Raw genomic sequence first — 55521 nt, forward strand, 5'->3', positions numbered from 1 at the left:
TACCTTAACTGAACGGCATTACGCCGAAGGGCGCGTTTTTTCATGCGCGATGCGCTCGCCGCGCGTACAGTCCGAAGTACACGATCACCGCATAGCACACCGCCGGCACGACCAGCGACATCTTCAGGCCGGCCACGTCAGCCGTATGACCCATGAGCAGGGGCACGACGGCGCCGCCCACGATCGCCACGCAGATCACGCCCGAGCCTTCCGCCGTACGCTTGCCCAGTCCTTCGCAGGCCAAGGTGAAGATGGTCGGGAACATGATCGAGTTGAACAGGCCGATGGCCAGCAGCGACCAGCCCGACACCGCGCCGGTGCTGTTCGCGGACACCAGCAGCAAGCCGATCGTCACCGTGGCGGCACAGGCCAGCACTTTCCCGGGAGAGAACATGCGCAGCAGCGCGGCGCCGATGAAGCGTCCCACCATGGCGCCGCCCCAGTACAGCGGCACGTGCTTGCCCGCCGCCTCTGCGCTCAGGCCCAGCACGTGGGATTCCATCAGGTAGTTCACGATGATCGAGCCGATCGCCACCTCGGCGCCGACGTACAGGAAGATGCACAGCGCGCCCAGCGCGAAACGCGGCTGCCTGAGCAGATCGAACGCGTGCAGGATGTTTTCCGAGGGCGCCGTCGTCTCCACCAGCTTGTGGCGGTTCATCCACACCGCGCCGCCCAGCAGGGCCAGCGCGATCGCCAGGCCGATGTAGGTGTTCACCACCACCCGGGTCTCTTCCTGGCGGAAGGCGTCGAGCGCCGCGCCGCTCAGGGTCGAGACATCGACCGTCGCCAGCGAGCCCAGGATCAGGATCGCGCCGACATAGGGGAACACGGTGGTGCCGAGCGAATTGAAAGCCTGGGCGAAGGTCAGGCGGCTGGAGGCCGTTTGCGGCTTGCCCAGCATCGAGATCAGGGGATTGGCGACCACCTGCACGATGGTGATGCCCGAGGCCAGCACGAACAGCGCCAGCAGGAAGGTGGCGAACACGCCCGAGTAGGACGCCGGGATGAACAGCAGGCAGCCCAGGGCCATCGTGACCAGGCCGACCACGGCGGTGCGCATGTAGCCGAGGCGCTGCACGATGGCGGCGGCCGGGATCGAGACGAAGAAGTAGGCGGCGAAGAAGGCCGACTGCACCAGCATCGCCTGGGCGTAGCTGAGCGTGAACAGGTCCTTCAGCTTGGGGATGATGACGTCGTTCAGGCTGGTGATGCCGCCGAAGACGAAGAACAGCGCGAAGACGAAGGTCTGCAGGCTGGCCGCGTTCTGCGGCACGGCGGCCTGGGCGCCATCCTTGTCGGGGGCCGCGGTGGTGCTGGTAGGAGTGGGGAGGGCCATGGTGTCTCTACATCATCTCGTTGATGATGGCGACGATTTCGTCGCCGTAGGACACCAGCTTCTTCTCGCCGACCCCGGACACGCCGCGCAGCGCGTCCAGCGAGCCCGGCTTGACCTTGGCGATCTCGCGCAGGGTCGCGTCCTGGAACACCACATAGGCCGGCACGCCGTGCTCGCGCGCGGTGCCCATGCGCCAGGTGCGCAGGCGCTCGAAGATGGCCTGCTCGGAGCGCGACAGTTCCAGTTCCTCGTAGCTGCCGGCAGCGCGCGACGAAGGCCGCTTGGCCTTGACGGGTTTTTGGTACTGGCGCAGCTGCACTTTCTGCTCGCCCTTGAGCACCGGGCGCGCGGCGTCGGTCAGCTTGAGCGAGCTGAAGGCGTCGTGGTCCACGGTGACGAAGCCGAGCGCGATCGCCTGGCGCACGATGGCGCGCCATTCCTGCTCGGAGCGGTCGGCGCCGACGCCGTAGACGGTGAGCTTGTCGTGGTGCCACTGGCTGATGCGCTCGGTCTGCGCGCCGCGCAGCACGTCGATCACGTGGCCGGCGGCGAAGCGCTGGTCGACGCGGTAGATGGCCGACAGCAGCTTTTGCATCGGCACCGTGCCGTCGACCTGGATCGGCGGGATCAGGCAGGTGTCGCAGTTGCCGCAGGGGCCGGAGCGCTCGCCGAAGTAGTCGAGCAGGCGCATGCGCCGGCAGGACAGCGTTTCGCACAGGCCGAGCATGGCGTCGAGCTTCATCGACAGCACGCGCTTGAAGGTTTCGTCGGCCTCGGATTCGTCGATCATCCGGCGCTGCAGCACCACATCCTGCAAGCCGTAGGCCATCCAGGCGCTGGCCGGCAGGCCGTCGCGGCCGGCGCGGCCGGTCTCCTGGTAATAACCCTCGAGGCTCTTGGGCAGGTCGAGGTGGCAGACGTAGCGCACGTCGGGCTTGTCGATGCCCATGCCGAAGGCAATGGTCGCGACCATCGTGATGTTGTCTTCACGCAAGAACCGGGACTGGTTCGCGGCGCGCTGGCTGTACTCCATGCCGGCATGGTAGGGCAGGGCGCGAATACCGTGCTCGTTCAGGAAGTCGGCGGTTTCCTCGACCTTTTTACGCGACAGGCAGTAGACGATGCCGGAATCCTGCGGGTGCTCGCTGCTGATGAAATCGAGCAGCTGCTTGCGGCCGGTGGTCTTTTCGACGATGGAGTAGCGGATGTTCGGGCGGTCGAAGGACGAGACGAACTTGCGTGCGTCGTCGAGCTGCAGGCGGTGCGCGATTTCCTCGCGGGTTTGCAGGTCGGCGGTCGCGGTGAGGGCGATGCGCGGAATGCCCGGGTAGCGCTCGTGCAGGACCGACAGCCGGATGTATTCCGGGCGGAAGTCGTGGCCCCATTGCGACACGCAGTGCGCCTCGTCGATGGCGAACAGCGAGATCGGCGAGACGTCGAACAGTTCCAGGCAGCGCTGCGTCAGCAGGCGCTCGGGCGCCACGTAGACGAGGTCGATCTCGCCGCTGCGCACCAGGCGCTCGATGCGCAGGGTTTCCTCGAAGGTCTGGGTGGAGTTCAGGAAGGCCGCGCGCACGCCGACTTCTTCGAGGGCGTCGACCTGGTCCTGCATCAGCGCGATCAGCGGCGAGACGACCACGCCCACCCCCTCGCGCAGCAAGGCCGGGATCTGGTAGCACAGCGACTTGCCGCCGCCGGTGGGCATCAGGACGAGTGCGTCGCCGCCGCTGGCCACGTGCTCGACGATGTCGGCCTGCTGCCCGCGGAAAGCGGGATAGCCGAAGACCGTTTCGAGAACGTGGAGGGCGCGCGCGCCGATTTCGCTTGTCATACTCTGCTTACTGTTTATTCAGCCCAGGTCACCAGGCCGAAATGGGCGGTCACGAGGACCAGGATACCGAATACGATACGGTACCAGGCGAAGATCGTGAAGTCGTGCGAGCTGATATAGCGCAGCAGCCAGCGTACGCACAGGAAGGCCGCGAGGAAGGCGGAAAAGAATCCCAGGCCGAACAACGGAAGGTCGGCGGCCGACAGCAGCGCGCGCTCCTTGTACACGGAGTATACCGTGGCGCCCAGCATGGTCGGCATGGCGAGGAAGAAGGAGAATTCGGTGGCCGCCTTGCGCGACAGGCCGAACAGCATGCCGCCGATGATGGTCGAGCCGGAGCGGCTGGTGCCGGGGATCAGGGCGAAGGACTGGGCCAGGCCGACCTTGAGCGCGTCGAGCGCGCTCATGTCCTCGACCGTCTCCACGCGCGCCGCCGTCGGGCGCAGGCGGTTGCGCCGCTCCACATACAGGATCAGGACGCCGCCGATGACCAGGGCGATCGCCACCGGCACCGGATGGAACAGCAGTTCCGTGATCGTCGAGCTGAACAGCACGCCGGCAATGGCGGCCGGGAAGAAGGCGATCACGACATTGCGCGCGAAGCGCTGCTGGACCGGGTCCGCCCCCAGCCCCTTGAGGACGCGGGCGATGCGCTCGCGGTATTCCCAGACCACCGCCAGCATGGCGCCGGCCTGGATCACGATCTTGAACACGACCGACTTCGGGCCGGTGAAGTCGAGCAGGCTGCCCATGAGGATCAGGTGGCCGGTGGAGGAAATCGGAAGGAACTCGGTGAAGCCTTCGACCAGGCCCATGATGATCGCCTTGACGGCGAGAAGAATGTCCATGAATGCGTTAGTGTGAGAGCGGCTGAATGCGGATGCTGTCGGGATATCCCGTGGAAGGTACGGCGGGGCCGAAGCTTAACATGATTGCAACAGGCGACGTCGCCCGCTGTGTCCGGTGCAAGATTGTACCGCGCCGAGGTTGCCGCAGGGTTAGCTCATCGCCATGACGGCAAAATTCTTCCGTGCGCCGCCAGCCCGAACGCGTGCTACACTGGACCGCATGCGTATTCCTGACTCAACCGCATGAGTATCTTTGTTGTCCTGATCCTTGCTGCGCTCGCCTGGGCGGCATTCCACGGTTGGCAAAGCCCCAACTCCCTGCGTTACCGTCCCTGCCAGGGCCGGGCCTGGCGCAATACCTTCCCTACCGCATCGCGGAAGGACATCCGCGATTTCCTGTCCGTCTTCGTGTCATCCTTTTCCTTTCGCGAAAGCGAGCGGCTGCACTTCCGTCCCGACGACGAAGTGCTCGGCATCTACCGCGAGGTGAACCCGACGCGCTGGCTGCCGGACGCGCAGGAATTCGAGACGCTGGCGAAGGCGCTGCGCGAGCGCTACGGCCTGCGGCTCGACGACATCTGGCACGAAGGGATGACGCTGGGCGGGCTGTTCCAGCGCGTGCAGCAGGCGCGCGGCAAGAGCGCTGCAGCCTGAGCAATGCACAATAAAAAAGCGAAGCGTTCCCGCTTCGCTTTTTCGGCATACCTGCCCGGTCAGTGCGGTTTGCGACGGCGCACCAGCCCCAGTCCGCCGAGGGCAATACCAAACAGGGCCATGCTGGCGGGCTCGGGCACGGCAGTGCCGTACACATCGAGTTTGGCCGAGTACAGCGTGAAATTATGCGGGCCAAGACCCTCTTCCGAGAACCACAGGAACAGCTGCTTGTTTGCGGCGATCTGGCTGAACACATCTGCCTGGCTCGGCCGTAGTGTGAATGTTTGCGACACAGGGCCCGTCTTGCGATCCATCGTTTGCTTGGTATTGCTGCCGTGGGTCGCCGAGTCGGCAAACCTGACACGCCACAGTTCGGTCAAGGCATTGGTCGCTCCAAAACTCAGGGTCAGTTCAAGCCGGTCGAGGCTCTCATAGTTGAGCGAACTGAAATCAAAGATGTCATAGAAGCGCTGGCAGTTACTCCCGTCCTTGACGGTGACGGAATTGGTATTGAGCGTGTCGCAGGAGCCAGCCGGCATGCTGGCTGGCGTCGATGCGCTGCTGCCATAGGTCCTGCTAATCGAACCCAATTGAACGACCGCAGCGCTAGCGCTGGAGATCGTCGTGGTCAACAGCAGGGCGGCAATCGAGGCTTTCAGTATATTTTTCATTTGTCTCTCCCATGGGTAGTTAACTTCCTTTTACAACCCCGGAGTGATATGCAATTTGCATGCCAACAATATGTTTTAGAGAGAAGTAAGTAAGACCCGCGCTTTGCATTTGTGAAAATGTAAAGTTTCTCGACAAGAAGCTATTGCTTTAGGAAGAGCGCATACCGCTGCCCTCAGGCTTGTCTTTTGCTATCTCAGCGATATGTTGAGGCAATGCTCAAACAGAAACTGAACTGGAGACGGCCGCTGTTCTATGTTTGCTGCCGATCTTTTTCGTGATGGCCTTCCTCGGCTTTCCACTGCCCGTCGCGCCGCCGCCGGCCACCAAGCCGGCGGTCGAGCATGCGACCGTGATCAAGAAGAAGAAAAAACGCATCGGGCTGGTCATGCCCGAACAAGACGATTCCAGCAAAACGACCTAGGGTGCGGTCGCACGCTCCAGTTCATCCAGCCAGCGGATCGCCTGCTCGCGGCTGTCCCCGCACATTTCCCTTGATGGCTGCAGCCCGCCGCAGAAAGCCGGTCGCTCGGGCCGGCCGAAGATCAGGCAGCGATTGTCCTCGCCCAGCTGCACGCAGCGCACGCCGGCCGGCTTGCCGTCGGGCATGCCCGGAATCGGGCTGGTGATCGAGGGCGCGGTGCAGCAGGCGCCGCAGTTGCTTCTACACTGCATGGTGGAGGGAAGGACACAAGGAAGGGCAGCAGTATAGCGCCGCGGCGCTCATGGCGGGCGCGTCGCCCGCCGGTTTCCTGCTACGTTGTTGTCATCCCACAGCACAAGCAGGAGGCCCCATGTCCAGTCCCCTCAAACCCCTGAACCGCCAGGTCGTCGTGATCACCGGCGCCTCGAGCGGCATCGGCCTGGCCACCGCGCAGGAAGCGGGCAAGCAGGGCGCCAAGCTGGTGCTGGCCGCGCGCGGGGCCGACGTGCTCGAGGCGGTCGTGCAGGGGCTGGTCGAGAACGGCTTCGATGCCATTGCGGTGGTGGCCGACGTCGCCGAGCGCGCCCAGGTCGAGCGTATCGCGCAGGTCGCGATCGAGCGCTACGGCCGCATCGATACCTGGATCAACAATGCCGGCGGCACCATCTACGGCCGCCTCGACCAGGTATCCGAGGAAGACAGCCGGCGCCTGTTCGACATCAATTTCTGGGGCATGGTGCATGGCTCGCTGGTGGCGCTGCCGCACCTCGCGCGCCAGGGCGGCGCCCTGATCAACCTCGGCAGCGAAGCCTCCGAGGTAGCGATCCCGATGCAGGGCATGTATTCGGCCAGCAAGCACGCGGTGAAAGGGTTTACCGATGCGCTGCGCATCGAGGTCGAGCACATGGACGGGGCGCCGGTGTCGATCACGCTGATCGAGCCGACCGCCGTCGACACGCCACTGCCCCAGCATGCCCGCAATTACATGGACTGCGAACCGAAGCTGCCGTCGCCCCAGGTCGACCCGCACGAGGTGGCTGCCGCCATCCTGCATGCGGCCGTGGTGCCGATGCGCACGGTGCGGGTCGGCATGATGGCCGAGATCGACGTGCTGATGGAAAAGATCGTCCCCGGCCTGACCGACCGCCTGTCGGTATTCCAGGTGCCGCGCCAGCAGCAGGACGCACCGCCGCGCAACCCGGATGGCGCCTTGTATGCATCGCGAGCAAACGGGCGCATTTACGGACCTTCATGAAAGCATGAAATCACGTAAATACCTGTTTATATTGACAGTTTTGGTAAGGATTGCTTGACTGCCTGACAAGCCGCGTCTATATTCTATGGTTGTTCATTTGGTTTCTAGGCAGAAACATGGAATGTCCAATCGACAGCAAGCCGCGGTGGGAACGCCGGAAGGAGGCCCGTCCGCAGGAGCTCCTTGCTGCCGCAATTGATCTGTTCGTCGAACGCGGCTTCGCCGCCACCCGTCTGGAAGACGTGGCGCGCCGCGCCGGTGTCTCCAAGGGTACGCTGTATCTCTACTATACGAACAAGGAAGAACTGTTCAAGGCCGTGGTGCGCGAGAGCATCCTTCCTTTCCTGGGCAAGGCCGAATCCTCGGTCGCCGAGTTCCATGGCCATAGTGGCGACCTGCTGCGCGACGTGGTGATGAACTGGTCGCGCCAGATCGGCCAGAGCAAGGCCTCGGGCCTGGGCAAGCTGATGCTCGCCGAAGCCGTCAATTTCCCGGATCTGGCGCAGTTCTACCGGGACGAGGTCATGAGCCGCACTGTCCACATGATTTCGAGCATCGTCGAGCGCGGCGTCAGCCGGGGCGAGTTCCGCAATGTCGACATCCTGCAGATGACCCAGGTGCTGATCGCACCGATGATGATGCTCAACGTGTGGCGGCACTCGGCCGTGGCCCCTTGCGAGGATGGCGAGCTGCAGCCCCAGGCCTTCCTCGAGAACCTGCTCGACCTCACTTTGCACGGCCTCCTCCCCCGCAGTGCCTGAGTTGCCATTTGCGCCATTACGCCGCTTTTTCGGCGTTCAACCCCTCCAAACTGCAGACTGTCGCAATTTCCCCCGGTCCGGGCAGCCCATCGCTAAGATGTGCGTCCTGAGGCCGTTCAACGATAAAATATCGGATTATTTATTTTTCCATCGAGAACTCAGATGAATATCGAACAAGCCCGCTTCAACATGATCGAACAGCAGATCCGCCCGTGGAACGTGCTTGACCAGGACGTGCTGGACCTGCTGCACGTGGTCAAGCGCGAACAGTTCGTGCCGGCCGCGTACCAGAACCTGGCGTTTGCCGACGTCGAGATCCCGCTGCCGGGCAGTGAAGCGATGTTCAACCCGAAGGTCGAAGCGCGCATCGTGCAGGAACTGGCGGTCAAGAAGCATGAGAACGTCCTCGAAATCGGCACCGGTTCGGGCTACATGGCGGCACTGCTGGCGCACAAGGCGCGCCACGTGACCACCGTGGAAATCCAGCCGGAAGCCGTGAAGCTGGCGCAGGAAAACCTGGCCCGTGCCGGCGTCACCAACGTGACGGTCGAAGAAGGCAATGGCGCCGGCGGCTGGGACAAGGGCGCGCCCTACGACGTGATCCTGGTGTCGGGCGGTCTGCCGGTGCTGCCGGAAGCGCTGCTCAAGCAGGTGAAGGTGGGTGGCCGCATCGGCGCGATCCTGGGCGAGGCGCCGGCGATGAGCTTCAACATCATCACCCGCACGTCGGAAACCGGCTACGACACGGTCAAGCTGTTCGAGACCATCGTCAAGCCGCTGACCGGCGCGCAGGCGCCGTCGCGCTTCCAGTTCTGAGGCCGCGATGCAGCACATGACCGCACCGGAGCTGGCGGCCCGGCTTGCCGACGGGGCAGCCGAGCAGCCACTCCTGCTGGACGTGCGCGAGAACTGGGAATTCGAGACCTGCCACATCGCAGGCTCGACCCAGATCCCGATGCACCTGGTGCCGATCCGGGCCGGCGAACTGCCAGATGACCGAGAAATCGTGTGCATCTGCCACCATGGGGCGCGCAGCATGCAGGTCGCTGCCTTCCTCGAACGGAACGGATTTGACAACGTAACGAATTTGACGGGCGGCATACACGCCTGGGCCGTACAGGTCGACCCTTCGATGCCGAAGTACTGACTTGATTCCTAACTATTGATGACTCCTGTGGAGAATGTAATGCAGAAACCCCTGCGCAAATCCTTTCTTGCCGTGCTGGTTGCCGGCGCCGTCTTTTCGCTGAACGCCAGCGCGGCGGACCTGCTCCAGGTGTACCAGCAGGCACTCGCCAACGATGCGGCCTATGCAAGTGCGCGTGCGTCGGCGGCTGCCGGGCGGGAGCGGATTCCGCAGGGGCGCGCAGGACTTCTCCCGACCGTGGGCATCACCGGCAGCAGCATCAAGAACGACCGCGACGCGTCGCCGTTCAACGAAGGAACCACCGTCACCGATCCGCTCACCGGCAGGCAAACCATCGTGGCCGGAGACGGCTCGAACCTGCGCACCAGCACCTACACGCTGCTGCTGACGCAGCCGCTGTTCCGCTGGGATCGCTGGGAAACCTACCAGCAGAGCAAGCTGCAGCAGGCCGTCTCCGACGCGCAGTTCGCCCAGGCCCAGCAAGACCTGATCACCCGTGTGGCGCAAGCCTACTTCGACGTGCTGGCGGCCCAGGACAAGCTGGAATCGACCCGCGCCCAGAAGACCGCGGTGACCGAGCAGCTGGCATCGGCCAAGCGTAACTTCGAAGTCGGCACCCAGACCATCACCGATACCCACGAAGCGCAGGCGGCGTATGACCTGGTGATCGCCCAGGAATTCGCGGCGGTGAACGACCTCGACAACAAGCGCAATGCGCTGCAGGCCATCATCGGCACGGCGCCGAACAGCCTGGCGCCGCTCAAGAGCGGCATCACCCTGACCGCGCCGTCGCCCGCGAATCCCGACCCATGGGTGTCGTCGGCCGAAACCCAGAACTACGGCGTGGCCGTGTCGGAGCTGCAGGTGGAACTGGCCAAGCGCGAGATCTCGAAGACCCGCGCCGGCCACTATCCGACCCTGGACCTGTTGGCCAGCAACCAGCGTACCAAGGTCCACGGCGGCACCCCCGGTGCTTCTGGCACCAGTACCAACAACGGTATCGGCGTGCAGTTCAGCGTGCCGATCTTCAACGGCTTCGCCGTCACCAGCCGCGTGCGCGAAACCATCGCGCTGGAAGACAAGGCCCGCAACGACCTGGAAGCGACGCGCCGCCAGGCCGCCCTGCAGGCGCGCCAGGCCTACCTCGGCGTGAACAGCGGCATGGCCCAGGTCAAGGCGCTGGAAGCGGCGGAAGTGTCGAGCCAGTCGGCCCTGGAGTCGAACAAGCTGGGCTACCAGGTCGGCGTGCGCATCAACATCGACGTGCTGAACGCGCAGCGCCAGCTGTACCAGACCCGCACCGACCTGTCCCAGGCGCGCTACAACACCATCCTGAACGGCCTGCGCCTGAAGGCGGCCGCGGGCTCGCTGCGCGAGTCGGACCTGGCTGCCGTGAACAACCTGCTGGAAAAGTAATCGCCGCGCAGCCTCGCGCTGCCGAGAAATGTGAAAACCCGGGCCGCAAGGTCCGGGTTTTTGTTTTTTGGCCTTATGCTAACTCATTGATTCTGCAAATTAATAGTTGACGCACGACAAGTTGCGCCGAGGGGGATTTTTTTACAAAGCTGATAAACTGGCAACGTTAATGCGCCTTTTCATGGCAGGCCAGAAGAGCCTGCCTGCCAAGAGTGCCGCAGCCAGGATTCTTGTTTCTTCAGCTCTTCCCTAAGGAAAAACAACATGCAAAAGAACATCGCGATTGTCGGCGCCGGTTTTTCCGGGGCCGTCATTGCCAACCAGCTGGCACAAGCTGGGTACAAGGTCGAGATCTTCGAATCGCGCCCCCACATCGCGGGCAACTGCCATTCGGAGCGTGATGCCGAAACCGGCGTCATGGTGCACGTCTACGGGCCGCACATCTTCCACACCGATATCGAGCGGGTCTGGGAATTCGTCAACCGCTACAGCCGCTTCATGCCCTACGTGAACCGCGTCAAGGCGATCACCAACGGCGCCGTCTACACGCTGCCGATCAACCTGCTCACCATCAACCAGTTCTTCGGCAAGACCTTCCGTCCGGCCGAGGCCCAGGAATTCCTGGCTTCGCTCGGCGACAAGTCGATCGAGAACCCGGTGACCTTCGAGGATCAGGCCCTGCGTTTCGTCGGCCGCGAGCTGTACGAAGCCTTCTTCAAGACCTATACGGTCAAGCAGTGGGGCATGCAGCCGACCGAACTGCCGGCCAGCATCCTCAAGCGCTTGCCGGTGCGCTTCAACTACGACGACAATTATTTCGCCCACAAGTACCAGGGCATGCCGGAAGACGGCTACACCGCGCTGGTGGAAAAGATCATGGACGTGCCGGGCATCACCCTGCACCTGAACACCAGGTTCGACCCGGCCAACAAGGGCGATTACGAGCACGTGTTCTACAGCGGCCCGATCGACGCCTGGTTCAAGCATTCCGAAGGCCGCCTGCCGTACCGCACGCTGGACTTCGAAGTGTTCCGCGACACCGGCGACTACCAGGGCAATGCCGTCATCAACTACTGCGACAATGCCCAGCCGTACACCCGCATCACCGAGCACAAGCACTTCTCGCCGTGGGAAAAGCACGAGAAGACGCTGATGTACAAAGAGTACAGCCGCCAGTGCGAAGAGAAGGACATCCCGTACTACCCGATCCGCCAGGCGCGCGACAAGGAGCAGCTCGAACGCTACGTGAACGTGGCGCGCGAGGAGCCGAACGTGACCTTCGTGGGCCGTCTCGGCACCTACCGCTACCTCGACATGGACGTGACCATCAACGAGGCGCTGGCAACTAGCGACAAGTTCCTCGAGTGCGCCAAGAACAACGCGCGCATGCCGGCTTTCGCCATCGATCCGCTGGCGTAATGCCATGATGGGTGATAGTCCAGCGGACCATCACCCCATGCGATCAGGGGCGCTTACGCCATTCGATCATCTCCGCAATCGTCAGGATCGGGAAGCCGTGCAAGGCGGCGAAGTGCTCGATCTGCTCTCCGCGCATCATCGTCCCGTCCGGATTCATCAGCTCGCACAGCACGGCCGCCGGCTGCAGGCCCGCCATGGTCGCCAGGTCGACCGAGCCCTCGGTATGCCCGGCGCGCGCCAGCACGCCGCCCGGCGTGGCGCGCAAGGGGAACACGTGGCCCGGCCGCACCAGGTCATCCGGCTTCGCATCGGCTGCGATCGCCGCACGGATGGTGGTGACGCGGTCCGCCGCCGACACGCCGGTCGTGACGCCATGACGCGCCTCGATCGACACGGTGAAGGGCGTGCCGTAGCGGCTGCCGTTCTCCGCCGCCATCGGCGGCAATGCGAGCGTGCGCACCTTGTCTGCGGAGAGACACAGGCATACGATGCCGCTGCATTCGCGGATCATCAGCGCCATCGTCTCGACGCTGAGCTTGTCGGCCGCGACGATCAGGTCGGCTTCGTTCTCGCGGTCGAAATCGTCGAGCAGGATGACGGGAATCCCGTTGCGCACGGCGTCCAGGGCGGCGGCGATGCGGCCTTCCAGGTCGGTGCTGGTGAGGGAATAGGTGGTGGTGACTAACATGTGAAACGCTCCTCGCAGTAAGTTGGCGAAAAACGCATCAGGGCAAAGCAAAGCGCGCGCCGGCCCGGCTGCGAAAAGCAGCGAGGACAGCGCGTGGCAGCGCACATCTTCTTTCATCCGGACTATACCGTCGGCCCTGGCCTCTCACCAGGTCTGCTGACCCTGCTTGCGCAGGCGCTCGCGGGCTCGAGCCCTTGCAGGCTCATACCGCCGGTGGGGAATTGCACCCCGCCCCGAAGACGTAATTTAAGTTGATGCCTGAAAAGCAGGCCCGGCGATTGTAGCAGCGCCGCGCCGGTCCTGCTGAGGAAGGAAGAGCTTAGCTGCTCAGGCCGGCACCGGTTGCATTGTCCTTGCGCTCGATGAGCTCGACCTTGTAGCCGTCCGGGTCGGTGATGAAGGCGATCACGGTGGTGCCGCCCTTGACCGGGCCCGGCTCGCGGGTGATGTTGCCGCCCGCGGCGCGCACGCCGTCGCAGGTGGCGTAGATGTCTTCGGCCGAGATGGCGATGTGGCCGTAGGCCGTCCCCATGTCGTAGCTGCCGACGCCGTAGTTGTAGGTCAGCTCGAGCTCGGCGTGGTCCGGGTTGCTGCCGTAGCCGAGGAAGGCGAGCTTGTACTTGTACTCGGGATTGTCGCTGGTGCGCAGCAGCTTCATGCCGAGCACCTTGGTGTAGAAGTCGATGGAACGCTGCAGGTCGCCGACGCGGAGCATGGTGTGGAGGATGCGCATGGGGGTGTCCTTCTGGTGAAACGGAAAGCGGCCATTTTATGCGCTGGGCGCGATTTCTGCCGGACGCTGCCTCGCGATGGCAGCATCCGGCAGTGCCTTAGTTCTCCAGTCGCGACGTCATCGTGATGTCCGCGTTCAGCAGCTTCGACACCGGGCAGTTTTCCTTGGCCGTGTTGGCCGCCTTGTCGAAGGCTTCCTGGCTGGCGCCCGGGATCCTGGCCACCAGGTCGAGGTGCACCGCGGTGATCGAGAAGCCGCCTTCGACCTTTTCCATCGAGACGGTGGCGGTGGTGCGCAGTTCCTGGGCCGTCAGGCCGGCCTGGCCGAGTTGGCCGGACAGCGCCATCGTGAAGCAGCCTGCATGGGCCGCGCCGATCAGTTCTTCCGGGTTGGTGCCGGGACCGTCCTCGAAGCGGGTGTTGAAGCCGTACTGGGTGTCCTTGAGCACGCCGCTCGCGGTCGAGATCGCACCCTTGCCGTCCTTCAGGCCGCCGCTCCAGACGGCGCTGCCATTGCGTTTGATGGTCATCGTTTCTCCTTACAGGTTGTTCTTGTCGGCTTTGTCGTTGGTGGTGTCGTGCCGGCGCATCGAATCGTTGTTGTCCGGCTGGGGCTTGGCCTGGCCAGTGGCGCCCGGCGCCGGGTCGACGGCGTTTTCCAGGCCGTCGGGATTGGTGCCGTACATGTCGGTGTTCACCAGGCCTTGCGCCATGTCCGACGCGGCCTGCTCCATGATGCCGCGCGGTTCCTGGTCCTGCGCGTCCGGGCTTTCGTCGCGCTCGTGCGGCTGGCGCTTGACGCCATCGTTCTCGATCGGTGCCTTCGTGTTGACGAAGCGGTCTTTGGTTTCGGTCACCATATGGGCCTCCTTGTAATCCAGTTAACCCTCATCGTAGCCGCCGCCTGCCGAAGCAGTCGCGCAATTGGCGCCGGCGGCATGACAATGAGAGATGCTTTTTTGCAACTAACCCGTTAACATGGCAGCTTGGACAATACTGCGGAACCTGTATCGTGACTGCCCACGCCCTCGACACCCACCAGCACGCCGCCTTTTGCAAGAACTGCGACGCCGCTATTGCCGGCAACTACTGCCACCAGTGCGGCCAGGCGACCCACCTGCACGTGCCGAGCGCGCGCGAATTCCTGCACGAGTTCATCGCCCACTACGTGGCGCTCGAGGGCAAGCTGTGGCGCTCGCTGAAGCTGCTGCTGTTCAAGCCGGGCTTCCTGAGCCGCGAGTACATCGAAGGCCGCAGGGTGCGCTACATCGAGCCGCTGCGCCTGTACCTCACCTTCAGCATCATCTTCTTCGCACTGTTCAAGATGAGCGGCGTGGAAATCATCAACATCGGCGGGCGCAGCGAGAGTCCGGCGGTCGTGAGCGCACCGGCCGCCGAGAAGGAAAAGCGGGCGGAGGAAGCCGAGGATGCCAAGGGAATCCAGCGCAATCTCCAGCATATGCTGGGCCAGGTCAATCCCCGGCTGGAGCAGGGCGCCGAGCGCTTCTTCGCCCTGTCGCCCAAGGAACGCAACGACACGGCCAAGCGCGTGTTCTTCAGCTACACGCCCTACGCGATCTTCCTGATGATGCCGGTGTTCGCGCTCTACCTGAAGCTGCTCTACCTCGGCTCGGGGCGGCGCTACGGCGAGCACTTCCTGTTCGCCCTGCACAGCAATGCCTTCGCCTTCCTGATGCTGAGCCTGTTCATGCTGGCGGACGGCTGGAACTTCGTCCGCGTCGTGCTGCTGGCCTGGCTGGTGTTCTACCTGCCGACCGCGATGCGGCGCGTGTTCGGCGGCGGGCGGATCGTGACGGCGCTGCGCTGGATGGTCCTGATGGTGCTGCACCTGTTCACCCTGATCATGACGGTGTCGCTGGCGGTGGCGCTCGGGCTCTTGATCTGATCTTGCCGGAAGCGCGGGGCGCCCGTTATACTGTTTATTTGTACAGTCATTTGCGAGCGCCCGCAGGGCACCGATATAGCAGACGCAGGGATAATCGGTTAATCTCCGTAGTCCCGACCCAACCGCCCTGGAACCATGCCTGTGACGCCTGAAAAGCAACAAATCATCGCGCTCGTGGTGCGGCAAAATACCCCCGGCATCGAGGAGCCGGCCCGGCAGCTCACCGAGTTCCTGGCCAAGGAAGGCTACCGGGTGGTGTTCGAGACCGACACCGCGGCCTACCTCGGTATCGAAGGCATCGAGGCCATGACGGTGGCCGAGATCGGCGAGCAGGGCAGCTACGCGGTGGTCATGGGCGGCGACGGCACCATGCTCGGCATCGCGCGCCAGCTCGCCAAGTACGACATTCCGCTCATCGGCATCAACTCGGGCCGGCTGGGCTTCATTACCGACATCCCGCTCGAGCGCATGGTGCCGGCCCTGCACGAGATCCTGCAGGGCCAGGCCCGCAGCGGCGAGCGCACCCTGCTGGAAGCGCGCGTGGTGCGCGACGGCGAGGAGATCTTCTGCAGCGTCGCCTTCAACGACGTGGTGGTGGCGCGCGGCACCGGCGCCGGCATGGTCGAGCTCAAGCTCATCGTGGATGGCGAATTCATGTACAACCAGCGGGCGGACGGCCTGATCATCTCGACGCCCACCGGCTCGACCGCCTACGCGCTGTCGGCCGGCGGGCCGCTGCTGCACCCGAAAGTGCGGGGCATCGTGCTGGTGCCGATCGCGCCGCACGCGCTGTCGAACCGGCCGATCGTCGTGCCCGATTCCAGCGAGATCGTGGTCGAGCTGGTGGCGGGGCGCGACATCAGCGTCAACTTCGACATGCAGACCTTCACCAGCCTGCAGCTGGGCGACCGCATCGTCATCTCGCGCTCGCCGCACACGATCACCTTCCTGCATCCGCGCGACTGGAGCTATTACCACACGCTGCGCGAAAAGCTGCACTGGAACGAATACCCGACCAACGAAGGCAAATTGACGTAATCCCGTCACAAGCAGAGCAAAAACAGGAGACCCGATTTTTCATGCTGCGCACACTTACCATCCGTGATTTCGTCATTGTCGACGCCATCGAACTCGAGTTCGCGCATGGCTTCACGGTGTTCACCGGCGAGACCGGCGCCGGCAAGTCGATCCTGATCGACGCGCTGCAACTGGCGCTGGGCGGACGCGGCGACGCAAGCATGGTGCGCGAAGGCGCGGCCAAGGCCGACATCACCGCCGAATTCGCGCTGACGCCCACGGCCTCCGCGTGGCTGCTGTCCAACGAATTCCCGACCGAGGAAGGCGTGGCCCTGATGCGCCGCGTGATCGACAACGCCGGCCGCTCCAAGGCCTGGATCAACGGCATCAGTGCCACCGCCGCGCAGCTGCGCGAGCTGGGCGACATGCTGGTCGACATCCACGGCCAGCATGCGCACCAGTCGCTGCTCAAGCTTGACGCCCAGCGCGCCCTGCTCGACAACCAGATCGCCGTGCGCGACCCGGCCGCCAGCGAAGAGGTGCAGGCCACCGCGAGCGCCTATAAAGCCTGGCGCGCGCTGGTGCGCCAGCGCGAGGAATTCGAGAACGATGCACGCAAGGTGCTGCTCGAACGCGAGCGCCTGGAGTGGCAGGTGAGCGAGCTCGACAAGCTGGCGCCGAAGGCCGGCGAATGGGCCGAGATCAGCAACGAGCACAGCCGCCTGTCGCATGCCGCCAGCCTGCTCGAAGGCGCGCAGGAAGCGCTGCAGGCCATCTCGGAAGCCGACCATCCGATCCTGTCGCAGCTGTCCTCGCTCAACGCCAAGCTGGGCAAGTTGGTCGACGTCGACGCGCAGCTGCAGGAAGTGCTCGACTGCATGGAACCGGCGCGCATCCAGCTGCAGGAAGCCGTGTACGCGCTGAACAACTACATCGACAAGGTCGAACTCGACCCGGGCCGCCTGCGCGAAGTGGACGCGCGCATGGAAGCGCTGCACGGCGCCGCGCGCAAGTACCACGTGACGCCCGAAGAACTGCACGAGGAACATGCCGCGCTGGCCACCAGGCTGCGCCAGCTGGCCGACGCCAGCGACCTGGAAGGCTTGCGCAAGCAGGAAGAAAAGGCCAGGGCGGCCTACATGAAGGTGGCCGAGGGCCTGTCGAAACGGCGCCAGCAGGCGGCCGTGGAGCTGGGCAAGGGCGTCACCAGCGCGATGCAGGAACTGAGCATGAGCGGCGGCCGCTTCGAGGTGGCGCTCAACCCCGGCGAACCGGGCGCGCACGGCCTCGAGCAGGTCGAATTCCTGGTGGCCGGCCATCTCGGGGTGGCGGCGCGGCCGCTGGCCAAGGTGGCATCGGGCGGCGAACTGGCGCGCATCTCGCTGGCCATCGCCGTGATCACCGCGCACGCCACCACCACGCCGACCCTGATCTTCGACGAGGTCGATACCGGCATCGGCGGCGGCGTGGCCGAGGTGGTGGGGCGCCTGCTCAAGCGCCTGGGCCAGCAGCGCCAGGTGCTGTGCGTGACCCACCTGCCGCAGGTGGCGAGCCAGGCCAACCAGCACTTCCAGGTGGCCAAGGGCGCCACGATCGAGGGCCGCACGGTCTCGCGCATCGACGTGCTCGACACCCGGGCGCGGGTGGAAGAAGTGGCGCGCATGCTGGGCGGGATCGAAATCACGGAAACCACGCGCAAGCACGCCAGGGAGCTGCTGGCTTCCTGAGGCCCGCAGCTTGATGCGGCATTCACCGCTTGTCGAGCACCTCCGCCATCGCCCTGGCCAGTTCGGACACCAGCCCGCCCTTGTCCCAGGTGTAGATGGAGACAGCCATGGGCGGCGCCGTGCCGAAGGGAGCATGGATGCGCAGGCGCCGTCCCCTGGCCGCCTGCACGGGAAGCAGGGATAGTCCAAGGCCGCCTTCCAGGCCGACCAGGATGCTTTGCAGGCTGCTGCCCGAGAACGCGATATACCAGCGCCGGCGCTCGCGCTCGATGCGCTCGAACATGGCCTCGCGATACAGCCCGCCCGGTGGAAAGACGACCAGCGGAATCGGGTCGGGCCATGGCTGCGTGCTGTCTTCGCCTTCGAACCAGGCCATCGGTTCCGGAAACGTCGCGAGGCAATCGGCGCTTGCCGCCGCTTCCTTGACCACGACGATATCGAATTCGCCGCCCCGGTAAGCCTCCGCCAGGCTGCGGCTCAGGCCCGTCGTGATGTCGAGCCGGATCGAGCGATCCTGGCCGGCCAGCGCCTGCAAGGCCGAGGCCATCCTGCCGTCGAAGACGTCCTCGGGCAGGCCGATGCGTACCGGTCTTGCGCCGGCCGGGTCGGCGAGGGCCGCCTGCGCTTCGCCCTCGAGCAGCAGGATGCGCCGCGCATACCCCAGCAGCCGCTCGCCGGCGGCGCTCGCGCGTACCGGCCGGGCCGAGCGGTCCACCAGCGGCTGGCCGACCGACTCTTCCAGCCGGGCGATCTGCTGGCTGATGGTGGATTGCGTCATGTGCAGGCGGTCGGCTGCTGCGGTAAAGCTGCCCGCATCGACAATGGTCACAAAGGCACGCAACAAGCGTAGATCGAACATTTTCCTGCCCGGTTCATGGTGGAGTAGGTATCCTACCATGCAGGATTTTAATAATTTTGATGATTTAATTTAATTTCAAAATAATGCGCGAGGGGTTTATGCTTGGCCGATCAATTCGGAGCCGACATGACCAAGTCAATCATTCCCACTTTCTGCGCAAGCACCATGCTTGTGGGCATGCAAGCCTGTTCGGCGCAGCCCATGCCCGCCCATCCGCTGCATGCCGCCGCCGCGCGCGGCGACGTCGCGGCCATCGAGCGGCTGCTGCGTGAAGGCGCCAGGATCGACGCGCGCGACGCGTCCGGCGCGACCGCCTTGCTGGCCGCGACCAGGGCGGACCAGGCCGCCGCTGCTCGGGTGCTCATCGAGGCCGGCGCCGACGTCAATGCCAAGGACCAGATCAACGACAGTCCCTATCTGTATGCCGGCGCCCACGGGTATCTCGACATCCTGAAGATGACGCTGGCGCACGGCGCCGATCTGCGCAGCACCAACCGCTATGGCGGAACGGCCCTGATTCCGGCGGCCGAGCGCGGCCACGTCGATACGGTGAAAACCCTGGTCGAGGCCGGCGTGGCGGTAGACCATGTCAACAAGCTGGGATGGACCGCCCTGTTGGAAGCCATCATCCTGGGCGGGGAGGGCGAACGCCACCGGCGGATCGTGGCCATCCTGCTCGAAGCGGGCGCCGATCCCAACATTGCAGATCGCAACGGCATCACACCCCTGCAGCATGCGCGCGCCCGCGGCTACCGCAAGATCGAAAGCGTCTTGCGCGCCGCCGGCGGGCGCTGAGCTTTTGAAAGGAAAAGCACATGAACCAGGACACGGACTTTCTCCGGCAAGCCATCGCGCTGGCCTACGCCAATGTCGAACGGGGCGGACGTCCCTTCGGTGCGCTCATCGTCAAGGACGGCAAGGTGATCGCGCAGGCGGTCAACGAGGTCGTCGGCACCAAGGATCCCACGGCGCATGCCGAACTGCTGGCCATCTGCGCCGCCAGCCGCATTCTCGACTCGGCCAGCCTGGAAGGCTGTACCGTCTATGCCAGTGGGCATCCTTGTTCCATGTGCATGGGAGCGATGCGCATGGCCGGGATCGCGGCGGTGACCTATGCCTATTCCAACCAGGACGCCGACCCCTTCGGCCTGTCCACGGCCGCGGTCTACGCCGACCTGGCCAGGCCCGCCGACCAGCAGGCCATGCGGATCCGGCACCTGCCGCTCCGCCTCGACGGCGAGCCGGACCTGTACGCGCACTGGCAGCAACACCATTAGCCCGGGCGCAGTACGCCGGCTAATGCCGATCGCGGCCGTGGTGCTGGTCGGGATCAACCTGCGGCCCTTCATCACCGGCATCGGGCCGCTCGCTTCCAGCATCCATCGCCACACAGGGCTGGGCCTGCAGGGCATGGCGCTGCTGACCCTGGTTCCGATGCTGCTGATGGGCATCCTGGCGTTCGCCGCGCCGGCGCTGGAAAGCGCCATGGGCGCGCGCCGCGCGGTGCTGTTCGCCCTGGCCGCCATCTGCGGCGGCTGCGCCCTGCGCCTGCTGGCCGGATCGGGCGCCGCCCTGGTCGCCACCGCCGCCCTGATCGGCGCGGGCGTGGCGCTCGTGCAGGCCGTCTTTCCAGGGATGATCAAGCGCGCCTTCCCGCGCCACACCGGGCCCGTGATGGGGCTGTATTCGGCCATGCTGATGGGAGGCGGCGCCCTCGGCGCCATGGTGTCCCCGGTCCTCGCCGAGGCCAGCGGTAGCTGGACGGCGGGACTGGCATGCTTTGCCCTGCCGGCCCTGCTTGCCGTGCTGGTGGCCCGGGTGGCCCTGCCTGCCGATGCGCGCACGCGTCCCGGCCGCCGCACGACGCAGGCGCTGCTGGCGCGTCCCCGGACCTGGCTGCTCATGGCCTGTTTCGGCCTGGTCAACGGCGGCTATTCCTCCGTCGTGGCATGGCTCGCGCCCGCCTATCAGGCGCAAGGCTGGAGCCCCGCCGCCAGCGCGGGCCTGCTGGCGACCCTGGCGGCGGGGCAGGCGCTGGCGGCGCTGGCGCTGCCTGCCATCGCCAGAAAACAAGCGGACCGGCGGCCCTGGCTGTGGCTCACGCTGGGCATGCAGGCCCTCGGTTTTACCGGCCTCGCCCTGGCCCCCGGCTGGGCACCTTACGCCCTGGCGGCCATCCTCGGTGCGGGCCTGGGCGGCTGGTTCGCCCTGTCGATGGGCGTCGCGCTCGACCATCTGCCCGATCCCGCGCAGGCAGGCGCGCTGACGGCGCTCATGCAGGGCGGCGGATTCATCCTGGCCGCGCTGCCGCCCTGGCTCGTCGCCGCGCTGCATGAACTCAGCGCCAGCTATGTTCCGGGATGGTCCTGGCACCTCGCCTGTGTCGGCCTGGTGGCCGGGCTGAGCGTGCGCTTCAGCCCGGACAGCTATGGGCCGGCGATGGCGCCGCCGCACTCCCGTCCTGCCCCTTCCGCCATTCTGTGGCAAAGTAGTCAAGGCTCCGCTCCGCGGACACGTCCAGACCACCACAGGAGAAATTCGAATGAGCATTGACAACGTGCTGTACCGCGCCCAGGCCACCTCGCAAGGCGGCCGTGAAGGCACCTCGAAAAGTTCCGACAATGTGCTTGACCTGAAGCTGAGCACCCCGAAAGAACTCGGCGGTGGCGGCGGCTCGGGCACCAATCCCGAACAGTTGTTCGCGGCCGGCTATTCGGCCTGCTTCCTCGGCGCGCTCAAGTTCGTGGCCGGCAAGGAAAAAGTGACGCTGCCGCCCGACCTGACCGTCACCGGCGACGTCGGCATCGGCCCGATCCCGACCGGCTTCGGCATCGAGGTCGACCTGAGCATCAAGGCGCCCGGCATGGACGAGGCCCAGCTGAAGGAGCTGGTCGACAAGGCCCACGTGGTCTGCCCCTACTCGAACGCCACCCGCAACAACATCGACGTGCGCCTGCATACCAGCACCTGATGACCCGCTGTTGTTCGCGGTAGACACGTCCGGCCATGGGACGCCACTTATAATATTGGGCGTCCTTTCAATATCTTTCGCTCATGCCCTTTCGAAACGAACCGCCTTTCCCCCACGGTACCGTGCCCTCCAGCGCCATCGTGCTGGTCAACCTGGGTACGCCGGACGAACCCACCCGCAAGGCCGTCCGCCGCTACCTGAAGCAGTTCCTTTCCGATCCGCGCGTGGTCGAGATCCCGGCCAGGATCTGGTGGTTCATCCTGAACCTGTTCATCCTGCCTTTCCGTTCCGGCCAGTCGGCCGCCAAGTATCGCACTATCTGGACCAAGGAGGGCTCGCCGCTCAAGGTGCATACCCAGAAGCAGGCGGCGCTGCTGGAAAAGACCCTTGTCGAGCGCGGCCATGAAGGCGTGAAGGTGGTGATGGCGATGCGCTACGGCTCGCCTTCGCTGTCCGACGTGCTGGCGCGCCTGCAGGCCGATCACTGCCAGCGCATCGTGGTCCTGCCGGCCTATCCCCAGTATTCGGGCACCACCACCGCCTCGGTATGGGACGCCGTCCATGCCCACTACGCGCAAGTGCGCAATATCCCCGAGCTGCGCCTGGTGCGCCACTACCACGACCACGAAGGCTATATCGAGGCGCTGCGCGTGCAGGTGGAATCGTATTGGGAAGCCCACGGCCGCGGCCAGAAGCTGGTGATGAGCTTCCACGGCACGCCCAAGCGCACCCTGATGCTGGGCGACCCGTATTTCTGCGAATGCCAGAAGACCGCGCGCCTGCTGGCGGTGGCGCTGGGCATGGGCGCCGACGAATACATCGTCACCTTCCAGTCACGCTTCGGCAAGGCCGAGTGGCTGCAGCCCTACACGGCGCCCACGGTGCAGGAACTGGCGCGCCAGGGGCTGGAACGGATCGACGTGATCTGCCCGGGCTTCACCAGCGACTGCCTGGAAACCCTGGAAGAGATCAATATGGAAGTGCGCCACGACTTCGAGGCCGCCGGCGGCAAGGAATACCACTACATTCCCTGCCTGAACGAGTCGCCGGCCTGGATCACCGGCATGGCCGAGATCGCCGAACAGCACCTGATCGGCTGGCCGACCATCCTGACGCCGGCCCAGCGCGCGGCCCAGCGCCGCGATGCCCAGGTCGGCGCGCAGCACGCGGCCCAGCTGGGCGCGTAAAGCCGCTTCTTGTCGACCTGTTAAAATAGACGGCTCGGTTTATGCATGCCAGGGCGCCGCACTGATGCCGACATAGCACAGCCATGCCAGCACCGCGAGGGTGTACAGCACGACGGCGCCACTGATCAGTTGAAGTCTCATGATGTCTGCTCCCGGATGCTTGCGGTGTTTACTGCAAGCTTGTCAGGAAGCGTAAGACTTTTCATTGAGAAATGATTCAGGGAAAGCGTAAATCTTGTAACAAATGATGTCTACTTTTTCATAAGGTGTACCGGGAATGCCCCTTGAAAATGTAGGACATCGCCCCATGTAGGGCCCTGTGTGTGATGCAGGACACGTTACCAACTCAGCCAAGTCCTTGATTCTAGGAGTTTTTTCGATGCAAGACCAAGAAAACCAAGAGCTGTCCCCACAGGGCAACGGCGCCGCGCCGCAGCAGGCTGATGCCGCTACCGCCGCTAGCGCGAACGAGGCGGCCCAGGCCAGCGCCGGCCAGGCCGGCGTGCCTCCGACGGCCGACACCTCGGTGCAGTCCGAACTGGAAGCCCAGCTCAGCGCCACCGAAGCCAAGCTGGCCGAGATGCACGACGCCTTCATGCGTGCCAAGGCCGACGCGGAAAACATCCGCCGCCGCGCCCAGGAAGACGTCAGCAAGGCCCACAAATTCGCCATCGAAAGCTTCGCCGAGGCCATGGTGCCGGTGCGCGACAGCCTGGAAATGGCGCTGAAGGTCGAGTCGCAGACCGTCGAATCGATCCGCGAAGGCGTCGAAATGACGCTCAAGCAGCTGACCGCCGCGTTCGAAAAGAACCGCCTGGTCGAAGTGATGCCGCAGGCGGGCGAGAAGCTCGACCCGAACAAGCACCAGGCCGTGGCCGTGGTGCCGTCCGAGCAGGAGGCCAATACCGTGGTCGCCGTGCTGCAGAAGGGCTACATGATCGCCGACCGCCTGCTGCGTCCGGCCATCGTGACGGCGGCAGCGCCGAAGTAAGCAGGAGCTGGATACTGCGCTCTTGAAAGGGCGCGGTATTTCCCAATATTGACTCTATCCGAAACTACAGCATTCAAAAGGAAAACAACATGGGCAAGATCATCGGTATTGACCTGGGAACCACCAACTCCTGCGTCGCCATCATGGAAAATGGCCAGCCGAAAGTCATCGAAAACGCCGAAGGCGCGCGCACCACGCCGTCGATCATCGCTTACCAGGAAGACGGCGAGATCCTCGTCGGCGCGCCGGCCAAGCGTCAGGCTGTTACCAACCCGAAGAACACCCTGTTCGCGGTCAAGCGCCTGATCGGCCGCAAGTTCCAGGAAAAGGAAGTCCAGAAGGACATCTCGCTGATGCCTTACCAGATCCTGGCCGCCGACAACGGCGACGCCTGGGTCGGCGTGCGCGACAAGAAGCTGGCGCCGCCGCAGATCTCGGCTGAAGTCCTGCGCAAGATGAAAAAGACCGCCGAAGACTACCTCGGCGAAGAAGTGACCGAAGCGGTCATCACCGTGCCGGCCTACTTCAACGACTCGCAGCGCCAGGCGACCAAGGACGCCGGCCGCATCGCGGGCCTGGACGTCAAGCGCATCATCAACGAACCGACCGCGGCCGCGCTGGCATTCGGCCTGGACAAGACCGACAAGGGCGACCGCAAGATCGCCGTGTACGACCTCGGCGGCGGCACCTTCGACGTCTCGATCATCGAGATCGCCGACGTCGATGGCGAGAAGCAGTTCGAAGTGCTGTCGACCAACGGCGACACCTTCCTGGGCGGCGAAGACTTCGACCAGCGCATCATCGACTACATCATCGACGAGTTCAAGAAGATCAACGGCCTCGACCTGTCGAAGGACCCGATCGCCCTGCAGCGCATCAAGGCGTCGGCCGAGCGCGCCAAGATCGAACTGTCGTCGGCGCAGCAGACCGAGATCAACGAGCCCTACATCGCCATGGCGAACGGCGCGCCGGTCCACCTGAACCTGAAGATCACCCGCGCCAAGCTGGAAGCCCTGGTCGAGGAACTGGTCGCCAAGACCATCGAGCCGTGCCGCGTCGCCATCAAGGATGCCGGCATCAAGGTCTCCGACATCGACGACATCATCCTGGTCGGCGGCATGACCCGCATGCCGAAGGTGCAGGAAAAGGTCAAGGAGTTCTTCGGCAAGGATCCGCGCAAGGACGTCAATCCGGACGAAGCCGTCGCTGTCGGCGCCGCCATCCAGGGCTCGGTCCTGTCGGGCGAGCGCAAGGACCTGCTGCTGCTGGACGTGACCCCGCTGTCGCTGGGTATCGAAACCCTGGGCGGCGTGATGACCAAGATGATCCACAAGAACACCACGATCCCGACCAAGTTCTCGCAGGTGTTCTCGACCGCCGACGACAACCAGCCGGCCGTGACCATCAAGGTCTACCAGGGCGAGCGTGAGATCGCAGCGGGCAACAAGAGCCTGGGCGAGTTCAACCTCGAGGGCATCCCGCCGGCGGCACGCGGCACCCCGCAGATCGAAGTGACCTTCGACATCGACGCCAACGGCATCCTGCACGTGGGCGCCAAGGACAAGGCCACCGGCAAGGAAAACAAGATCACCATCAAGGCCAACTCGGGCCTGTCGGAAGACGAAATCCAGAAGATGGTGAAGGATGCCGAGCTGAACGCGGAAGAGGACAAGAAGGTCAAGGAATTGGCCGAAGCCCGCAACCAGGGCGACGCGCTGGTGCACTCGACCCGCAAGTCCCTGACCGAATACGGCGACAAGCTCGAAGCCGGCGAGAAGGAAAAGATCGAAGCGGCGATCGCCGACCTGGAAGGTGCGATCAAGAGCGGCGACAAGGCGGACATCGACGCCAAGACGGCAGCCCTGTCGGAAGCGGCCCAGAAGCTGGGCGAGAAGATGTACGCCGACATGCAGGCGCAGCAGGCTGGCGCAGCCGGCGCGGGCGGCGCCCAGGCTGCCGGCGGCGAACAGCAGCCGCAGCAGGACGACGTCGTGGATGCGGACTTCAAGGAAGTGAAAGACGCAAAGTAATCCCTGACGGGGACGGGCGAGCTGGGTTACACTCGTCCATTCCCCAGTACGGGGCCCGCCGAGCCGCTGCGACCGTTTGGTTTCTCGGCTCGGTTTTTTTGCACACTGACACCTCGAAAAACCGTCGCGAGCGGCAGCAATGGTGGTCGAGAAGCGCAGCTGTACGAGTAGTACAGCGAGCATCGCAGACCGCCAGTGCAACGCGCAGCAGGTTTTCCGAGGTGGCCAACGTTTTACCAGATCAATAAGCAAGGTGCCGCCAATGGCAAAGCGTGATTTTTACGAGATCCTCGGGGTCGCCAAGAACGCGTCGGAAGACGACATCAAGAAGGCTTATCGCAAGCTTGCGATGAAGTACCACCCTGACCGCAACCCCGACAACAAGGAAGCGGAAGAGAAGTTCAAGGAGGTCAAGGAAGCCTACGAGATGCTGACCAATCCGGAGAAGCGCGAGGCCTATGACCGCTACGGTCACGCCGGCGTCGACCCGAACATGGGCGGCGGCGGGGGCGGCTTCGGTGCCGGTGGTTTCGGCGACGCCTTCGGCGACATCTTCGGCGACATCTTCGGCGGCGGCGGCCGCGGCCGCAGCGCGGGCCCGCAGGTCTACCGCGGCGCCGACCTGCGCTACAACCTCGAGATCACCCTGGAGCAGGCCGCGCACGGCTACGAGACCACCATCCGCGTGCCGAGCTGGGACAAGTGCGACACCTGCCACGGCAGCGGCGCCAAGCCGGGCACCCAGCCCGTGACCTGCACCACCTGCTCGGGCCACGGCCAGGTGCGCATGCAGCAGGGCTTCTTCAGCATCCAGCAGACCTGCCCGAAGTGCCACGGCAGCGGCAAGATCATTCCTGAACCCTGCGCGGCCTGCGGCGGCGCCGGACGCATCAAGCGTAACAAGACGCTGGAAGTGAAGATCCCGGCCGGTATCGACAACGGCATGCGCATCCGCTCGACCGGCAACGGCGAGCCGGGCACGAACGGGGGACCGGCGGGCGACCTGTACGTCGAGATCCACATCAAGCCGCATCCGGTGTTCCAGCGCGAGGGCGACGACCTGCACTGCGAGATGCCGATTTCCTTCGCCAAGGCGGCGCTGGGCGGCGAGATCGAAGTGCCTACGCTCACCGGCAAGGTGTCGTTCACGGTGCCGGAAGGCACCCAGACCGGCAAGACCTTCCGCCTCAAGGGCAAGGGCGTCAAGGGCGTCCGCTCGGGCTACACCGGCGACCTGTTCTGCCACGTGGTCGTCGAGACCCCGGTCAAGCTGACCGACAAGCAGAAGGAACTGCTGCGCGAGTTCGAACGCTCGACCACCGAAGGTGGCGCCAAGCACAGCCCGCAGAGCAAAGGCTGGATGGACAAGGTCAAGGACTTCTTCGAGTAAGAGCGTCTAACAATTCCCCGATGGCTGCGTTGCATCGTCTCGCCGTACTAGCGTACTGTCTTCGACGATGCGCCTTGCCCTCGGGGTTTGTTAGCCGCTCCGAGAAATCGAACCAGGAAAACCGCTGAAGGCGAAAGCCCTCGGCGGTTTTTTTTCGCCTGCTGGTATACTTTCGTCCATTCAGCACGCATCAACCAGGGAAAATAATGGATAACAACACGACGGGCGTGAGCGCCGAAGAGCTCTTCGCACGCAACCGCAAATGGGCCGCCTCGATGGTGGCCGAAGACCCGAACTTCTTCAAGGCGCTGTCGGAACAGCAGGCGCCGGAATACCTGTGGATCGGCTGCTCGGACAGCCGCGTGCCCGCCAACGAACTGCTCGGCATGCTGCCGGGCGAGCTGTTCGTGCACCGCAACATCGCCAACGTGGTCGCGCACTCCGACCTGAACTGCCTGAGCGTGCTGCAGTTCGCGATCGACGTCTTGAAGGTGAAGCACATCATCCTGTGCGGCCACTACGGCTGCTCGGGCGTCGGCGCAGCGCTCACCGGCACCCGTGTGGGCATGGCCGACAACTGGCTCGGCCACGTGCGCGACGTGCGCGAGAAGCACGGCAAGTACCTCGGCAACGTGGTCGGCCGCGCCGCCGTCAACCGCCTGGTCGAACTGAACGTGGCCGAGCAGGTGATCAACGTGGCCCAGACCACCATCGTGCGCGACGCCTGGGAACGCGGCCAGCCGCTGACCATCCACAGCTGGGTCTACGGCGTGCACGACGGCCTGCTGCGCGACCTCGGCATCACGGTCAGCAGCTACGACGAGATCGCGCCCAAGCTGCAGCGCGTCCTCACCGGCTACCTCGATGGAGATCAGGTGCGTGACGAACGCCGCGGACAGTGATCTCATCCGGCTGCGCGACCTGGTCCGTACTTTTGTCGACGAGCGCGACTGGGACCAGTTCCACACGCCCAAGAACCTGGCCTCGGCCCTGAGCGTCGAGGCGGCCGAGCTGCTGGAGCATTTCCAGTGGCTCCAGCATGGCCGGCCCGAGGAACTCGGTCCGGACAAGCTGGTACAGGTGCGCCACGAGATGGCCGACGTGCTGGTCTACCTGGTGCGCCTGGCCGACAAGCTCGACGTCGACCTGTTCGCGGCGGTGCAGGAGAAGATGGTGCTCAACCGGGCCAAGTACCCGGCCGAGCAGGTGCGCGGCGACGCGCGCAAGTACTACGAGTACAAGTAGGCCGGCAAGAGCGCCGGCGGCCAGGATATCAGCGCACCCTGCGCAGCGACGACGCGATGCCGTCCAGGCCGCGCAGGGACGAATAGCGGCCAGGCCCGTAGACGATGCAGCGGCCGCGGTAATCGTCATGCTCGCACAGCTGCCATTCGCCTTCGCGGATGATCATCGAGCCCGCGCGGTCGTTGAAATTGCGTGAACGCAGGCTGTGCACATCGCTTTCCAGCATGATGCCTTCGCCGCCGAATTGGCGATCGGCGAACAGCTCGACCGGTGGGCCGCGCCGGTTGTCGCCGCCAGGACCGCGCCGTCCCCACCCGCCCTCGTCGTGGCGCCGGTCACGGTCACGGTATCCATCGCGTCCGCGCTCCAGTTCCCGCACCGAGGAAGCCACGTCGTTGAAACCCTCGAACATCCGGTATTCGCCCGGCTCCAGCACGATGCAGCGGCCGCCGAAATCCTTGTGCTCGCAGATCTCCCAGCTGCCCGAACGGACGATGGCCGACGATGCGCGGTCGTTGAATCCGAGCGCTTCCAGGTTCGTGACCGGACCACGCAGGCTCAGCGGACGGCCGCGGAAGTCCGCATCGGTGAACAGCGAGATCTCGCCGGCAGCGGCATGGTTCAGCGATGCCAGCAAGGCGAGGACGGCGAACAGGGGTTTCATAGTGTCTCCATGAGATGCAACGCGGGGGCGACGCGCACCCGGCTTTCCTTCCATAACGCAAACCGCTTGAAGACGGTGCACGGCCCAGCTGTAACAGATTTCTACCGCAGACTGCTCCGCGAATCATGCAGCCTGTCGCATTACCCTCCCACAACGGCCTTTCCGCTTCGTAGAATCGCCCCCATCACAACAAGGGAGATTCCATGGTACGTCACATCATCGCCGCCGCAGTCCTTGCGGCCTTGTCCGGGGCAGCCTTCGCGCAGGACGCCAAGCCCGCTGAGGCGCGCGAAGCGCTGCTGTTCGACTCGCCCGCACTCGGCTCGCCCTACCGCGAGAACATCAGCGAAGACGAGAAGATCGCCGGCCTGTCGAAATTCTGGTCCGAGGTGAAGTACAACTTCGTGTACGTCGACAAGCTCAAGGAGCTCGACTGGGACCGGCTCTACCTCGAAACTATCCCGAAGGTGCGCGCCACCACCTCCACCGCCGACTACTACCGCGTGCTGATGGAGCTGTGCGCGAAGCTGCAGGACGGGCATACCAATGTCTACCCCGGGCCGGAGCTGCGCAACGCGATGATGGCGCGGCCGCTCATGAAGACGCAGCTGGTCGAGGGCCGGGTGCTGGTGCGCGAGGTGTTCGACCCGGTTTTGCGGGCGGGCGGCGTGGTCCCGGGCTCCGAGATCGTCGAGGTCGACGGCGAGCCGGTCGTCGCCTACGCCCAGCGCGAGATCGCGCCCTATGTGAGTGCCTCGACGCAGCAGGACAGGGATATCCGCGTGTACGGCTACCAGTTCCTGATGGGTCCGCGCGACAAGGCGCCGCGCCTGACTTTCCGCCATGCCGACGGCAAGACCGTGAAGCTGGAGGCGAAGCGCGTCGACGCGGAAAGCTTCGGCAAGGCGGCGGGCGGCAATCCGCCCTTCGAGCTGCGCAAGCTGCCGGGCAACGTGAGCTACGTGGCCCTGAACAGCTTCGGCGACAGCCGGGCCGCCGACGCCTTCCTCGCGGCCTTCGACCAGATCGCGGCGAGTTCGGCGCTGATCATCGACCTGCGCAACAACGGCGGCGGCAATTCGTCCGAAGGCTGGCGCGTGCTGGCCACGCTGACCGACAAGCCTTTCGCGACCGGCAAATGGGCGACGCGCCAGTACCTGCCGTCCTACCGCGCATGGAAGCGTCCGATGCCGGACTTCGAAGGCAAGCTGAACGACCGCCAGCCCGACGGCAAGCGCTTGTTCAAGGGCCCGGTGGCGGTCCTGACTTCGGGCGCGACCTACTCGGCGGCGGAAGACTTCATGGTGGCCTATGAGGGCATGGGGCGCGGGCCGATCGTGGGCGAGGCGACCGGCGGCAGCACCGGCCAGCCGCTGTTCATCAAGCTGCCGGGCGGCGGCGTGGCGCGCATCTGCACCAAGGCCGACACCTATCCGGACGGGCGCGCCTGGGTCGGCCACGGCATCCAGCCGACCGTCAAGGCGGCGCCGACGGTGGCCGACCTGCGCCGCGGCCGGGATACCGTGTTGGAAGCGGCGCTCGCCGTGCTGAAGAAGTAAGGGGTAATTTCCGTGGCGAAATAAAATTTCATGGAAGAGCCTTGCATGAAATAGTATTTCGCCGCTCCTCTGCCTTACCGTGTTGGCATGCTTCTCGAGTTACCGTTAAGCTTTTGCTATGGGATTCACACCCTCAGGCAGATCAGCAGGAAGGAAGCATGCTCCGGCCGCGCCACATTGATCTGGCGCAGTTGATCTGAGTCATAGGCCACTCGCGCCCGGACCGGAATGCTCGTATCATGGTTTCGTGCGCTTCACGACAAGGTAGAGACCATGCGCCCCATCGTATTCGTCCCCGCATGCACGCGTGATTTCGGCGAACACCCTTATCACGCGGCCCAGCACAAGTATGTCGACGCCGTCGTCCTCGGAGCCGACTGCGCCCCCATGATCCTGCCCTCGCTGGGCGCTTCGCTGGACCTGGAAACCATGCTGGCCCTGTGCGACGGCATCATGCTGACCGGCTCGGCCTCGAACGTCCACCCCAGCTACTATTCCGAGGAAGTGCTCGATCCGTCGCTGCCGCAGGACCCGGCGCGCGACCAGACCACGCTGCCCCTGATCCGCGAAGCGGTCAAGCGCGGCATCCCGATCATCGCGATCTGCCGCGGCTTCCAGGAGATGAACGTGGCCCTGGGCGGCAGCCTGCACCAGGCGGTGCAGGCGGTGGCCGGCAAGTTCGACCACCGCGAAAATCCCGAGCTCGGCATGGACGAGCAGTACGGCGACGCCCACAACGTCACGCTCACGCCGGGCGGCTGCCTCGAGCGCATGCTCGGCGTGCCGGAGATTCCGGTGAACTCGCTGCACGGCCAGGGCGTCAACGAACTCGCGCCCGGCCTGACGGTCGAAGCGGTAGCGGAGGACGGATTGGTCGAAGCCTTCTCGGTCTCCACCGCGCCCGGCTTCACGCTGGCGGTGCAATGGCACCCCGAGTGGCGCATCCAGCACAACCCGTATTCGATGAAGATGTTCGGCGCCTTCGGCCAGGCCTGCCGCGAATACCAGCAGCAGAAACAACGGAGCAGCGCATGAGCATCCCTGCCTTGGAGGCCGCCTTTCTCTGGGCCAGCGACGCCGTCCCATAGCTTTCCTGCCTGATGTGCGAGCGCACCCGGCCCGTGCCGCGCGTGCGCACTCGATCCGAACCAGACAGTGAGGCAATCATGGCAATCCGCGACAATTTTTCTTACACCGACATGGAGGAGTGGCTCAACGCGAAACGGGTCACCGAAATCGAATGCCTGGTCCCCGACCTGACCGGCGTCGCCCGTGGAAAAATCCTCCCCCGAGTGAAGTTCACCGAAGACCGCGGCATGCGCATCCCCGAAGTGGTGCTGGGCATGACCGTCACCGGCAACACCCCCGAGCGCGACGAATCCTATAACCGCGCCATCGCGGCCACCGACCGCGACATGATTCTCAAGGCCGACCCGACCACCATCACCATGGTGCCGTGGGCGGTCGATCCCACCGCCCAGGTCATCCACGACTGCTACTTCTCCGACGGCACGCTGGTCGACTACGCGCCGCGCAGCGTGCTGCGCCGCGTGCTCAAGCTGTATGCGGAGCGCGGCTGGAAGCCGGTGGTGGCGCCGGAACTCGAGTTCTACCTCACGGCCAAGAACATCGACCCCAACCTGCCGCTGTCCTCGCCGGTGGGCCGCAGCGGCCGCGCCGAGACCAGCCGCCAGGTCTACAGCATCGACGCCGTCAACGAATTCGACCCGCTGTTCGAGGACATCTACGACTACTGCGAGATGATGAACCTCGACGTCGACACGCTCATCCACGAGATCGGCGCCGGCCAGATGGAGATCAACTTCCTGCACGGCGACCCGCTCGGCCTGGCCGACAAGGTCTTCTACTTCAAGCGCACCCTGCGCGAAGCGGCGCTCAAGCACGAGATGTACGCCACCTTCATGGCCAAGCCGATGGCGGACGAACCCGGCTCGGCGATGCACGTGCACCAGAGCGTGGTCGACCTCGAGAGCGGACGCAACATCTTCAGCAATCCCGACGGCACGCCTTCGAAAGCCTTCCGCCACTACACCGGCGGCCTGCAGCGCTACATGCCCTCGGCGATGGCCATCATCGCGCCCTATGTGAATTCCTACCGCCGCATCGTGCGCCATTCGGCGGCGCCGATCAACCTGCAGTGGGGCATGGACAACCGCACGGTGGGCTTCCGCGTGCCGGTGTCCGGCGCCCAGGACCGGCGCATCGAGAACCGCGTGATCGGCGCCGACGCCAACCCCTACCTCGCCCTGGCCGTCACCCTGGCCTGCGGCTACCTGGGCATGCTGGACGCGGTCGAGCCGAGCCAGATGGTCGAAGTCAGCGCCTACGACATGCCGGTCGAGCTGCCGCAGGGCCTGTCCGAGGCCATCACCCTGCTGCGCCGCGAAGACCGTCTGCGCGACGTGCTGGGCGAGCGCTTCATCGACGTGTACTCGGCGGTGAAGGACCTCGAGCACCAGGAATTCATGCGCGTCATCAGCCCGTGGGAGCGGGAACACCTGCTCCTGCACGTGTAATGGGGGCGCCTAGCCCGGTTCAATTGAGGTTGGGAGCCGATCATGACTACCAATACCCCGGTCGCCTCGCTGCGCGTCGCCACGCCCGAGGCACGCGAGACCTATGACACCCAGGAACTGCAGCGCCTCGACAGCGCGCACTTCCTGCACCCCTTCACCGACCACGCGGCGCTGAGGGAACGCGGCGCGCGCGTGATCGTGCGCGCCGACGACGTCTACCTGTGGGATTCGGACGGCAAGAAGATCATCGACGGCATGGCCGGCCTGTGGTGCGTGAACGCCGGCTACGGCCGCGCCAGCATCGCCGACGCGGTGCACGCGCAGATGCTGCAGCTGCCTTTCTATAACAGCTTCTTCAACACCACCAACGTGCCCGCGGTGAAGCTGGCGGCGCTGCTGGCCCGGCTGTCTCCTCCCCAGTTCCAGCACGTGTTCTTCACCGGCAGCGGCTCGGAAGCGAACGACACCATCGTGCGCATGGTGCGGCGCTACTGGCAGCTGCTTGGTGAGCCCGAGCGCGAGGTCATCATCAGCCGCCGCAACGCCTACCACGGCAGTACCATGGCCGGGGCCTCGCTGGGCGGCATGGCCGGCATGCATGCGCAGGGTTCGCTGCCGATTCCCGGCATCGTCCACATCGACCAGCCCAGCTACGCCGAACACGGGCGCGGCTTGAGCGAAGCCGCGTTCGGCCTGCACGCCGCCGGCTGGCTGGAGGAAAAAATCCTGGAAGTGGGGCCGGAGCGGGTGGCCGCCTTCATCGGCGAGCCGGTGCAGGGCGCGGGCGGCGTGATCATCCCGCCCGCGACCTACTGGCCCGAGATCCAGCGCATCTGCGACAAGTACGACATCCTGCTGGTGTCGGACGAAGTGATCTGCGGCTTCGGGCGCCTTGGAACCTGGTTCGGCTGCGAGCTGATGGGCTTCCAGCCCGACCTGATCGCGTTTGCCAAGGGCGTCACCTCGGGCTACGTGCCGCTGGGCGGGGTGCTGGTGGGCGGGCGCGTGGCGCACGTCCTGATCGAGAAGGGCGGCGACTTCAACCACGGCTTCACCTATTCCGGCCACCCCTCGGCCTGCGCCGCGGCGCTGGAGAACCTGCGCATCATCGAGGCCGAAGGCCTGGTCGAGCGCGTGGCCCTGGAGACCGGCCCGCACCTGAAGTCGCGCTTCGCCTCGCTGGCGATGCACCCGCTGGTCGGGCATGCCGAGACCTGCGGCATGACGGCGGGACTGAACCTGGTGCGGCGCAAGGGGGCCACCGTGCACGACTGCGAAGCCTTCCCGGCGGAGCAGGCGGTGGGGATGCTGTGCCGGAAGCACATGTTCGACAACGGGGTGATCATGCGCGCGGTGGGCGACCGCATGATCGTGGCGCCGCCGCTGTCGATCACGCGGGCGCAGATCGACGAGATGGTGGAGCGGATCGGGTATTGCCTGGATTTGACGCTGGAGGAGGTGGTGGGGAAGGGGTGGATGGCGTAGTCGGTGGCTCGCAACGAACTTGGGTTCCCGCGAAGGCGGGAACCCAATTCCTCAGATCAGTGTGAACTCAGGCGCTCGCCCCAACGATATGCTTCGTCGGCTCCCCACCATTGCGAACGAACTGCGGCGCCAGCGAACCCACGAACATGCCCACGAAGGCCGCCATCAGCCCGGCCAGCTGGCCCGGGAAGTGCTCGCCCCAGGTGGTCACGCCTTCGAAGAACAGCAGCCACACCAGGATGCCCGCGCCGATCGAGACGATCGCGCCCTGGGTGGTCGCACGCTTCCAGTACAGGCCCATCACCAGCGGCACGAAGGCGCCCACCAGGGTCACCTGGTAAGCGCTCGACACCAGTTCGTAGATCGAGGTGCCTTCCATCGCGATCGCATAGGTCAGCACCAGGGCGGCGAAGATCACGATGGTGATGCGCATCGCCAGCAGGTTCTGCTTGTCGCTCATGCCCGGACGCAGGTTCTTGAGGATGTTCTCGACGAAGCTGGTCGACGGCGCCAGCAGGGTCGCCGACGAGGTGCTCTTGATTGCCGACAGCAGGGCGCCGAAGAACAGGATCTGCATGACCAGCGGCATCTTGGTCATGATGAAGGTCGGCAGCAGGCGCTGGTAGTCGTTCTGGGCGATTTCCATCGCCGAGTTCCCCATCACCACCACGGCCGCGGCGACGATGAACATCGGCACGAAGGCGAACAGGATGTAGCTGGCGCCGCCGATCACGGCGCCGGTGCGCGCGGTGGGCGCGTCCTTGGCCGACATCACGCGCTGGAACACGTCCTGCTGCGGGATCGAGCCGAACATCATGGTGACGGCCGCACCCACGAAGAAGGCGATGTCGGTGAAGGTGGGCTCCGGCAGTACGCGCCACAGGTCGGCCTGCTGGGCCATCGCCAGCACCTTGTCGGAACCGCCGGCCAGGTCGGCCGCGAAGAAGGCGATGATGCTCATGCCGACCACCAGCACGATCATCTGGACGAAGTCGGTGATCGCCACCGCCAGGAAGCCGCCCACCACCACGTAGACCAGCACCGCCAGGGTACCGACCAGCATGCCCATGGCCGGCGACATCGCGCCGCCGGTCAGCACCGTGAACACCAGGCCCAGCGCGGTGATCTGCGCCGCCACCCAGCCCAGGTAGCTCAGGATGATCGCCACCGAGCAGAAGATCTCGATGCCCTTGCCGTAGCGCTGGCGGTAGTAGTCGCCGATGGTGAGCAGGTTCAGCTTGTACAGCTTCTTGGCGAAGAACAGGCCGACCAGGATCAGGCACATGCCGGCCCCGAACGGGTCCTCGATGATGGCGTTCAGGCCGCCCTGCACGAACTTGGCGGGCACGCCCATCACGGTCTCGGCGCCGAACCAGGTGGCGAAGGTGGTGGTGATCACCATGATCAGCGGCAGGCTGCGGCCGGCCACGGCGAAGTCGGCGGTATTCTTGATCCGCGTGCCCGCCCACATCCCGAGCCCCAGCGTGCCGAGCATGTAAAGCGCGACGAAAACGATCAAAGTGGTGTTCATGCGGTGGTGGCTCCGGGAAGCAAGAATTATCGGGCGGAAAATTCGCGATTATAAAGGCAGAATTCGGCCGTTGGATCAACTTTGCTCGTATTTAAGGTCAAGTGTTGCACTTCAAGGAAGGGAAACTGATATGTCGACTCCATCATGGCATCAACGGGCTGTCAATCTGGCCATCGACGGCCGCGCCTTCATCGACGGATTCCGCGTTGACGCGCGTTCAGGCACCCGCTTCGACTGCATCTCCCCCATCGATGGCCGCAAGCTGGCCGAGGTCGCGCGCTGCGATGCCGCGGACGCCGATGCCGCCGTCGCCAGCGCCCGCAGGGCTTTCGAGGACGGCCGCTGGGCCGGCATGGCGCCCAGCGAGCGCAAGCGGGTGCTGATCCGCTTCGCCGACCTGATGCTGGCGCACCGCGACGAGCTGGCCCTGCTGGAAACCCTCGACATGGGTAAACCCATCCGCTACAGCCTGAGCGTGGACGTGCAGCTGGCCCAGAACTGCATCCGCTGGTATGGCGAGGCGATCGACAAGATCTACGACCAGGTCGCCCCCACCGGCCCAGACAGCCTTGCCCTGGTCACGCGCGAACCGGTCGGCGTGGTCGCGGCGGTCATCCCCTGGAACTACCCGATGCTGATGGCGGCCTGGAAGATCGGCCCGGCTTTAGCAAGCGGCAACAGCCTGGTCCTGAAGCCGTCCGAGAAGGCGCCCTTGAGCTGCCTGCGCCTGGCCGAGCTGGCGCTGGAGGCGGGCGTGCCGCCGGGCGTGTTCAACGTCCTGCCCGGCTACGGCAACGAAGTGGGCAGCGCGCTCGGCCTGCACATGGACGTCGACTGCATCGCCTTCACCGGCTCGACCCGGGTCGGCAAGCAGATCCTGCAGATGGCGGGACAGTCGAACCTGAAGCGCGCCTGGACCGAGCTAGGCGGCAAATCCGCCAACATCGTCTGCGCCGACTGCCCCGACCTCGACGCCGCGGTGGAAAGCGCGATCGGATCGATCTACTTCAACCAGGGCGAGAGCTGCAACGCGCCCTCGCGCCTGTTCGTCGAAGCGTCGATCAAGGATGCCTTCCTGGAAAAAGCGCTGGCGCTGGTCCCGCGTTACGCGCCGGGCGACCCGCTCGACGAGCAAACCGTCATGGGCGCCATCGTCGATCCGCTCCAGATGAAGACGGTGCTCGGCTATATCGAGGACGGCAAGGCGGCCGGTGCGCGCCTGCTGGCAGGCGGCGGCGCCGCGCGCCAGGACAGCGGCGGCCTGTACATCGAGCCGACCCTGTTCGACGGCGTCGAGCCCGGGATGCGCATCGCACGCGAGGAGATCTTCGGGCCGGTGCTGTCGGTGCTGTCCTTTACCGACCTGGACGAGGCGATCAGGCAGGCGAACGCCACGCCCTACGGCCTGGCGGCGGCGGTATGGACCTCGGACATGAGCAAGGCGATCCGCACTTCACGCGCGCTGCGGGCCGGCACCGTGCACGTCAACCAGTACGACAACGACGACATCACGGTGCCCTTCGGCGGTTATAAACAGTCGGGCAACGGGCGCGACAAGTCGCTGCATGCCTTCGACAAGTACACGGAGCTGAAGACCACCTGGATCCAGGTTGGCTAGGACCGGGGGCGATAGAAGCGCGACACAGGACTTGTGTGCGGGGTCCCGTGGCGCCATGCCGATGTCAGCCACAGCAAGACCAGCGCGATGATCACGAAGCGGAACGCGATCCCGACCAGGCCGGCCTCCGGTCCGTAGGCGCCGCCGCTGAGCCAGGCCGGACCGGTGTCGTGCACCTGCTGCAGGCCACCCGCGGCGATGCCGCTCACGGGGAAGCCCAGCAAGGGGCCCTGGACGAAGTTCCAGGCGACATGCAGGCCGATCGCCAGCCACAGGCTGCCGGAGAGAAGGAAGGCCATGCCATAGATCACACCGCCGAGCGTATTGCCGAGCACCGACAGCGGGCTGGCGCCCGGATTACTCAGGTGGATGCAGCCGAACGCGATGGCCGAGACCAGGATGGCCAGCGTACGGCGTCCATTCAGCACCAGCACCAGGCCGGACAGGAGCAGGCCACGCATCAGGATCTCTTCTTTCAGGCTGGCGGCCGACTTGCCGAGGAACCAGCTGCCGAGTTCTCCCCATGACTGCTGGCGTGGCGAGGTCGTGACCGCGCCCACGGCTAACTCGATCAAGAAAATACCCAGCATGGCCAGGCTGGCGATCGCGATCCCCGCCAGCAGGTCGCGTCCCGCGCGCGCGCTGCACGCCAGGCCGAGCCCGCGCAATAGCGGCGTCCCCTGGGCACGCCAGTGCCGTATCGCCAGCGCGCCGAATCCGAGCGCGGCCACCAGCATCAAGACTTCCACCACCATGCGCAAGTTCATCATGTGCGCCGCACTCAAATGGCCATGTCGCGCAAGACCTTCGACGCATCCCGGTTCGCCCCCAGCACCGTCCCGTCGCGCATGTGGATCTGCAGCTGCGACTGCTCGTCGGCGCGCATCGATTCCACGAAATCGAGGTTGACCAGGGCCGAGCGGTGGATGCGCACGAAGCGCGCCGGGTCGAGCTGGCTTTCCAGCTCGGAGATGCCGATGCGGACCAGGAAGGTCTGGCCGCGCGCCGCGATCACCGTGTACTTGGAATCGGCCTTCATGTACTCGATCTCGCCGGCCGCGAGCGGGAAGATGCGGCCGCGGTCGCGCACCAGGATGCGTTCCAGCCGCGCCGGGGCCGCGCTCCCGCCTGCCGCCTGCGCCAGGGCGCTGTCGAGGGTGTCGCGGGCATGGGCCGGACCGTCGAGCAGGCGCGCCACCGCCGCCGCGAAACGCGCCTGGGTGAAGGGCTTGAGCAGGTAGTCCACCGCATGCAGTTCGAAGGCCGTCACCGCGTACTGGTCGTAGGCCGTGGTGAACACGATCTGCGGCAGGTAGTCGAGGCGGCGCAGCACTTCCAGCCCGGTCATCTCGGGCATCTGGATGTCCATGAACACGACCTCGGGGCGCAGGCGCGTGATCCGGTCCAGGGCATCCGCGCCGTTGGCCGCCTCGCCCACCAGGCGAAGGGCGGGATGGGCGTAGATGGCGTCGCGCAGCACGTCGCGCGCCAGCGGTTCGTCTTCGGCGAAAAAGGCGGTTTTTGTGCTCATGCGTAGCTCTCTTCCCGGACTGCCGGAATCGTCACCGACACGCTGAATCCGGCTCCCGGCGCGCTCTTCACCCGCATGGCGGCGCGGCTGCCGTAGTCCAGCTGCAGGCGCCGCTCGATGGTGCGCAGGCCCAGGCCGGAGGAGGCGGCGATGGCGGCCGGATCGGCGCCGGGACCGGTATCGCGCACCGTCATGGTCAACGCGCCGCTTGCCGGATCGCGCCGCGTGCGGATCTGCAGGATGCCCGGCCGGCTGTGCGGATTGAAGGCGTGCTTGATGCTGTTCTCGACCAGCGGCTGCAAAGAGAGGGCCGGCAGCGGATGGTCGCCCGCGTCCTCGTCGAGGTCCCACTCGACCTGCAGGCGCTCGCCCAGGCGCAGCTGTTCCAGCTCGAGGTAGTCGCGCACGAAATCGAGTTCCGCATCGAGGGTCACGCGGTCGCTGCCGCTGCGCTCGGTGTCGAGCACGTAGCGCAGCATGTCCGAGAACTGGAACAGCGCGGTCTCGGCCGCCGCCGGGTTGCGCTGGGTGAGCGCGATGATCGAGTGCAGGGTATTGAACAGGAAGTGCGGATTGAGCTTGTTGCGCAGCGCGCTCAGTTCCGATGCGATCACCAGGTTCTGCGCATCTTTCACCACCAGCGCCTGCCGGTGCGCGGCTTCGCTGGCGCGGATCAGGTGGAAGACACCGGCGCCGAGCAGGTAGGTCATGACGTGGTAGAGCAGCGGCCAGACGTACCAGCTGATCGGCTTGGTGGTGTGGAAGCTCAGCCAGAAGGGCGTCTGCGACACCACGGAGAACAGGAACGCGGTCGGGATATGGATGGCAATGATGCTGGTGAGGCGGTAGGCGCGGCGCTCGAAGAAGCCGGTCAGGGGCCAGGCCAGCGCCAGCAGGAGGGCGGAAGGAATCAGGCTGACGAAGGTCAGCAGCCAGCGGCCCGCATCGAAACGGCCCTCCACCACCCAGTCCAGCTGGTCGGCGAAGGAAATGAAAACCCCGTAGGTCGTCCAGGCGGCGATGTAGAGCCGCCACATGAGGCCGGGCCGGATCAGTGTGGGAGCGGTCGTGTTCATGCCCCGAGTATCGCCCCCGATGGGGCGCAGCAGGCTTGTCATGTCACGAACTGCAGGATTCATGTTCCGAAATGAGGAAATGCGGCGTGGCGCGCCCGGCCTGCTTACGGGCAGGGCAGGGTGATGGTCAGGCGGGTGCGCCCGTGGCCCGTGTCCATGCTCACGCTGCCGCCCTGCACCTCGGCCATCAGGCGGATCGAGTAGGTGCCCAGGCCGTTGCCGCCGATCTTGCTTGATGGCGCATATTTCTCGAAGAAGCGTTCGCGCGCCGCCTGCGGCACCTCGCCGGCGTTGTCGACCATGACGTGCAGGTTGCCGTAGCCGGGCGCGATATGGACGCTCACACGGCCGCCCGGCGGCGAGGCCTCGATCGCGTTCTTCAGCACGTTGTTGAACAGCGAATAGCACAGCAGCGGCTCGCCCAGGCACATTACCTCATCCGGCTTGTCGTAGACGACCGTGACGTCGCCACTGTCGAAGGTGAACTGGGTTTGCCGGCAGACCCGTTCCAGCATCTCGCCCAGGTCGAACATCTGCAGCACCGGCTGGTAGCTGCCCTGTTCCATCTTGTAGACGTCGAGGGTGCGGTTGATCATCTCGAGCGCGTTCTCGGCCGCGGTCTCGATCATGAGCGCCTGCTCGCGCTGACTCGGCGTGAGCGGGCTGGCGAGCAGGGCCTGGCTGCCGTGCAGCGCCACGGCGATCGGGCTTTTCAGGTCGTGGCGGGTGATGCGCTCGACGTCCTCGCGCAGGCGCGCATTCTCGATCAGGAGTTCGTTCTGGCGCTTGATGTCCTGCATGGCGGTGGCCAGCAGCAGGTGGGCCGACAGGCGCGCTTTCAGAATGGTCGGGTCGGCCGGCTTGGACACGTAGTCCACCGCGCCCAGGCGCAGGCCGGCCACCACGTCCTCGGTGCCGTCGCGCGCCGACAGGAAGATGATCGGGATGTGCGCCGTCTTCGGGTTAGCCTTGAGCTGGCGGCAGGTTTCGAAGCCGTCCATGGCCGGCATCATGATGTCGAGCAGGATCAGGTCGATGTGGAAGGCGTCCGCGATCTCGAGCGCCTTCCTGCCGCTGATCGCGACCTTGATCGCATAGTCGTCCTTCAGCACCCCGGCCAGCACCTCGATGTTGGTCGGGATGTCGTCCACGATCAGCACCGTCGATTTCTTCACCCGCTCGCCGATCGGCGCATCCAGGCCGATGACGTTCGATTCGGGCAGCACGGCGGCCGCCGGCGGCACCGGGGCAGGCGCTGCCGCAGGCTTCGGCATGGGCGCAGGCGCGGACATGCCCTGGCGCGCGAACGGGCCCGGCGCCGTTTCCAGCTGCACGCCCAGCATGCTCATGAACTTGCAGGCGAAGCTGTGCACCGTGAACGGCTTGATCATGTAGGCGTTGACGCCGGCCTGCAGCGCGGTGCGCACCGATTGCGGATTGGCTTCGGCGGTGAGCATCATGAACGGCGTGTTCGCGTAGCGGTGGTCGGTCCGCATCCACTTGAGCAGGTCGATCCCGCTCATCACCGGCATGCCCCAGTCGCCGACGACGATGTCGATCTGCTGCTTGCGCATCAGGTCCTGCGCGGTCTTGCCGTTATCGGCCTGGAACACGTTCAGGAAACCGAGTTCCGCCAGCACCTGGCGCACGTGGGTGCGGATCAGGAGGTAGTCGTCGACGATGAGGATGGCGGCGGACTTGTCCATGATGTTTCTCTTACTAAAGTAGATTAAGTTTAACAACTTCTTGACAACCCGCCTACGGCCGAAGAATGAAAATGTTATATGCATGACAGCAGGATCAAGCCTGGATTTGCCGTATTTTTGCGTTTATATGCGTGATTTTGCATGTTCGCGTAGAATCATGCGGATTCATCAGGAGAGAACATGCAGCTTGCAGAAGAACGGCGGCAATCGATCATCGAGGCCGTCGAGCGGGAAGGGCGGGTGCTGGCGGCCGAGCTGGCCCAACGCCTGGACACCTCGGAAGACACCATCCGGCGCGACCTGCGCGAGCTCGACGCTGCCGGCCTGCTGCGCCGCGTGCACGGCGGCGCGATGCGGCGCACGCGCGAGGCCAGCTTCGGCGAGCGCGTCGAACGCGACCCGGCCAGAAAGAGCACGTTGGCGCACGCGCTGTGCACGCTCGTCCGCCCCGGCGACACGGTGCTGATCGACGCCGGTTCCACCAACCTCGCGCTGGCGCGCCTGCTGGAAGACGGCCAGGCCGCGACCATCGTCACCAACAGCCCGCAACTGGCGCTGGCGCTGGGCGACTTCCGCCGCACCCGCATCGTGCTGCTGGGCGGGACCTACCACGCCGGTAGCGGTGCGGTGCTCGGCGCCTGGACCCTGGCCGAGCTGCAGCAGCTGCGCGCCGACCTGTGCATCGTGGGCGTCTGCGCGCTCGACCCGGAACGCGGGCTGGCGGCTTCCGACGCCGAGGAAGCCACCATCAAGGCCGCCATGGTGACCGGCAGCACCCGCAGGGCCGCGGCCATCCTCAACGAACGCCTGGGCGACAGCGCGCCCTTCGCCTTTGCCCGGCTGGCCGACCTCAACCACCTGGTGCTCGAAGCCGACGCGCCGCCCGACACCATCGCCCGCCTGCGCCAGGCGCATCCGGGACTCGACCTCCAGCTTGCCCCGAAAGTGCGCACATGAACCAGAACTCTTCCGCGCTGTCCGCGGCGCGCTGGTCGATCTCGACCGTCTTCCTGCTCAACGGCGCCGGCATCGGCCTGTGGGCCGCGCACGTGCCGGTGGTGCAGGCACGCCTCGGCATCGACCTGGCCACGCTGTCCATGGTCCTGCTCACCATCGCGGCAGGCGCGCTGCTGGCAATGCCCCTGATGGGCGGCTTCACCGCACGCTGGGGTACGCGCCGCATGACCCTGCTGTCGGGCTTCGCCTTTGCCGCGCTGCTGCCCGTGATCATGGGCGTGAGCGAGCTGCGCCTGCTGTTCCTGGCGGCCTTCGCCTTCGGCATCAGCAACGGCGCTCTGGACGTGGCCATGAACGCCAATGCCAGCGAGGTCGAGGCCGCGCGCGGGATCCCGACCCTGTCATCCATCCATGGCTTCTACAGCCTCGGCGGCCTGATTGGCGCAGCGCTGGGTGGCCTGGTCATCGGCCAGGGCTGGGGCGACGGCAAGGGAGCGATGGCGATGGGCATCGCGACCGCGATCGCATTGGCACTGGTGGCGCCGCGCGTGATGGCCTTCGCACCGACCATTGATGCAGGCAGCCACTTCCAGCTGCCGCGCGGCGCGGCGCTCAGCCTGGGCCTGCTGGCATTGCTGTGCTTCGCGGTGGAGGGCGCGCTGGTCGACTGGAGCGCACTCCTGATGCAGGAGCGCACCAAGGCGGTACCGGCGCAGGCGGCGCTGGGATTCTCGGCCTTCTCGATCGCGATGGCGGCCTGCCGCTTCGCGGGTGACTGCATGATCCTGCGCTTCGGCGCGATGCGCGTGATGGTGCTGGGCGGGCTGGCCATGTTCGCGGGCCTGGCCACGGCGGTGCTGAGCACCCACTTCCTGCTGTCGGCCGCCGGCTTCGCCCTGATTGGCATCGGCGCGGCCAACGTGGTGCCGCTGCTGTTCGGCGCGGCCTCGCGCATCCCGGGCATGAGCGCTGGCGCCGGCGTGGCGGCGGTGGCGACGCTGGGCTATGGCGGACTGCTGTTGGCGCCGCCGGTGCTGGGCTACATCGCCTCGCACGCGAGTATCATGGTGGCGCTGGGCATGTTGTCGCTGTCGGGACTGGTCATTGCCATGAGTGCGGGGATCATCAAGGTAAAATCCACTCCTACAACCTAGGAGCATGCAATGAAACGAACTGACCTGGCAAAGCGGGATGCCGAAAAACTGAAGAACCAGATGGGGTCGCAAAACGCGGCCTTCGTCGGCGCCGCCAGGAATGCCGTGCCCGACCGGCGCGAACAGCGCGAGCGCGACCGCGCCCTGGGACTGGTGCCCTTTGCCGTCAAGCTCAACGGCGACCTGGTAGGGCAGCTGCAAGCGCTGAGCAAGGAACGCGGCGTCGAGCTGAACGAGCTGGTCGCCGAGCTGCTGCAAAAAGGCTTGTCCGCATAGCGATCCGCCATCGAGGGAAAGGAAACAGGCATGGCCAGGCTTGCCTTTGGAATGAACCAGTCCCTCGACGGCTACGTCGACCACATGGCCTTCGGGCCCAGTCCCAGGCTGTTCCGCCACTTCATCGAAGAAGCGCAGGCGCAGACGGGCAGCATCTACGGCCGCAAGATCTACGAGATCATGCGTTACTGGGACGAGGATCGTCCGGAATGGGGCGCGGACGAGCAGGCCTTCGCGCTGGCCTGGCGCCGCCAGCCGAAGTGGGTGGCGTCGCGCACCCTGCGCTCGGTGGGGCCGAATGCCACGCTGCTGGGCGGCGACCTGGGCGACGCGATCCGCCGGCTCAAGGCCGAGCGGGAGGGAGATATCGAAGTGGCCGGCCCCGACCTGGCGCGCAGCCTCACCGCGCTTGGCCTGATCGACGAGTACCGGATCTACCTCCACCCGGTCGTGCTCGGCGGCGGCACGCCGTATTTCGCCGGCCCCCGGCCGCCGCTGCGCCTGCTGGCGCACGAGCGGATCGACGAGGACGTGCTCAGGCTGCGCTACGTGCCTGCCTGAGCGCCTCAGGCGTACTCGCGCAGCACCGTGTAGACGCCGTCCTTCGACTCCACCAGCGCATAGCCGCGCACCTCCCACAGTACCGGCGGACCTTCCGCAGGCACGCTGGCGCCGCCGGCGCGGCGCGCCATCGTCACGTGCGGGCGGTAGCGGCGCGCCTCCGGCTGCAGTCCCAGGGCCAGCAGCGCGTCCGACAGGCGCGCGTGCAGGGCCGCGAGGCCGGGCGGCGTGAGGCTTGGTTCGAGCACGGCGATCCCGTTATGCCACAGCGCGGCGTGCGTGAGATCGAGGCGGAAGGGTTCGAACGGAACGGCAAAACCGTCCAGCAGTTCGGACAGGCGTTCGCTCGGCAGGGCGCCGAGGAAGTGCAGGGTGACGTGCAGCTTGTCGGCATGGACGGGCGCGGCGCCCGCCGGCCAGGTCCAGGCGTCGCGCCACTCGGCCAGGAGATGGCGCACGCTAGGTGCGGGCCACAGGGCCAGGAACAGACGGGTGGTGGGTGTTTTCGTCTGTCCGCCCATGTGAACCCCTTAGAAGCAGTGTTCCGGCGCCGGGAAACTGCCGTCCTTGACCGCGGCCACATAGCTGCTCACGGCCGCGTCGATGCTGGTCTGGCCTTCCATGAAGTTGCGCACGAAGCGCGCCTTGCGGCCCGGGAAGACGCCCAGCAGGTCGTGCATCACCAGCACCTGGCCGGAACAGTCCGGGCCGGCGCCGATGCCGATGGTCGGAATCGCCAGCAGTTCGGTGACTTCCTTGCCCAGCGCCGCGGGAATCGCTTCCAGCACCACCAGCGAGGCGCCCGCCGCCTGCAGCGCCAGGCCGTCGGCCTTGAGCTGCTCGGCCGCGGCATCGGTCTTGCCCTGCACCTTGAAGCCGCCGAAGGCGTGCACGAACTGCGGCGTCAGGCCGATGTGGGCGCACACCGGGATGCCGCGCTCGACCAGGAAGCGCACGGTCTCGGCCAGCCAGGCGCCGCCTTCGATCTTGACCATCTGGGCGCCGGCGCGCATCAGCGTCACCGCGTTGTTGTAGGCCTCGACCGGGGTCGTGTAGCTGCCGAAGGGCATGTCGGCCAGCACCAGGGCCAGCTTGTTGCCGCGCGCGACAGACGCGGTGTGGTAGGCGACATCGGCCACCGTCACCGGCAGGGTCGAATCGTAGCCGGCGCAGACCATGCCCAGCGAATCGCCGATCAGGAGCACGTCCACGCCGCAGCGGTCCATCAGCGAGGCGAAGCTGGCGTCGTAGGCGGTCAGCATCGCGATCTTGTCGCCCGCGGCGCGCATGGCTAGCAGCGAAGGTGCGGTGACGGCCTTGCGGACGGGTTTCGGGGCATCGTTGGCAGCCGGATCCTGGCCTTGCAGGTAAGCGCTCATGGAAATCCTTGTAAAACGGTCGTTCGGAAACGCGTAGTGTAATGCCCCGGACGCAAACGCGCAGGGCCATGATTGTTTTCACGTGCCGGCTGGCGTCGTATTGACGTTCCTGTATGTTGTTCACGTGTGCGTACGAGGACGCCCGAGCGGCGTGAAGCCCGATGGACTTTGCTTGCCTGAGTACCGCCATCCGCGCTGGCATGCACCACAACCAGTGCGTGCTGTGCGGGACGGCGCTGAACACCTATCTCGACGAGCTGCCCTGCCCGCACTGGTTCCTGGTGCCGGGATGGCGTGGTTTTCGCAACCGGACGCTGGCGCGGGTGTTCGAGCTGTTCGACCTTGTCCAGCTGGTCGATTACCTGAAGATCGCCGCCGGCGCCCGGCAGGCGGGCGACCCCGGCGTTCCCTGGCGCCGCGGCGATCGCGATGGCGTCGTCGGCATCGCGATCGCTTGGGGACGCCGCGGCTGGGAATTCAGCTACGACCAGCGCGACATCGGTCCCGACGGCCGGGTGCGGCGCTTCGTGCTGGCGATCCGCTACGACGAGGTGCTGGTCGACCAGGCGCAGATCGCCGTGGGCGACGGCCGGGTCGTGGTCACGCCCTTGATTCAGCGCCGGCGCCCGGTGGCGCCGGCCTGAGCCCCCTTTAGAACTTGTACGACACGCCCAGCGCGAAGGTACGGCCCGAGTGGGCGTACAGCAGCGTATCGTTACGCTGCGAATCGCGGCCGTAGCGCAGCGGTTCGTCGGTCAGGTTCGAGCCTTCCAGGCTGACGCGCAGGTTCGGCGTCAGGTTGTACGACATCGAGAAGTCCAGGTTGGTCGCCCCGTCCACGAAAGTGTAGTCGTGGCCGTTCACGTCGCCCAGCACGTTGAACAGGTAGGACGAGCGGTGCGCCGCCGAGACGCGCGCGCTGAACTTCGGATCCTCGTAGTACAGGGTCAGGTTGCCGGCCTTCGGCGACATGCCCACCAGGTTGGCGTCCATCGTCAGCGCCGGCAGGGTCGGGGTGGCGGTGCGCGTGATGTAGGTGATGGTCGACTTCACGCGGGTGTAGTTGGCCAGCAGGCCGAAGTTGCTCCACATCCCGGGCAGGAAGTTGAACGGCGCCTGCAGGTTGAACTCGAAGCCGTTCAGCGGGCCGCCCGGCGTATTCGCCGCGCGGCTCACCGTCACCACCGACGCCGGCAGGGTCGGACAGGCCGGGGTGCCGCCGCTCAAGGAGCAGCCGCTGCCGCCGCCGGTGAGCAAGGAATCCGGCAGTCCGAGGGTGTTGTAGGGCACGCGTTCGCTGATGCGCTGGATGTAGGTGTCGATCTCCTTGCGGAAGAAGCCGACCGAGACCATGGCGTTCTTGTCGTAGTACCACTCCGCCTGCAGGTCGTAGGTCTTGGCCCGGATCGGATCGAGCCCCGGGCTGCCGATGCTGACGGTCTGGGCCTGGGTGTTCACCGTCGCGGACGGCGCCAGGTCGACGTATTCTGGCCGCGACAGGGTCTTGCCGGCCGAGAAGCGCAGGAACACGTCGTGCGGCAGCTGCGCGGTCAGGTTCAGGGCCGGCAGGTAGTCGCGGTATTTCTTGTCGATGCTGACTTCGGTGAGGGTGCCGCCGCCGTTCACCAGGGCGGCGGCGGTGGCGCGGGTTTCGGCGGCGCGCACGCCGGCATTGCCGCGCAGCGTCACCGGACCGACGTCGACGTTGAAATCGGCCGACAGGTAGAGCGCATCGATCTTCTCGACCACGCGGCGGTTGGCCTGGGTCAGGAGCTGGTATTCCGAGCCCGGCACGGCGGCGCAGTGGCACTCGATGTCCCACACCTTGCGGAACTTGTCGAGGTCGACCGCCACCCACTGGCTCGGGTAGCCCGAACCTTCCAGGCCGCGGCCGAAATTGCTGATCATGCGGGTCACGCTGGCCATCTGGAAGCCGGCCGGATTGGGCAGGCCGTTCGGCGCGCCGGAACCGAATTCGAGGTTGGTCCAGGTGTTCTCGCGCATCGAGAGCCCCGAGCGCAGGGTCAGGTTCTGGTTGACTTCCCAACTGGCGCCCACCGCATTGGTCTTGAGGCGGTTGCCGGTCTCCAGCTTGCGGCCGACGAACTGGCCGTGCACGGTGCCGTCCGCATCGACCGGGCCCCAGCTGAAGTTGTTCGGATTGGCCACGTCGATGCCGAAGTTCAGGATCGGGACGTTGCGGTTCTGGCGGAAGTCGAACACGAAGCCGTTGGCGTTCGGCGAATCGATCTGCACGGTCGCGCGCATCGGCGAATCGAGATCCGAGCGCGATATGCCGCTCATGAAGTCGAGCTTGATGGTGTCGGTGAGCTTGTGGCTGCCCGAGAACACGTGCTGGCGGAATTTGGTGTTGTTCACGTCCAGCAGGCCTTCCGAGCGGATGTCCACGCCGTTGAACTTGCCGTACTCCCAGCTGCCGTTGCCGTTGAACGAAGTCTCGAGGATCGAGGTCTGCGGCTTGCCGTTGGCGGCGGCCAGGCTGCGCCCGAAGGAGATGGCCGAGATGTAGTTGTCGTAGCGGTCGTTCTTGAAGTCGCCGCCCAGCAGGTCGAGATTGAGCTCGGTGCCGGCGCGCGGGCGCCACTGGAAGGCGGCGGTCAGGCCGGCGCGCTCGTAGTCGGCCACCGAACGGCGGTAGCGCGGGATGCGCGGGTGGAAGGCGCCCGAGCCCGGCGCCGGGTTGGCGACCGTGCCGCCGTAGTTGTCGGTGCGGCCGAACACGTCGTTGTAGGCGGCGCTGGTCGAGGTGCGCGGCAGGTTGAAGCCGCAGTTGGCGGCAGTGATGCCCTTCGCGGGGGTGTTGGCCGGATTCTGCGGGCTCGCGCCCAGCGGCGAGCAGAAGCCCCCGTCCGAGTTCGCGGTCAGCAGCTCCACCGCCTCGTAGCCTTCCTCGGTGGCGTGGCGCTTCGAATAGGCGCCGGAGACCAGGAAGCCGAGCTTGCCGATGCCGGTGTCCCAGCGGTTCGAGTACAGCGCGGTCGCGCGCGGGGCGGGGCGGTGCGCCAGGGTGTTGTAGGTCTGCTGGCCGGCCACGGTGATGGTTTCGCCCTTGAAGTCGAAGGGACGGGCGCCGCGCAGGTCGACGGTGGCGCCGAGCGAGCCTTCCTCGATCGACGCTTCCGAGGTCTTGCGCACTTCCAGGCTGTTGAACAGCTCGGAGGCGAACACCGAGAAGTCGAAGGCGCGCGAGCGGTTGGTGCTGCCGTTGATGTCCGAGGCGCCGGTGGCCGAAATGGCTTCGATGCCGTTGATGCGCACGCGCGTGAAGCCGGCGTTCAGGCCGCGCACGCTGATCTGCTTGCCCTCGCCGCCGTCGCCGCGCGCGAGCGAGACGCCCGGTACGCGCTGCAGCGATTCGGCCAGGTTCGCGTCGGGGAACTTGGCGACGTCCTCGGCCTTGATGACGTCGACGATGCCGTCGGCGTTCTTCTTGTCGTTCAGGGCGCTGTTCAGGCTGGCGCGAAAGCCGGTCACGACCACGGTGTTCTCGGGCGGTGGCGCTTCCTGTTCCTGTGCCTGGGCCTGGCCGAAGAGGGCGGCCACGGCAAGCGCGGTGGCGGTCAAGGGGAATGAAGGGGCGCGCCGGCCTGGGCGGCGCTCGAGGTGGCTCATGTTGTCTCCGGTGTTATCGTTATCTGCCTGCCAGTGAGCTCACGCGGCGTCACTGTGTGTATTTATTCTCGGGCAGATCGGAGAGCTTGCAGAGCCGTGCGCGCCAAACGCTCACGCTGTTGATCTCGATTATTCAGTGCGCATCGTATTGACGATCGTGACGCGACAAACAATCAGATTCTTGATTCGAAGCGGGCTTTCTTGCCTATTTGCCGACGAACAGGAAGCCCACCGCCGCCATGATGCAGGCGAAAGCGGCGAGGTGGCGCCACGAGACCGGCTCGCCGAGGACGGTCACCATGAAGATGCCGAAGACGACCAGGGCGATCGCTTCCTGCATCACCTTCAGTTGCCCGGCGCTCCAGCCGCTGGCGAAGCCGATGCGGTTGGCCGGGACGGCCAGGCAGTACTCGACGAAGGCGATGCCCCAGCTGATCACGATGACGGTGAGCAGCGGCTTGTGCATGCCGCCCTTCAGGTGCCAGTACCAGGCGATCGTCATGAAGATGTTCGAAGCGGCGAGCAGCAGGAAGGTGGTCATGGATGGAGGTTCAGCCGATCTTCTCGACCGCCTGGCTGGCGACCAGGGGCAGGTAGTCGTGGATGGGGCCGACGCCGGGGATCACGAGATCGGGGTTGACTTCGGCCAGCGGCGCCAGCACGAAGCCGCGCTCGTGCATGCGCGGGTGCGGCACGGTGAGGGTGTCGGTGGCGATCTGCTGGTCGCCGTACAGCAGCAGGTCGAGATCCAGCGTGCGCGGCGCGTTGCGGTAGGGGCGCTCGCGGCCGTGCGCCTGTTCGATGTCCTGCAGCGCCTTGAGCAGCTCGAAAGGGTCGAAGGCGGTGTCGATGCAGGCCACCGCGTTGATGTAGTCGGGGCCGCTCGAGTCGACCGGGGCGGTGCGGTACAGCCCGGACGTTTCGATGATTGTCGAACCGTCCAGCAGGGCCAGGCGGCGCAGCGCGTCCAGCACGTTGGCCCGGGCGTCGCCCAGGTTGGCGCCGATGCCGACGTAGGCGATCATTCCTCGCCGCCGCCCTGCGGGGTTTGCGCTCCTTCGCCCTCGTTGCGGCGGCGCGGACCGCGGCGCGGCGCGCGCTTGCGCTTCGCGCTTCCTTCGCCGCGGTCGCGCTGGCTGGCTGCCGCCAGCAGGGCTTCGCGCTCGCCGCCTTCGGCCGCATAGAACGCGGTCCACCATTCGCCGACCTCGCCCGGCAGCTCGCCCGATTCGCAGCGCAGCAGCAGGAAGTCGTAGCCGGCGCGGAAGCGCGGGTGCTCGAGCAGCTTGAACGGGGCCTTGCCGGTGCGGCGCTCGAAGCGCGGCTGCATGGCCCAGATGTCGCGCATGTCGGTGGCGATGCGGCGCTGCAGGGCCAGGTTCTCGGTCTGGGTCCCCAGCACGTCGTCGGCCGCCAGGTGCAGGGCGGGAATCGGTGCTTCGCCGGCGGCGCGGTAGGCATTCCACTTTTCCAGCACCTGGTGCCACAGCAGCGAGGCGAACAGGAAGCCCGGCGAGACGCCCTTGCCGGCCTTGACGCGGCCGTCGGTCGATTCCAGGGCGAGCGTCACGAACTTCATGCCGATCGGTTGTTCCAAGACGACGTCCAGCAGCGGCAGCAGGCCGTGGTGCAGGCCGGCCGAGCGCAGCTCCTTCAGGCAGGCCAGCGCGTGGCCCGACAGCAGGAGCTTGAGCATCTCATCGAACACGCGCGCGGCCGGCACGTTGTCGATCAGCGGGGCCATGACCGGGATCGGGGCGCGCGTGGTCGGCTCGATGGTGAAGCCGAGCTTCGCCGCGAAGCGCACCACGCGCAGCATGCGCACCGGGTCTTCGCGGTAGCGCGCTTCCGGCACGCCGATGATGCGGAGTAGCTTGGCGCGGATGTCCTCGATGCCGCCGTGGTAGTCCAGCACCGTCTGGGTGGCCGGGTCGTAGTACATGGCGTTGATGGTGAAGTCGCGGCGCGCCGCGTCCTCGTGCTGGGGACCGAAGTTGTTGTCGCGCAGGACGCGGCCGTGTTCATCCTTCGGCGCGTTGTCGCTGCCGTTGCCGCGGAAGGTGGTCACTTCCAGCAGGTCCTGGCCGAACATCACGTGCACGATCTGGAAGCGGCGCCCGATGATGAAGGCGCGCCGGAACAGGCGCTTGACCTGCTCGGGCGTGGCGTCGGTGGCGATGTCGAAGTCCTTGGGCTTCACGCCCAGCAGCAGGTCGCGCACGGCGCCGCCGACGACAAAGGCCTTGAAGCCGGCTTCCTGCAGGGTCTGGGTGACCGTGATTGCGTTGCGCGATACCAGGCGCGGGTCGATCTTGTGCTCTTCCGGTCCCAGGATGACCGGCTGGGTCGGGTCGCGGCCGTCGTCTTTCACGCCGAGGATCTTGCGGATGAATTTCTTAATCATTGAAGAGATGGATAGTTGGCCAACCCTGCGATTGCGCGTGGGCGGCGAGCTTCGCGCTCGGGTTGGTGGCGACCGGGTGGCTGACGATCGACAGCAGCGGCAGGTCGTTGTGCGAGTCGCTGTAGAAGTGGCAGCGTTCGAAGTCCTCGAAGCGTTTGCCGAGGCGCTCCAGCCAGGCGTGCATGTGGGTGATCTTGCCGGGGCCCGAGGTCGGGGTGCCGAGCAGCCTGCCGGTCAGGTTCCCTGCCGCGTCATACTCCGGCATGGCCCCGATGTGGTGCTCGACGCCGAAGCGCGCCGCGATCGGCGCCGTGATGTGGTGGTTGGTGGCGGTGATGATGGCCACCAGGTCGCCGGCGTCCTGGTGTTGGCGCACCAGCGCCAGCGCCTTCGGCCTGATCGCGGGTTCGATGACTTCCGCCATGTAGCGCGCGTAGATCGCGTCCAGTTCCGGGCGCGGGAAGCGCGCCAGGGTGCCGAGGGCGAACTCGAGGTATTCGACAGGATCCAATACGCCGGCCTGGTACTGGGCGAAGAATTCGTCGTTACGGCGGCGGAAGGCGGTTTCGTCCACCGCGCCAATGCGGACCAGGAACTCGCCCCATTCGTAATCCGAATCGATCGGCATCAGGGTGTGGTCGAGGTCGAACAGCGCAAGGTTTTTCATTCTTTGGGTTCCGACTGCTGGTTTTCTTGCAGCAACAAATCACGCAGCAGCGGTACGGTGACGGGGCGCTGGGTCTCGAGCGAATACTGGTCGAGGGCGTCCAGCATCGTCGCCAGCGACCGCATGTCGCGCTTGAAGTGAGACAACAAATAGGGTAACACGCTGGCCGACAGCGTCAAACCGCGCGCTTCGGCCGCCTGGGTCAGCGCGGCGATCTTTTCGTCGTCCGACAAGCCCTTGATCTGGTAGACCAGGCCCCAGCCCATGCGCGTGCGCAGGTCCTCGCGCACCCCCAGCACCGCCGGGGGCACCGGGCCGGTGCTCACCATGTAGGCGCCGTGCTCGCGGATCTGGTTGAACAGGGCGAAGGCGTCGATCTGGCGCCGGGGCGACAGGCGGTCGGTATCGTCCAGCAGGTACAGGGTGACGTCCGGGCTGTGGACGAACTGGTCTTTCGGCGCGTCGAACGGAATGTAGCGCGAGGCCGGGCTGGCGGCCAGCGCCTGCAGCAGGTGGGTCTTGCCGGCGCCGGTGTCGCCCCACAGGTAGGCGAAATGCTCGCGCGAAGCACGCTGCGCGAACTGGTGCATCAGGTGCGCCAGTTCGGCATTCTCGCCCACCTGGAAGGTGTCGAGGCTGTGCGCCGGCTCGGCGCCTAAATCGAGCACCAGCTGTTTCATCGCTTCGGGCTCAGGAGAATTGGCATGCTTGTTCTTGTTCTCTTGGCGGTTCTGCCAACAAAATCGGCATTCAAATAGGTAACAATGGTATGCAAATGGGCACACATGGCTTGGACACGGGGCCGTTTTGCTAAAATAGCGGATTGACCAAGGTTTGACGGTCTGCCGCCCCCTATTTTACCGCCTCCGCTGCCAAATACCATGAGCCAACCATCTAATGTTTCCCTCTCCTACCGCGACGCCGGTGTCGACATCGACGCAGGCGATGCCCTGGTCGAAGCGATCAAGCCGTTTGCCAAGCGCACCATGCGCGAAGGCGTGCTCGGCGGCATCGGCGGTTTCGGCGGGCTGTTCGAGATCAGCAAGAAGTACAAGGAACCGGTACTGGTGTCGGGTACCGACGGCGTCGGCACCAAGCTCAAGCTCGCTTTCGAGCTGAATCGCCACGACACGGTCGGCATCGACCTGGTCGCGATGAGCGTCAACGACATCCTGGTGCAGGGCGCCGAGCCGCTGTTCTTCCTCGACTACTTCGCCTGCGGCAAGCTGGACGTGGCGACCGCCACCGCCGTGGTCAAGGGCATCGCCGAAGGCTGCGAACAGTCCGGTTGCGCCCTGCTGGGCGGCGAGACCGCCGAGATGCCGGGCATGTACCCGGACGGCGAATACGACCTGGCCGGCTTCGCCGTCGGCGCGGTCGAGAAGTCGCAGATCATCGACGGCAGCAAGATCGTCCCGGGCGACGTGGTGCTGGGCCTGGCCTCGTCGGGCATCCACTCCAACGGCTACTCGCTGGTGCGCAAGATCATCTCGGTCGCCAATCCCGACCTGGAAGCCGACTTCCACGGCCGCAAGCTGGCCGACGTGCTGATGGCGCCGACCCGCCTGTACGTCAAGCCGCTGCTGGCCCTGATGGGGTCGATGGAAGTGAAGGGTCTGGTGCACATCACCGGTGGCGGCCTGGTCGAGAACATCCCGCGCGTGCTGGCCGAGAACCTGACCGCGGTGCTGGATGCCAAGGCCTGGGAAATGCCGCCGCTGTTCAAGTGGCTGCAGCAGCACGGCGGCGTGGCCGACGCCGAGATGCACCGCGTGTTCAACTGCGGCATCGGCATGACCGTGATCGTCTCGAAGGAAAACGCGGATGCCGCCATGGCGCAGCTGCAGGCGGCCGGCGAGACCGTGTACCGCATCGGCGAGATCCGCGCGCGCGAAGAAGGCCAGGCGCAGACCGTCGTGCAGTAAATCGCGGTCGATTGACGCAGGAACGGGCGCCGCGGCGCCCGTTTTGTTTTTTGGGGACTACTGCGCAGCCTTGTCCCCGATGTGCGTCGCCAGGAATTTCTCGACCCGCGTCCAGAAATCGAAGCGCGTCGCCGGCTGGCTCCAGCCGTGTCCCTCCTCCGGGTAGACGACCCATTCGACCTGCTGGTTGTGCTTCTTCACCGCGTCGCGGAGCTTGGTGCCGTGGTAGAGCGGCACGCGCCGGTCCACCGCCCCATAGGCCATCAGCAGCGGCTGGGTGATGCGCGCCGCCTGTTCGATCGGCGAAGTGGCCTTGAACTGGGCGGCGTCCTTGACCTGGTCGCCGATCAGG

The 55521-nt window shown here is 65.6% G+C and carries 56 protein-coding genes, 1 pseudogene and 1 riboswitch (1 of these 58 only partly in view); of the genes and pseudogenes, 32 read left to right on the forward strand and 25 right to left on the reverse strand.

Annotation, left to right across the window (positions count from 1 at the left end; all coding sequences use genetic code 11):
• Positions 1–40 precede the first annotated feature (40 nt).
• Genes B2R83_RS09540 through B2R83_RS09550 form a run of 3 tightly spaced genes read right to left on the reverse strand, consistent with a single transcriptional unit; the run spans position 41 to position 4018 of the window.
• On the reverse strand, positions 41–1339 hold the full coding sequence (locus B2R83_RS09540; RefSeq protein ID WP_292040482.1) for a sugar MFS transporter: 1299 nt from the start codon (positions 1337–1339) through the stop codon (positions 41–43).
• 7 nt (positions 1340–1346) lie between these two features.
• Positions 1347–3170, reverse strand: a complete 1824-nt coding sequence (gene recQ / locus B2R83_RS09545; protein WP_036213361.1) for a DNA helicase RecQ — start codon at positions 3168–3170, stop codon at positions 1347–1349.
• A gap of 14 nt (positions 3171–3184) precedes the next feature.
• On the reverse strand, positions 3185–4018 hold the full coding sequence (locus B2R83_RS09550) for an undecaprenyl-diphosphate phosphatase (protein WP_292040486.1): 834 nt from the start codon (positions 4016–4018) through the stop codon (positions 3185–3187).
• Positions 4019–4261: 243 nt separating this feature from the next.
• Between B2R83_RS09550 and B2R83_RS09555 the strand changes: the two genes are divergently transcribed.
• On the forward strand, positions 4262–4672 hold the full coding sequence (locus B2R83_RS09555; protein ID WP_209587143.1) for a hypothetical protein: 411 nt from the start codon (positions 4262–4264) through the stop codon (positions 4670–4672).
• Positions 4673–4731: 59 nt separating this feature from the next.
• On the opposite strand, the gene B2R83_RS09560 is transcribed toward B2R83_RS09555, so the two are convergent.
• Positions 4732–5343, reverse strand: coding sequence for a PEP-CTERM sorting domain-containing protein (locus B2R83_RS09560; protein WP_292040491.1), 612 nt, complete (start codon positions 5341–5343; stop codon positions 4732–4734).
• 275 nt (positions 5344–5618) lie between these two features.
• Between B2R83_RS09560 and B2R83_RS09565 the strand changes: the two genes are divergently transcribed.
• On the forward strand, positions 5619–5765 hold the full coding sequence (locus tag B2R83_RS09565) for a hypothetical protein (protein WP_292040496.1): 147 nt from the start codon (positions 5619–5621) through the stop codon (positions 5763–5765).
• Here B2R83_RS09565 and B2R83_RS09570 read toward each other — a convergent pair.
• Entirely contained in the window at positions 5762–6016 is a 255-nt protein-coding gene (locus B2R83_RS09570) for a YkgJ family cysteine cluster protein (RefSeq protein ID WP_209587145.1), read from the reverse strand. The two genes, B2R83_RS09565 and B2R83_RS09570, sit on opposite strands and share 4 nt — an antisense overlap.
• A 119-nt stretch (positions 6017–6135) precedes the next feature.
• On the opposite strand from B2R83_RS09570, the gene B2R83_RS09575 reads away from it, so the two are divergent.
• The 6 genes and pseudogenes from B2R83_RS09575 to glf all read left to right on the forward strand — a co-directional run.
• The gene (locus B2R83_RS09575; protein ID WP_292040499.1) at positions 6136–7020 is read left to right on the forward strand and encodes an SDR family oxidoreductase; all 885 of its coding nucleotides are present in this window, start codon (positions 6136–6138) and stop codon (positions 7018–7020) included.
• 116 nt (positions 7021–7136) lie between these two features.
• Positions 7137–7781, forward strand: coding sequence for a TetR/AcrR family transcriptional regulator (locus B2R83_RS09580; RefSeq protein WP_292040501.1), 645 nt, complete (start codon positions 7137–7139; stop codon positions 7779–7781).
• Positions 7782–7943: 162 nt separating this feature from the next.
• Positions 7944–8597 (forward strand): protein-L-isoaspartate O-methyltransferase family protein, encoded by a 654-nt coding sequence (locus tag B2R83_RS09585; RefSeq protein WP_209587148.1) that lies wholly within the window; start codon positions 7944–7946, stop codon positions 8595–8597.
• A gap of 7 nt (positions 8598–8604) precedes the next feature.
• The gene (locus B2R83_RS09590; protein ID WP_027866563.1) at positions 8605–8928 is read left to right on the forward strand and encodes a rhodanese-like domain-containing protein; all 324 of its coding nucleotides are present in this window, start codon (positions 8605–8607) and stop codon (positions 8926–8928) included.
• A 39-nt stretch (positions 8929–8967) separates the two neighbouring features.
• On the forward strand, positions 8968–10344 hold the full coding sequence (locus tag B2R83_RS09595; RefSeq protein ID WP_292040505.1) for a TolC family outer membrane protein: 1377 nt from the start codon (positions 8968–8970) through the stop codon (positions 10342–10344).
• 255 nt (positions 10345–10599) lie between these two features.
• Positions 10600–11763 (forward strand): annotated as a pseudogene (gene glf / locus B2R83_RS09600) (UDP-galactopyranose mutase); the annotation flags it as partial.
• A gap of 43 nt (positions 11764–11806) precedes the next feature.
• On the opposite strand, the gene ribB reads toward glf, so the two are convergent.
• From ribB to B2R83_RS09620, 4 genes are all read right to left on the reverse strand, one after another.
• Positions 11807–12451, reverse strand: a complete 645-nt coding sequence (gene ribB, locus B2R83_RS09605) for a 3,4-dihydroxy-2-butanone-4-phosphate synthase (protein ID WP_292040509.1) — start codon at positions 12449–12451, stop codon at positions 11807–11809.
• A 101-nt stretch (positions 12452–12552) separates the two neighbouring features.
• Positions 12553–12696: riboswitch (FMN riboswitch) on the reverse strand.
• A 74-nt stretch (positions 12697–12770) separates the two neighbouring features.
• Complete coding sequence (gene gloA / locus B2R83_RS09610) at positions 12771–13184, reverse strand: lactoylglutathione lyase (RefSeq protein ID WP_292040511.1); 414 nt, start codon at positions 13182–13184, stop codon at positions 12771–12773.
• A gap of 97 nt (positions 13185–13281) precedes the next feature.
• The gene (locus tag B2R83_RS09615; RefSeq protein WP_292040513.1) at positions 13282–13713 is read right to left on the reverse strand and encodes an OsmC family protein; all 432 of its coding nucleotides are present in this window, start codon (positions 13711–13713) and stop codon (positions 13282–13284) included.
• Between the two features lie 9 nt (positions 13714–13722).
• Positions 13723–14043 carry a hypothetical protein gene (locus tag B2R83_RS09620; RefSeq protein WP_036213335.1) on the reverse strand — a complete coding sequence of 107 codons (321 nt, stop codon included), beginning with the start codon at positions 14041–14043 and terminating at the stop codon, positions 13723–13725.
• 152 nt (positions 14044–14195) lie between these two features.
• Here B2R83_RS09620 and B2R83_RS09625 point away from each other — a divergent pair, with 152 nt between their 5' ends.
• From B2R83_RS09625 to recN, 3 genes are all read left to right on the forward strand, one after another.
• Positions 14196–15089, forward strand: a complete 894-nt coding sequence (locus tag B2R83_RS09625) for a DUF3667 domain-containing protein (protein ID WP_292040517.1) — start codon at positions 14196–14198, stop codon at positions 15087–15089.
• A 135-nt stretch (positions 15090–15224) separates the two neighbouring features.
• Entirely contained in the window at positions 15225–16127 is a 903-nt protein-coding gene (locus B2R83_RS09630; RefSeq protein ID WP_292040519.1) for an NAD kinase, read from the forward strand.
• A gap of 41 nt (positions 16128–16168) precedes the next feature.
• Entirely contained in the window at positions 16169–17833 is a 1665-nt protein-coding gene (recN, locus tag B2R83_RS09635; RefSeq protein ID WP_292040522.1) for a DNA repair protein RecN, read from the forward strand.
• Between the two features lie 22 nt (positions 17834–17855).
• On the opposite strand, the gene B2R83_RS09640 is transcribed toward recN, so the two are convergent.
• Positions 17856–18692: a LysR family transcriptional regulator gene (locus tag B2R83_RS09640; protein ID WP_292040524.1), complete on the reverse strand. Its 837-nt coding sequence runs from the start codon at positions 18690–18692 to the stop codon at positions 17856–17858.
• A 126-nt stretch (positions 18693–18818) separates the two neighbouring features.
• Here B2R83_RS09640 and B2R83_RS09645 point away from each other — a divergent pair, with 126 nt between their 5' ends.
• The 10 genes from B2R83_RS09645 (at position 18819) to B2R83_RS09690 (ending at position 28506) form a co-directional block, all read left to right on the forward strand.
• Positions 18819–19487, forward strand: a complete 669-nt coding sequence (locus B2R83_RS09645) for an ankyrin repeat domain-containing protein (protein WP_414674386.1) — start codon at positions 18819–18821, stop codon at positions 19485–19487.
• Between the two features lie 20 nt (positions 19488–19507).
• Positions 19508–19969 (forward strand): nucleoside deaminase, encoded by a 462-nt coding sequence (locus B2R83_RS09650; RefSeq protein WP_292040526.1) that lies wholly within the window; start codon positions 19508–19510, stop codon positions 19967–19969.
• Positions 19970–19991: 22 nt separating this feature from the next.
• Positions 19992–21245, forward strand: a complete 1254-nt coding sequence (locus B2R83_RS09655) for a cyanate transporter (RefSeq protein WP_292040528.1) — start codon at positions 19992–19994, stop codon at positions 21243–21245.
• Positions 21235–21663, forward strand: coding sequence for an organic hydroperoxide resistance protein (locus tag B2R83_RS09660; protein ID WP_036213320.1), 429 nt, complete (start codon positions 21235–21237; stop codon positions 21661–21663). Before B2R83_RS09655 ends, B2R83_RS09660 begins: the two co-directional genes overlap by 11 nt.
• 83 nt (positions 21664–21746) lie before the next feature.
• Positions 21747–22850: a ferrochelatase gene (gene hemH, locus B2R83_RS09665; protein WP_036213317.1), complete on the forward strand. Its 1104-nt coding sequence runs from the start codon at positions 21747–21749 to the stop codon at positions 22848–22850.
• A 379-nt stretch (positions 22851–23229) separates the two neighbouring features.
• Positions 23230–23841 (forward strand): nucleotide exchange factor GrpE, encoded by a 612-nt coding sequence (gene grpE / locus B2R83_RS09670; RefSeq protein ID WP_292040531.1) that lies wholly within the window; start codon positions 23230–23232, stop codon positions 23839–23841.
• An 89-nt stretch (positions 23842–23930) separates the two neighbouring features.
• Positions 23931–25871, forward strand: coding sequence for a molecular chaperone DnaK (gene dnaK / locus B2R83_RS09675; protein ID WP_292040533.1), 1941 nt, complete (start codon positions 23931–23933; stop codon positions 25869–25871).
• 262 nt (positions 25872–26133) lie between these two features.
• Entirely contained in the window at positions 26134–27261 is a 1128-nt protein-coding gene (gene dnaJ / locus B2R83_RS09680) for a molecular chaperone DnaJ (protein WP_036213310.1), read from the forward strand.
• A 206-nt stretch (positions 27262–27467) separates the two neighbouring features.
• Positions 27468–28163 (forward strand): carbonate dehydratase, encoded by a 696-nt coding sequence (can, locus tag B2R83_RS09685; RefSeq protein WP_036213307.1) that lies wholly within the window; start codon positions 27468–27470, stop codon positions 28161–28163.
• Positions 28141–28506 carry a nucleotide pyrophosphohydrolase gene (locus tag B2R83_RS09690; protein ID WP_292040538.1) on the forward strand — a complete coding sequence of 122 codons (366 nt, stop codon included), beginning with the start codon at positions 28141–28143 and terminating at the stop codon, positions 28504–28506. The genes can and B2R83_RS09690 overlap by 23 nt, the downstream gene beginning before the upstream one ends.
• A gap of 28 nt (positions 28507–28534) precedes the next feature.
• Here the strand turns inward: B2R83_RS09690 and B2R83_RS09695 are convergent, their stop codons facing one another.
• Entirely contained in the window at positions 28535–29170 is a 636-nt protein-coding gene (locus tag B2R83_RS09695) for a beta/gamma crystallin-related protein (protein ID WP_292040539.1), read from the reverse strand.
• A gap of 203 nt (positions 29171–29373) precedes the next feature.
• Between B2R83_RS09695 and B2R83_RS09700 the strand changes: the two genes are divergently transcribed.
• The 4 genes from B2R83_RS09700 to B2R83_RS09715 all read left to right on the forward strand — a co-directional run bounded on the left by B2R83_RS09700 (position 29374) and on the right by B2R83_RS09715 (position 34751).
• A complete protein-coding gene (locus B2R83_RS09700; protein ID WP_292040541.1) occupies positions 29374–30729 on the forward strand; it encodes a S41 family peptidase in 1356 nt (451 codons plus the stop codon).
• 273 nt (positions 30730–31002) lie between these two features.
• On the forward strand, positions 31003–31764 hold the full coding sequence (locus B2R83_RS09705; RefSeq protein ID WP_036213296.1) for a gamma-glutamyl-gamma-aminobutyrate hydrolase family protein: 762 nt from the start codon (positions 31003–31005) through the stop codon (positions 31762–31764).
• A gap of 131 nt (positions 31765–31895) precedes the next feature.
• Entirely contained in the window at positions 31896–33266 is a 1371-nt protein-coding gene (locus B2R83_RS09710) for a glutamine synthetase family protein (protein ID WP_292040544.1), read from the forward strand.
• Positions 33267–33308: 42 nt separating this feature from the next.
• On the forward strand, positions 33309–34751 hold the full coding sequence (locus B2R83_RS09715; RefSeq protein WP_292040547.1) for an aspartate aminotransferase family protein: 1443 nt from the start codon (positions 33309–33311) through the stop codon (positions 34749–34751).
• A 67-nt stretch (positions 34752–34818) separates the two neighbouring features.
• On the opposite strand, the gene B2R83_RS09720 is transcribed toward B2R83_RS09715, so the two are convergent.
• Entirely contained in the window at positions 34819–36282 is a 1464-nt protein-coding gene (locus tag B2R83_RS09720) for a sodium:solute symporter family protein (RefSeq protein WP_209587172.1), read from the reverse strand.
• Between the two features lie 130 nt (positions 36283–36412).
• On the opposite strand from B2R83_RS09720, the gene B2R83_RS09725 reads away from it, so the two are divergent.
• Positions 36413–37900, forward strand: coding sequence for an aldehyde dehydrogenase (locus tag B2R83_RS09725; protein ID WP_292040549.1), 1488 nt, complete (start codon positions 36413–36415; stop codon positions 37898–37900).
• Here B2R83_RS09725 and B2R83_RS09730 read toward each other — a convergent pair.
• From B2R83_RS09730 to B2R83_RS09745, 4 genes are all read right to left on the reverse strand, one after another.
• The gene (locus B2R83_RS09730; RefSeq protein ID WP_292040552.1) at positions 37897–38670 is read right to left on the reverse strand and encodes a CPBP family intramembrane glutamic endopeptidase; all 774 of its coding nucleotides are present in this window, start codon (positions 38668–38670) and stop codon (positions 37897–37899) included. The two genes, B2R83_RS09725 and B2R83_RS09730, sit on opposite strands and share 4 nt — an antisense overlap.
• Positions 38671–38681: 11 nt before the next feature.
• Complete coding sequence (locus B2R83_RS09735) at positions 38682–39431, reverse strand: LytR/AlgR family response regulator transcription factor (RefSeq protein WP_292040555.1); 750 nt, start codon at positions 39429–39431, stop codon at positions 38682–38684.
• Entirely contained in the window at positions 39428–40507 is a 1080-nt protein-coding gene (locus B2R83_RS09740) for a sensor histidine kinase (protein WP_292040558.1), read from the reverse strand. The genes B2R83_RS09735 and B2R83_RS09740 overlap by 4 nt, the downstream gene beginning before the upstream one ends.
• 104 nt (positions 40508–40611) lie before the next feature.
• Positions 40612–42213 (reverse strand): response regulator, encoded by a 1602-nt coding sequence (locus B2R83_RS09745; protein ID WP_292040560.1) that lies wholly within the window; start codon positions 42211–42213, stop codon positions 40612–40614.
• A gap of 180 nt (positions 42214–42393) precedes the next feature.
• Here B2R83_RS09745 and B2R83_RS09750 point away from each other — a divergent pair, with 180 nt between their 5' ends.
• Genes B2R83_RS09750 through B2R83_RS09765 form a run of 4 tightly spaced genes read left to right on the forward strand, consistent with a single transcriptional unit; the run spans position 42394 to position 45161 of the window.
• A complete protein-coding gene (locus B2R83_RS09750; RefSeq protein ID WP_292040563.1) occupies positions 42394–43170 on the forward strand; it encodes a DeoR/GlpR family DNA-binding transcription regulator in 777 nt (258 codons plus the stop codon).
• The gene (locus tag B2R83_RS09755; protein WP_292040566.1) at positions 43167–44324 is read left to right on the forward strand and encodes an MFS transporter; all 1158 of its coding nucleotides are present in this window, start codon (positions 43167–43169) and stop codon (positions 44322–44324) included. The genes B2R83_RS09750 and B2R83_RS09755 overlap by 4 nt, the downstream gene beginning before the upstream one ends.
• A 9-nt stretch (positions 44325–44333) precedes the next feature.
• A complete protein-coding gene (locus tag B2R83_RS09760; protein ID WP_292040569.1) occupies positions 44334–44600 on the forward strand; it encodes a hypothetical protein in 267 nt (88 codons plus the stop codon).
• Between the two features lie 30 nt (positions 44601–44630).
• On the forward strand, positions 44631–45161 hold the full coding sequence (locus tag B2R83_RS09765) for a dihydrofolate reductase family protein (RefSeq protein WP_292040571.1): 531 nt from the start codon (positions 44631–44633) through the stop codon (positions 45159–45161).
• A gap of 5 nt (positions 45162–45166) precedes the next feature.
• Here B2R83_RS09765 and thpR read toward each other — a convergent pair whose 3' ends face one another.
• On the reverse strand, positions 45167–45682 hold the full coding sequence (gene thpR, locus B2R83_RS09770; RefSeq protein ID WP_292040574.1) for an RNA 2',3'-cyclic phosphodiesterase: 516 nt from the start codon (positions 45680–45682) through the stop codon (positions 45167–45169).
• 9 nt (positions 45683–45691) lie between these two features.
• Positions 45692–46540, reverse strand: a complete 849-nt coding sequence (gene panB, locus B2R83_RS09775; RefSeq protein ID WP_027866600.1) for a 3-methyl-2-oxobutanoate hydroxymethyltransferase — start codon at positions 46538–46540, stop codon at positions 45692–45694.
• Between the two features lie 200 nt (positions 46541–46740).
• On the opposite strand from panB, the gene B2R83_RS09780 reads away from it, so the two are divergent.
• Complete coding sequence (locus B2R83_RS09780) at positions 46741–47184, forward strand: hypothetical protein (protein WP_292040577.1); 444 nt, start codon at positions 46741–46743, stop codon at positions 47182–47184.
• Positions 47185–47191: 7 nt separating this feature from the next.
• Here the strand turns inward: B2R83_RS09780 and B2R83_RS09785 are convergent, their stop codons facing one another.
• The 6 genes from B2R83_RS09785 to hda form a co-directional block, all read right to left on the reverse strand.
• Positions 47192–50173 (reverse strand): TonB-dependent receptor, encoded by a 2982-nt coding sequence (locus B2R83_RS09785; RefSeq protein WP_292040581.1) that lies wholly within the window; start codon positions 50171–50173, stop codon positions 47192–47194.
• A 205-nt stretch (positions 50174–50378) separates the two neighbouring features.
• Positions 50379–50714, reverse strand: coding sequence for a DMT family protein (locus tag B2R83_RS09790; RefSeq protein ID WP_036213250.1), 336 nt, complete (start codon positions 50712–50714; stop codon positions 50379–50381).
• A 10-nt stretch (positions 50715–50724) separates the two neighbouring features.
• Positions 50725–51198: a 2-amino-4-hydroxy-6-hydroxymethyldihydropteridine diphosphokinase gene (folK, locus tag B2R83_RS09795; RefSeq protein ID WP_036213248.1), complete on the reverse strand. Its 474-nt coding sequence runs from the start codon at positions 51196–51198 to the stop codon at positions 50725–50727.
• On the reverse strand, positions 51195–52577 hold the full coding sequence (gene pcnB, locus B2R83_RS09800; RefSeq protein WP_292040587.1) for a polynucleotide adenylyltransferase PcnB: 1383 nt from the start codon (positions 52575–52577) through the stop codon (positions 51195–51197). Before pcnB ends, folK begins: the two co-directional genes overlap by 4 nt.
• Positions 52570–53244 carry an HAD family hydrolase gene (locus B2R83_RS09805; RefSeq protein ID WP_292040590.1) on the reverse strand — a complete coding sequence of 225 codons (675 nt, stop codon included), beginning with the start codon at positions 53242–53244 and terminating at the stop codon, positions 52570–52572. Before B2R83_RS09805 ends, pcnB begins: the two co-directional genes overlap by 8 nt.
• Entirely contained in the window at positions 53241–53924 is a 684-nt protein-coding gene (gene hda, locus B2R83_RS09810; protein ID WP_292040592.1) for a DnaA regulatory inactivator Hda, read from the reverse strand. The genes B2R83_RS09805 and hda overlap by 4 nt, the downstream gene beginning before the upstream one ends.
• Positions 53925–54125: 201 nt before the next feature.
• Here hda and purM point away from each other — a divergent pair, with 201 nt between their 5' ends.
• On the forward strand, positions 54126–55169 hold the full coding sequence (gene purM / locus B2R83_RS09815) for a phosphoribosylformylglycinamidine cyclo-ligase (RefSeq protein ID WP_027866607.1): 1044 nt from the start codon (positions 54126–54128) through the stop codon (positions 55167–55169).
• 57 nt (positions 55170–55226) lie between these two features.
• On the opposite strand, the gene B2R83_RS09820 is transcribed toward purM, so the two are convergent.
• Positions 55227–55521, reverse strand: partial view of an alpha/beta hydrolase family protein gene (locus B2R83_RS09820; RefSeq protein WP_292040596.1) — the 3' end only. It continues 1724 nt past the right edge of the window; only the last 295 of its 2019 coding nucleotides appear in the window; its start codon lies off the right edge, out of view — the gene reads right to left on this strand; its stop codon occupies positions 55227–55229.

The organism is Massilia sp. UBA6681 (assembly GCF_002454935.1).
GTDB lineage: Bacteria > Pseudomonadota > Gammaproteobacteria > Burkholderiales > Burkholderiaceae_D > Telluria > Telluria varians.

Coding starts and splice junctions, on each gene's coding strand:
- B2R83_RS09540 (WP_292040482.1), bottom strand. CDS start 1,339: ATGGCCCTCCCCACTCCTACCAGCACCACCGCGGCCCCCGACAAGGAT.
- recQ (WP_036213361.1), bottom strand. CDS start 3,170: ATGACAAGCGAAATCGGCGCGCGCGCCCTCCACGTTCTCGAAACGGTC.
- B2R83_RS09550 (WP_292040486.1), bottom strand. CDS start 4,018: ATGGACATTCTTCTCGCCGTCAAGGCGATCATCATGGGCCTGGTCGAA.
- B2R83_RS09555 (WP_209587143.1), top strand. CDS start 4,262: ATGAGTATCTTTGTTGTCCTGATCCTTGCTGCGCTCGCCTGGGCGGCA.
- B2R83_RS09560 (WP_292040491.1), bottom strand. CDS start 5,343: ATGAAAAATATACTGAAAGCCTCGATTGCCGCCCTGCTGTTGACCACG.
- B2R83_RS09570 (WP_209587145.1), bottom strand. CDS start 6,016: ATGCAGTGTAGAAGCAACTGCGGCGCCTGCTGCACCGCGCCCTCGATC.
- B2R83_RS09575 (WP_292040499.1), top strand. CDS start 6,136: ATGTCCAGTCCCCTCAAACCCCTGAACCGCCAGGTCGTCGTGATCACC.
- B2R83_RS09580 (WP_292040501.1), top strand. CDS start 7,137: ATGGAATGTCCAATCGACAGCAAGCCGCGGTGGGAACGCCGGAAGGAG.
- B2R83_RS09585 (WP_209587148.1), top strand. CDS start 7,944: ATGAATATCGAACAAGCCCGCTTCAACATGATCGAACAGCAGATCCGC.
- B2R83_RS09590 (WP_027866563.1), top strand. CDS start 8,605: ATGCAGCACATGACCGCACCGGAGCTGGCGGCCCGGCTTGCCGACGGG.
- B2R83_RS09595 (WP_292040505.1), top strand. CDS start 8,968: ATGCAGAAACCCCTGCGCAAATCCTTTCTTGCCGTGCTGGTTGCCGGC.
- ribB (WP_292040509.1), bottom strand. CDS start 12,451: ATGTTAGTCACCACCACCTATTCCCTCACCAGCACCGACCTGGAAGGC.
- gloA (WP_292040511.1), bottom strand. CDS start 13,184: ATGCGCATCCTCCACACCATGCTCCGCGTCGGCGACCTGCAGCGTTCC.
- B2R83_RS09615 (WP_292040513.1), bottom strand. CDS start 13,713: ATGACCATCAAACGCAATGGCAGCGCCGTCTGGAGCGGCGGCCTGAAG.
- B2R83_RS09620 (WP_036213335.1), bottom strand. CDS start 14,043: ATGGTGACCGAAACCAAAGACCGCTTCGTCAACACGAAGGCACCGATC.
- B2R83_RS09630 (WP_292040519.1), top strand. CDS start 15,225: ATGCCTGTGACGCCTGAAAAGCAACAAATCATCGCGCTCGTGGTGCGG.
- recN (WP_292040522.1), top strand. CDS start 16,169: ATGCTGCGCACACTTACCATCCGTGATTTCGTCATTGTCGACGCCATC.
- B2R83_RS09640 (WP_292040524.1), bottom strand. CDS start 18,692: ATGTTCGATCTACGCTTGTTGCGTGCCTTTGTGACCATTGTCGATGCG.
- B2R83_RS09645 (WP_414674386.1), top strand. CDS start 18,819: ATGACCAAGTCAATCATTCCCACTTTCTGCGCAAGCACCATGCTTGTG.
- B2R83_RS09650 (WP_292040526.1), top strand. CDS start 19,508: ATGAACCAGGACACGGACTTTCTCCGGCAAGCCATCGCGCTGGCCTAC.
- B2R83_RS09655 (WP_292040528.1), top strand. CDS start 19,992: ATGCCGATCGCGGCCGTGGTGCTGGTCGGGATCAACCTGCGGCCCTTC.
- B2R83_RS09660 (WP_036213320.1), top strand. CDS start 21,235: ATGAGCATTGACAACGTGCTGTACCGCGCCCAGGCCACCTCGCAAGGC.
- hemH (WP_036213317.1), top strand. CDS start 21,747: ATGCCCTTTCGAAACGAACCGCCTTTCCCCCACGGTACCGTGCCCTCC.
- grpE (WP_292040531.1), top strand. CDS start 23,230: ATGCAAGACCAAGAAAACCAAGAGCTGTCCCCACAGGGCAACGGCGCC.
- dnaK (WP_292040533.1), top strand. CDS start 23,931: ATGGGCAAGATCATCGGTATTGACCTGGGAACCACCAACTCCTGCGTC.
- dnaJ (WP_036213310.1), top strand. CDS start 26,134: ATGGCAAAGCGTGATTTTTACGAGATCCTCGGGGTCGCCAAGAACGCG.
- can (WP_036213307.1), top strand. CDS start 27,468: ATGGATAACAACACGACGGGCGTGAGCGCCGAAGAGCTCTTCGCACGC.
- B2R83_RS09695 (WP_292040539.1), bottom strand. CDS start 29,170: ATGAAACCCCTGTTCGCCGTCCTCGCCTTGCTGGCATCGCTGAACCAT.
- B2R83_RS09700 (WP_292040541.1), top strand. CDS start 29,374: ATGGTACGTCACATCATCGCCGCCGCAGTCCTTGCGGCCTTGTCCGGG.
- B2R83_RS09705 (WP_036213296.1), top strand. CDS start 31,003: ATGCGCCCCATCGTATTCGTCCCCGCATGCACGCGTGATTTCGGCGAA.
- B2R83_RS09710 (WP_292040544.1), top strand. CDS start 31,896: ATGGCAATCCGCGACAATTTTTCTTACACCGACATGGAGGAGTGGCTC.
- B2R83_RS09715 (WP_292040547.1), top strand. CDS start 33,309: ATGACTACCAATACCCCGGTCGCCTCGCTGCGCGTCGCCACGCCCGAG.
- B2R83_RS09720 (WP_209587172.1), bottom strand. CDS start 36,282: ATGAACACCACTTTGATCGTTTTCGTCGCGCTTTACATGCTCGGCACG.
- B2R83_RS09725 (WP_292040549.1), top strand. CDS start 36,413: ATGTCGACTCCATCATGGCATCAACGGGCTGTCAATCTGGCCATCGAC.
- B2R83_RS09730 (WP_292040552.1), bottom strand. CDS start 38,670: ATGATGAACTTGCGCATGGTGGTGGAAGTCTTGATGCTGGTGGCCGCG.
- B2R83_RS09735 (WP_292040555.1), bottom strand. CDS start 39,431: ATGAGCACAAAAACCGCCTTTTTCGCCGAAGACGAACCGCTGGCGCGC.
- B2R83_RS09740 (WP_292040558.1), bottom strand. CDS start 40,507: ATGAACACGACCGCTCCCACACTGATCCGGCCCGGCCTCATGTGGCGG.
- B2R83_RS09745 (WP_292040560.1), bottom strand. CDS start 42,213: ATGGACAAGTCCGCCGCCATCCTCATCGTCGACGACTACCTCCTGATC.
- B2R83_RS09750 (WP_292040563.1), top strand. CDS start 42,394: ATGCAGCTTGCAGAAGAACGGCGGCAATCGATCATCGAGGCCGTCGAG.
- B2R83_RS09755 (WP_292040566.1), top strand. CDS start 43,167: ATGAACCAGAACTCTTCCGCGCTGTCCGCGGCGCGCTGGTCGATCTCG.
- B2R83_RS09760 (WP_292040569.1), top strand. CDS start 44,334: ATGAAACGAACTGACCTGGCAAAGCGGGATGCCGAAAAACTGAAGAAC.
- B2R83_RS09765 (WP_292040571.1), top strand. CDS start 44,631: ATGGCCAGGCTTGCCTTTGGAATGAACCAGTCCCTCGACGGCTACGTC.
- thpR (WP_292040574.1), bottom strand. CDS start 45,682: ATGGGCGGACAGACGAAAACACCCACCACCCGTCTGTTCCTGGCCCTG.
- panB (WP_027866600.1), bottom strand. CDS start 46,540: ATGAGCGCTTACCTGCAAGGCCAGGATCCGGCTGCCAACGATGCCCCG.
- B2R83_RS09780 (WP_292040577.1), top strand. CDS start 46,741: ATGCACCACAACCAGTGCGTGCTGTGCGGGACGGCGCTGAACACCTAT.
- B2R83_RS09785 (WP_292040581.1), bottom strand. CDS start 50,173: ATGAGCCACCTCGAGCGCCGCCCAGGCCGGCGCGCCCCTTCATTCCCC.
- B2R83_RS09790 (WP_036213250.1), bottom strand. CDS start 50,714: ATGACCACCTTCCTGCTGCTCGCCGCTTCGAACATCTTCATGACGATC.
- folK (WP_036213248.1), bottom strand. CDS start 51,198: ATGATCGCCTACGTCGGCATCGGCGCCAACCTGGGCGACGCCCGGGCC.
- pcnB (WP_292040587.1), bottom strand. CDS start 52,577: ATGATTAAGAAATTCATCCGCAAGATCCTCGGCGTGAAAGACGACGGC.
- B2R83_RS09805 (WP_292040590.1), bottom strand. CDS start 53,244: ATGAAAAACCTTGCGCTGTTCGACCTCGACCACACCCTGATGCCGATC.
- hda (WP_292040592.1), bottom strand. CDS start 53,924: ATGAAACAGCTGGTGCTCGATTTAGGCGCCGAGCCGGCGCACAGCCTC.
- purM (WP_027866607.1), top strand. CDS start 54,126: ATGAGCCAACCATCTAATGTTTCCCTCTCCTACCGCGACGCCGGTGTC.